Here is a 54370-nt window from a genome sequence, read left to right as displayed (position 1 = left end):
CCGTGGAGACCACGCGCGGATCGTTGCGATAGCCTCGTTTGCGGATGCAGCGGCCATGACAGAAGCGCTTTTCCGGATCCCCCTTTCGTACATGACGTCCGAGACCTTTGCGCATTTTGCTCGGAGTCATGACACCGCGCTGAGGGCTTAACCGGTCTGCGATCAGATCGTCATAACCTGTTAATATCGCTTTAAGTATTTCCAGCATCAAGGGGTTTTTCAACTGCTCCAATCGGTAGACGATTTCATTGAGGTTCACTTTTCCAATTGCAAGATCGAACTGGAGTGTAATATGAATTTGTTGTTCCATCACGGTCTCTCTTCGTTCAGGTTCATATTTGCCGATATAAACCTATGAAGGAGACCGTGACTTTTTTGCAAGGAAAATTTCGGCTGCGCACCCAAAAGACAACGCCGATGGGTCAAACGCCGCAGGGGGGCGTCATGTGCTCCGACGATTCTCGCACATGACGCCCCCCTGCTCACGCCGTGCCGAAAAGGACCGCTCGGTTCCGGGGCCTGAAATAATACTGCCCATCAGGGCCATGCCACAACTTTTGAACGTTACGAAAAAGTTTGCAAAGGTTGATCAAAAGTTGTCCGCCAAAGGCCATAAATCCTATAAAGGCACTGATTTTGGCCGGGTAAACGGGTACTTCCAATTCGGCTCCCGGTAAAACCTCCCTGGCCAATAAGGAGGAATAAGCGTCCAGCCCCACCTGCCAGGTCATCACCCCGACAGTTAAGAGTGCAAGCAGATAGGTCGCTATATCCAGAGCCAGTTGAGGACGCTGTTTGAGGCGCGACCGCAACAATTCAACCCGCACATGGTCATGACTTTGCTCGCAAGGAGCAAACCCCAAAAAAACGGCCAAGGCAAGGGACATCCCCACGATCTCGATGGTACCTTCGATGGAGCTACCCAGGAACAACCGACTTAGCACTTCTGCCAGGATAAGCAGCATCATGGCCCCGATAGCCAAGCCACCCAATGTGCCTAACATTTTGATTAACATGGGAATTTTAGTCCTGATATTTTTTCAATAGGCGTTCAGCTTTGTCCAGGAGCGCCTGCCCGCCGGCTTTGCCCTTGGTTTTTTCGAGCCATTTGTCTTTGCTTCTAGCTTCACAGTCTTGAGCCCATTTCAGTACTTCACTTTTTGAAATAGAAACCATTTTCAGGCCGGCCTGGGTCATCTTGGTGGAATATTGTTTTTCAAGTTCTTGTATTTCTCTACTTTCTACTTTGCTGTACTTCCGTCCGGCTTCCTGGAGAGCTTTTTGTTGTTGCGGCGACAATTTGTTGAAACTGTCCAGGTTCATGGTGATAAGGGCCACCGACCCTATAAACTGGGGAATTACCAGCAAGTGGTGATTTTTCCCGATCTCATATAGTTTGTATTTGAAGTATGAGGTCAGAGGAGTATAGTTAGCGTCGATGGCTCCTTTTTGCATGGCTGAATATACTTCTCTGCCCTTGCAGAATACGATATTGGCCCCCAGAGCCGCCATGTGCAAAGCATCATAGCCGCCGGCACAGCGGACCTTAAGGCCCTTCAAGTCCGCCAGGCTTTTGAGGGGCCGGGGGCCGCCCACGCTATGTTTGCCGAATACGTGCACTGCGACCAGACGCTGGTTCCATTTGTCCAGGGCCTGTTTCAACTCGGGAGCTTCGGCATAAAGTTCCCAGAAAAAGGCGGCACGTTTTTCCGGCGCCACCGGTCCCCGCAGGAACGGTTCGGCCACGGTCCAGGCCGGCAGTTCGCGGGGGTAATAAGGCACGAAAATGAAACCCATGTCGGCTATGCCGGACTGGATTCCTCTAAGGGTTTCCCTGGCTTTCATCAAGGATCCACCGAAATACATTTCAAAAGTGATCCGCCCCTTGCTACGTTGCTTGATTTCTTCAGCCAGCCATTGAGCCATCTGGCCTTCCATGCCTCGAGGTGGGTTGTAAGTCGAGAAGCGAAGCTTAACGACATCCGAAGCCTGAGCAGGCAAGCTGAATGTGGCCAGAATGATGACCACAACAACCAGAACCTGTATACTGACTGGGTTTTTCCATTTAAAAATATTTTTCAACATATCAACCCTCCTTTCGTTTCTATTCGGCAAACAATTTCTGTTCGTCATGATTTGCACCGAATGCTCGGTTGCTATCATATAAAGGCCCACACGGCATCTTTTCACTTGTCACGGTCAAACACCGTCAGTGCTCGCTTTTCGTATTCACGTTCCAGGTTTCGCAAAGACTCCAGGCCGATAAGTTGATTGAATTCTGTGAAAGTGGTCATTTGCTTCAAAAAGTTTGCAGTTGTTCCCAGGCGTTTGATTTCTTGCATTAGTTCCCGGATCACCTTGGCGATCGCATAGGTGGCTGAGACCGGAAACACCACCACGTTGTACCCGATTTTTTCCAGTTCCTCTGCCGGCAGCAAAGGGCTTTTGCCCCCTTCCAGGTTGTTGGCCAGGGTCGGGGCATCGATTTCTCGATTTATTCGCCGCATATCTTCCACCGAGCGTGGAGCCTCCACGAAAATGAGATCAGCTCCTGCTTCCCTGTAAAGATTTCCCCGTTCAATGGCTTCATCCAGACCGTGGGTTGCCAAGGCATCGGTGCGGGCCATGATCACCAGGTTATCATCTACCCTGGCATCCACCGCTGCCTTGATCTTGGCAACCATTTCCTCCCGGGCCACGACCTGTTTACCTTCCATGTGTCCACAGCGTTTGGGGAAAAGCTGGTCTTCGATGAACAGACCCGCCGCGCCGGCCCTCTCCATTTCCTTGACAGTCCGGATTACGTTCAGCACGCCGCCGTGGCCAGTGTCCCCATCGGCCAACACAGGCAAATTAGCGGCCTCCACCATACGCGCGACACAATCCGCCATCTCAGTCAGCGTCAAAAGGGATACATCCGGTTTGCCCAGCAGAGAAGCGCTGACTGAATAGCCTCCGATTGTGAACGCCTTGAAACCGCAAAGGGCGATTATATGGGCGCTCAGGGCATCGTGGGCTCCCGGCATAACGAGAATCTCTGGCTCTTTGATGTACTTTTGCAAAAGGATCGTGTTTTTCATGATAAGAACTTTCGTGTTGGATTGTGTTTGCCGTCAGCAAACGCTATCGGCAAAAAAAATTAGCCTTAGAAATTGCGAGGGTTGCAGAAGACCACCAAAAACCGCGCCGGACGATCGCCGATACTTCGGGACATATGCGGTCGGTCCGAGTCGAAATAAAGACAATCGCCCGCAGAAACGATGTGGGATTGGCCGTCATAGATAAATTCCTGGGTCCCTTCCAGCATGAAAACCAATTCCTGTCCTTCATGGACAAAAGGCTCCTCAGGCAGATCAAAGCCTGCCGTTAGTAAATATCCATCCATGATTCGATCTGTTTTTTTATGGGTCAGGGATTCATACTCATAGCCCATGGGTGTGCCGTTGCGAATAATAGTACGTCGCTGCGAAGGTTTGATAATAGAGAGCTTTACAGGCTTTGGGGTTGTGGTTTCCTCTCCCATAAGGGTTTGGACATTCACTTTCAACGAATAGGCAATCTTGGTTAATGTCGATATCGTAGGAGTCTTCTCGCAGTTTTCAATTTGTGATAGATAGCTTTTGGAGAGACCCGTCAAGGAGGCAAGCTTATCCAAAGACCAATTTTTGGCGCTTCTAAGTTCCCTAACCTTGCGGGCTATCGTCTTTTCTAACTCCCGACTTATCTGTTCCACCTGATTCATAGTAAAAGCACCGTACACTCACAGCAAACATATGTCAAGGAAAATTTTAGAATAATGAATTTTTATGATGGGGGTGCTTTTTAATGGATGGCCTTTAACGCGCGCTCCCTTTTCGCTCACCAACGGAACGAATCGGGTTGTCAGGACCCGGCAGGAGACCGCGCCGTTCATAACCTGAGAAAGGGATTTAGGCAAGATAAGGCGTGGGTCTCGGATTTATGGGACCAGGATGGGTATTGCCCTTCAGTATTTCATCACTGAAAGAAGGCGTTCTTTGAAAATCTCGGCCCTTCTTGTTTTCAGAAAAAGAAAACCCCCCGGATAAAAGCATTAGAGAAGAAAGTGGTTCATCTCGTGAGCAAATTATCCCAAAAGAAATAAGCGAGCGAAACTGATCCGGGAAGAAACAGCAAACTAGTCCAGATCCAGCTTCGTTTTACATTGATTGCATCTTACAACGCCCCGGAAAACTTTATTACCGCATTCCGGACAAATATAGCGGGCTTCTTCATCTTGAATCCATTTTTCAGTACCCACCTCTCGCCAATACGGAATGGCCCGCAAAATAACTTTTTTGCCAACAGCCATGGGAAAATTTTCAATATACTGACAAGGAAATTCATCGCATTGATGACATCCGGTGTAACCTTTCTCCCTTGTGCAGGCCCTGATTTCACACTGCTCGCAATGCATAAACCGATCGTTAGACAGGCACCCATTGCATCGTATATCTTCTGCTGAAAGATTTTCACTATTAGGGAGAGTGCCCTTGTCTGGAACTCCTCCTTTGTAAAGATTCACTAAACGCTCTTTTAGTTTTTGATTATTATCGCGGTGTGCAATATAAATCGCACAAACTCCGCAATAAAGGCCACAGGGTGCGATAAAATCCGGATTTACTTTCATTGTTTCAATTCTCCTGTTTGTCAAATTGTTAATATTGCAAATGTATAACAGCCAGCTTGAGGATGCGTGTAAAGGGGAGACGTAACACGCCTTCCTCTCAAAGCAGTTATTGACTGAACATTATTTAGTGTCCATCCATAAATGGCCAATTTCCGCAATCTCTGCGCCTGCCGGCAGACAGGTCAGGCTCAAATTTTAATCCTCAAAATACTTCAATGTATTCCTGCGGTTAAAATTTTCGCCTTCCTTGACCTTGCACAAATTTTCTCATTTATGGATGGACACTATTTAAAATCGATATTGGGAATCGTTAAGACTATGGATAATAACGCTGCGGCTGTCAGTCAGAGTATAGGGGTGCCGAAGTGGAACCGCCTTTTCTCTGGCTTTAAGTCATGGTCTTGGAAATTTTCGACTTCCACAATGTCAGCCCAGATTCTCATGAGGAACTCATTCCCTTTCGGGATTTCTAGAACCATGGGTCGCGCGAGAGCCAAAAGTGGGTTTTTATCAGGTATGGACGCCGGGATTATGAGCTCTGTCCTGTGTCGAGATCAGATTCAGACACCAGGTCTCCCAGGCCGAGCCTGTCCAAGGTATCCTTTAGGGGACGACCGGTTTCAGGGTCCCATCCCATGGCCTTGCGGTATTCCGAGGCAAGAGCATCGGCATCAATAACAACCCCTGTCAACGGGCCTTCCCGGTGGGGTGGGTCTCCCATCATCCTGGGATGCAACCGTATGCGGGAAGGCTCCACACCTTCCCTCAGATTGAAGCATTGCCTCAGGGTTTGAATTCGGGCGCCGGTCTCGAGGACCTCAGGGATGTCCATGTCCCACCCCGTTACAGCGTTTAAGTACTCCAGCAGGGGAAAATTTCCAAAGAAGATGACCGGAAACAGACAGGCCCCGGCGCAGGTCCCCACCTGCCAGTAACAGGAGGACACGGCGCTGGGCTTGCCCTTGCTCCGATATTCGTACCGCTCGTGACCGTGAAATTCCAGCTCTGGATAGGGCGCAATGGCCCCCGGTCCCGCATCGATGCGGGCCATGGGAGTGGCGGTGTGCCTCCCCGGTGTGGGATCGCACAGGTAACCCGTTCCCCTGCCGGGCAGGAAGAGGGGATTGTGCATGCCGGGCTCCTGTCCCCCCACATGGACGGCCAAGACCCCGGATCCCTTCCCGATCTTTTCGGCCGCCACGCGCACCCCGTCTGCCAGGATATCACCGATGCCCTCGCGTGCTATGATTTTCCGGAGCATTTGGATCATGGCCTCCGCGTCTCCCCACCTGAGCCCGATTCCATCGGTATCGGTCTCTGTCAGGATTCCCTTCTCGAAGCACTCCATGGCGAAGGAGAGCACGGTGCCTGCCGAAATGGTGTCCAGTCCGCTTCGGTTGCACATGTCCGTCATCTTGAAGAGGGCGTGAAGATCGTCATTGAGGCACATCGCTCCAAGGGCAGCCAGGGTTTCGTACTCCGGCTTGTGCAGGTGCTCCAGGGGATAGGGGCCATCAGAAACGGACAGGATACCTCCGCAGGCGATCGGGCAGTTGGCGCATCCATACCGCTTCTTCTGGTATTGGATCAGCCTGTCGCCGTCTGCGATCCTTTCAACCCCTGGAAAGGCCTTTTCCCCGGCCTCGAGCCAGTTCTTGATGGGGGTCGCTCCGCTGGACACCAGCGGGCCGGTAAGCCCCCCCGTGCCGTATTGGGTGAGTGCGGAGGGAAAACCACGGGCCTCACGAAGATTCTCCAAGAACCGGCGGCGCAACCGATCCAAGGCCCCGGCGTCGGCGACAGCGACCTTCCCTGTGCCCCGTACGACCACCGCCTTGAGGCGCTTGGAACCCATCACGGCTCCAACACCGGAGCGCGCGGCTATCCGGCCCTTGTCGTTGACGATTCCGCTGATCAGGGAGAGTTTTTCGGAGGCGGGCCCGATGCAGGCGACCCTTGTCCCGGGGCCGCCGAATTCCCCCTGGAGGAACTCCTCGGTTTCGATCGTGTCCTTTCCCCAGAGATGGGACGCGTCCATGAGTTCGAGCCGATCATCGGTGACTAGGAGAAACTTGGGGTCTGTGGCTTGCCCCGTAAAAAAGAGGGCATCCCATCCAGCGGCCTTTAAGGCACTTCCGAAGTATCCCCCCGAATTGGCATCTCCCCACCCCCCTGTGAGAGGAGATTTGCAGACGGCCATATAGCGCGCGCCGCTGGGGGCCCTTGTTCCTGTGAGGGGCCCGGTCGTGAAACCCAGGATGTTCCCGGGTCCCAAGGGATCCGCGCCTTTTTCCTGACGCTCGTAAAGAATGCGGACTCCAATGCCGTAGCCACCGATGAAATCACGGTATAGACTTTGATCCGCCCGTTCGACCCGGACCTTCCCGGTGGAAAGGTCGATAAACCCAAGCTTTCCCGTATACCCCCCGGCCATGATGATTCCTCCATTATCGAAAGGAAAATCTCAATCAGGGACCTCTTAATTTATCTCTAACACAGACGGCATCTCAAGTGAAGGCAAGGAATTTATTGTCCCATTCTGGGAATGGGAGAAACCTGCGTCTTCAGACAAAGACTTCAGTTCGATTGTTTCTTCAATAGGATTCAAGGATTCAAGGGATCGAGTGAGAAAAACGGATTTGAGCTGAAATGATTTTCACTTGAACCCTTGAACCCTGAACCCTTGGCCGGGCCGGAGGGTGTTGTAGTAGTAGAGGGTGGGTGAACATCTGATTTGATTCTGTTGGGAAATTGCGATTCAGTCTCCCTTTTGTTTCGGGAAAATCAGGGTGTTCCGAGTAAAGCCTGTTCATTCCTCATGCGGAGGGGACGGCACCCTTAGTTCCCCATCTATTTCTTCAAAGTCAAGCCACCATTTCCTTCTCTTGTCCGCCTTCCCATAACCCATAAGATCGTCACCCCATATTCCGAAACGCCTGGCAAAGGGCACATGGGTCATGGTCCAGCTTATGGCCCTGTGGAACAAGGTATATGGTTTGTTCCACGGGCACACCTTAATGCAGGTCCCGCAACCGGAACCGTTAGGGTTACCGACCCTCATGGCGGTACACTTCTCAACGTCGTTCATCCATTTCATGTACCCGTTATACATCTCCTTATCGCCGTAACTGATGGCCTGGGACGGGCATTCCCGGGCGCACTTCCCGCACTTGGAACAGAAATCCTGGAGACCGAAATCGATGGGTTTGTCTACGGCCAAAGGAAGATCAGTCGTTATAATCCCTGCCTTGAAGCGGGGCCCCAGGAAAGGATTCAAGACGATATCCCCAATCCTGCACATCTCTCCCAGACCCGCCCAGAGGAGGATCGGGGGGACCACCACCTGGTAATTCATGGCGTGATGGGCCCTCGCGGGATAGCCTAGCCTCCGGATATAGTCAGCCACGATACAGGTGATGAAGGCGGTCGTGGAATAGGACAGGAAACTCATGGAATTGCTGATCCAGTCATGCCCATTGGTGGCCGAAGAGGTTCGCCAGTCCTGATCCACCAGGACGGCGATGGCGTATTTGTGGTTACATTCCACGGGTGCACCGTCAGCCTTCCGGTGGCTGAAAACGGCATAGGGTGGGAGTTTGCAAATGCCGACCAGGTCCGCCCTCAGGAAGTAGCAGACTTCCTTTATATGCCTTGCCATCCTCTGCGGATCATCCGTGCCGGGGGCCTGTTTCTTCGCCACTTGAGGCATAGGCGCCCAGGATGAGGCGCCCCACGCGGTGCCTGAATAGTCTATTTCTTCTTTCGGGGGTTCAACGAGTTCACCCAGATAGCCCGTCATGGCATCAAGGGCACCTGAGAGGGGGTGCTTTGTTACAAAGCGCTTGTACTCCTTTTCAAGCCTTGGGCCGAATTCTCCGTGTCCGGCCCTGTAAAACCCCCCATCCCGCTCTGATACCCGTTGAACCTTGGCTTCGTCAATAAAAGTTGTAGGCCGGTCCACCCTCTTAAGCTTATGAACAGGAAAGGGATCTGGATGTTCAAGGGTCGCACTGTCTCTTAGGTCGGAATTGAAAATTCTGGTCATTCATATTCCTCCTTCTGGATCCTGTGTGCCAGCCCCTTCCAGCTCATATCGCCTGAAAGGGACATGTTTACTGGCAAAAAGCCTGGATGAGCAAGAGATATGCCAGGACTGGAAGAGGCCTGATACCCGGTTCAATCAATGGGATGAAGAATCACAGAGAGAAAATGGGATGCACTGAAACTGCATTTTTAGAAAAATTTTGTCCGACCATGGCAAAATTTGGTCAGATGCAAGGACCCCAAAATTGTTCCCGTGGGTGGTTGTTAAGGCAAAGGGGAGCGCATGTCTGATCCGCTTGCCCTTCTTGATAAGACATGTCAAACATGATCCTTTGACAGGATCGGGGCTACGTATTAGCCTGAAAAAACCCATACAGATTCTTTTTCAAGGAGACAGCATGGGGCCCGTGCCTGCATCTTCCCGAAACTGGATGGGATCTCCTGCTTTTTCGGGAGGGTCGGAGAGATCGGGGAGTCCCGGCTCTGCTGGATCCAAGGTCCCTTATCTTGACCATGAATGAAAAACACCCTGACTCTGGAAATCTTTTGCATTCTGTTGCCCAAAGGGGCGCTTGGTGGAGAGAGAGATACGATGAACTCCTGGAAATTGCGGGACGTAGTACTACACCCTGTATGGTATACAACGAGGAGACTATCAATGACATCCTGTTTGATTTCCTATACTTAGAAGATGTAAAGGAGGTTTTCTTCCCTTGTGGGATCGGCTTTCACCCGGATATCCTGGACAAGGCCCTTCGTATGGGCGCCGGCTTCACCTGCACCTCCACCCGGGAAACCAAGCGACTCTCAATGTCCCTGTCGAATCTTGGGGGAAGCCGGGTTCTCCTGGTCCAGGGGGGCGAGATGGACGGGCCGGTCCCGGAACTTCTCACCGCCTGTATCTGCCGGGTCCTGGATGAGGCCGTTCGACTCGAAGATCTCTCCGGTGGTCCTGAAGGTGCCTGGATCTTCGTGAGCTTGGATCTTGGATCCCGGCGCGAAGAGGATATTTCGGGGGTGTCGGTAAGAAAGGGCGTAGAAAGGGTGATCCGGGGCCTGAAGGAGTTTCCCGTTTCCTGGATGGGTTTTTACCTGAAAGGCTTGGACGGGGTTTTGAGGGAGGGAATCCCGAGGGAGACGGTCGATTGGATGTCGGACCTGTCTTCCGCTGTTCCAGGAGAACGACTCATTGTTTTGGGGGAGGGTGCGGTGGTTTTGCGAAAGGATGAAACGGGAAGGGTGGCCCAGGCCCCAACGGCCGAGGTCCTTGAAATGGTGAGAGAAATCTTCCCGGATTTCGATCTGTGGCTCGATCCCGGAATCCGGGCATTCGAAGCCTCCGGATTGCTCTTGGTACGGGAAGGGGATATAAAAGAAGGGGGCGGCGATCCCTTTGGGATCCTTGAATGGGCCGGGCGGGGTCCTACTGGAGGAATAGGCCGACCTTTTGCGGGCGCTTATGGGGGGATCAAAGCGGGGGACGTTTTTGTCTTTCCTTTCCTGGGGGCATGGGGTGCCGCCCAGGACCGGATCCCGAAACATTACCTGCGGGCGCGGCGCATGTGTTTGGTTCCCTTGTAGCGGCGGAAGGATTTCCGGGGGGGCATTAGAACCGCACGGGTACAAGGAAGCGGTAATTTTAGGTAGTGTCCATCCATAAATGTTCTCATTTATGGATGGACACTAGGTAGACCAGGAGGGGGAAGGTCATGATGATGTCCGATGAAAGTATTCTGGTGGAGACAAGGGGCCATGTGGGCGTGATTTCCCTCAATCGGCCGGAGCAGTTCAACACCTTTGACCGGTCCCTGGCGGAGGGGCTATGCCGGATCCTGGAAGAAATGGACCGGAGGGAAGAGGTTCGGGTCGTGGTCGTCAACGGTACTGGCAAGGCATTTTGCACGGGCATCGATCTCAAGGATTTTTTCGGAAAATCGCTCCCGGAATACAGGGAGTGGATCCGGGCCATGGAACGGGTCTTCCTGGTCATTGCCGGGATGAAAAGACCGGTGATCGTCTCCGCCCAGGGCTATGCCGTTGCAAACGGGGTGGGGCTGCTGGCCGCCGCCGACCTGGCGATCGTGGCGGAAGGAACAAAGATCGGAGCCACGGCCGTAAACGTGGGACTTTTCTGTATGGGACCCGCGGTTCCCCTCTCCCGGTCCCTCGGCAGGAAGCGGTGCCTAGAGTTGCTGATGACCGGAGATTTGATCGATGCCGAGGAAGCGGAACGCTGGGGACTGGTGAACCGAGTGGTCCCCAAGGACAGGCTTGAGGAGGAGACCATGGCCCTGGCGGAAAAGCTGGCCTCGAAAAGCCCTGTGGCCCTTCAAATGGGTAAACAGGCCTTTTATGGCATGTCCGACCTTGAATTCGCCAAGGCGCTGGAATATACAAACGAGGTGTTCGCAAGTCTCTGTATGACGGAGGATGCCCAGGAAGGGGTCCTGGCCTTTCTTGAAAAGAGGAAGCCTGTGTGGAAGGGGCGTTAGTTCGTGGATGGGCACCAGTTGAAATGGTCTTTCCTGCCGGCCGGAGGCTGGGATAGCGTCCGGGAGTGGCGTTCCCGAGGAAAGACGAATGAAAGGAGTTCGGCCTCATGGGTGGCTTGGTGGCTTTTTGCAGGAACCGCTGCACGAGTGTTGAGCAAGTAGATGAGAAGATGCTGAGGGCCTGGTGCCGCCTTCAGGACACGGGCTTGGACGTCTTCGTGGAGATCAGGGTAAAGCTTCCGGACCTGGAGGTGCTGGCCGCCAAGGGGGAAGTTTATAGGAGTGATGGGAAAGCCCTTTCAGAGGCTGTGGGAACCTTAAAGAAGGTGGTGGGAATCCGTGTGGGCCCAGGAATGGGAAAGATCATCAGGGGATTGCTGGGAGAGGACGAGGGGGTGAAACAGTTGGCCTTTATGGTGGAAGAATGCTGCCACGGGGTGATCTTGACCTTCACCAAGGAGACCCTGAAAAAGGCCCCCCAAGACGTCGAGGAAGCCCGGAAGTTCTATGCAGGGATGGCCAGGGAGAACCTGAGGCTGGTCAATCGATGCGCTGCTTATGCACCGGGTAGTTCACTGGTTGAAGGGCTTGAACCCGTCGACGAGAGATAGGGAGGAGTGCCGGGAGAACACCATGCTCAGGTTCATGAGGAACAAGCTGGTCACGGTCACCAGGGAAGGAGAAGGGAGCCTGAAAGTTCACGGGGTCCTGGAGGATGATATCTACGGGCTGGAGCTGGATCTCTCCGTGGGGATCCCCCAGATGGAAATCCTTGCCATCAAGGGCAGGTGGACCCGCTGGACGACGCCGGAGTGTCACAGGGCGATTCCACTCCTTGAAGGGGCGGTGGGTTTCAGGATCATGGAAGAGGGATTCAAGGGAAGGGTCCAGAAGGTGATCGGGCGGAAGGCCTGTCGCCATTTCGCCAACCTGCTCCTCGAATGTTGCCACTGCGCCCGGGAGGCCGTGGGGCAAGCCGGAGGGGATCCGGTGGAGGAAAAGGCCGGGGAGACCTCGGAGTCATCCGGGGGAGCGGATTCGGGCACTCTTGAAGGGGGTGTCCCAGGGACGGTCTCCCCTGGGAAAACCCTGAAGGATACGGTCGGGGGAACTATCATCGATCTTCACGTTCACACCGCCCAGGGCTCTCCCTGCAGTTCGGCATCCGTGGATGCCCTCATAGAAGAGGCGCGTCGGATCGGGCTGGACGGGATTTGCCTGACCGACCACAATCATCTCTGGCGGGCGGAAGAATGTGAAGCCCTCTCCCGGAAACACGGTTTCATGGTCTTGAGAGGGAACGAGATCACCACGGAGCAGGGGGACATCCTGGTCTTCGGACTCGATGAGGACATCCGGGGACTCATCACACTGGAGGCCTTGCGGGAAAAGGTCAGAGAGGCCGGCGGGTTCATGGTGGCCGCCCATCCCTTCAGGGGTTTTCTGGTCTTCGGGGCCGGGGATCTCGGCCTGACGCCGGAAGAGGCTGGAAAACGAAGGCTTTTTCAATTCGTGGATGCCCTGGAGACCCTGAACGGCAAGGTTACGGAAAGGGAGAACGCCCTGGCATCCCGTGTTGCGGAGGTGATCGGGCTTCCTGTTACGGGGGGGAGCGATGCCCACGAGGTGGAGGAGGTGGGGCTTTACGCGACGCGATTCGGCCGCTCGATTCGTAACGAGAAGGACCTGGTCCGGGCCTTGAGGGAGGGGGATTTCTCTCCCGTAGCCTACCGAAAAGGCTTGGCCGCCGCCTGTAAAGCATGAGAAGGTTGCCGGGGGGGGTGAGGCCCGGAGAAACAGGGCAGCAACAGGTTCCGGGAACACCCAAAGGGCCGGGGAAGCGCAAGTTTTTCCGGGCACCGTTCCGGAAGGGAATAAAAGTACAGAATCCAATGGAGGAAAGGAAATGGCGAAGGGGTTGAAAGGCCCGGATTGGGGAACGCTTATCAGAAGGATGGAGCAATTGATGAGGCTGACCTCCTTCCCCGTTGCCTTCAAAATGCTTGAGAAGAAAGGGGATCTTGAGAAGATTCCCTTCATGCGGCGTATGAAGCACAAGGTGACGCTTTGCCAGATGATCACCCTGGTCCGAAATGCCGATTGGACAGTCGGGGCGGAGCGGGACGACTTTCCCTCCCCCATGTGCCCGTCCGTTATAGGGCTGGCGGATACACCGGACTATTACAAGGACGGCACTTTCCGGAGTATCGTCTGGACCCGGACCAAGGAAGAGGGTAGGAAATACGAGGAGTCCATTCCCCGCCTTCCGCTGGGACGTTACGAGGCCGTGGCCCTGGCGCCCCTTGTCTACAATCCCTTTGACCCGGACATCGTGCTGATATACGCCAATCCGGCCCAAATCATGCTCCTCATCAATTCCCTCCAGTTTGAAAACTACGAAGTCATGACTTTTCATTGCGTGGGGGAGTCTTCCTGCTCCGATGCCATCGCCCGTTGCTACTTGACCGGCCGGCCCTCCCTGGCCATCCCTTGTTACGGGGAGCGGAGGTACGGCCATGCCCGGGACGAGGATCTGGTCATGGCACTGCCGGCCGGGATGATGGAAAAGGCCCTCCGGGGGATGGAAGCCCTCTACCGCAGAGGCGTCAGGTACCCGATCAGCTACGCGGGTCCTGAAATGGATCTCACCGATGCCTTTCCTCCGGCATACGGGGCCCTGGAGAAGCTGGAAGAGGTGAGGGGAAAGGACGACCGGCTGCTCCTGGCCGTAACGGGCGGTATCGCCACGGGAAAGAGCACCGTGACGAGGATGCTGGAGGAGAAGGGGGCGCCCCTCATTAACTTCGACGACTTGGCAAGAGAAGTAGTCCGCCCGGGAAGACCGGCCTGGAGGGACATCGTGGACTACTTCGGGAAGCAGGTTTTGGGGGAGGACGGGACCATTGACCGCAAGAAGTTGTCGGATATTGTATTCAGGGACATGGAAAAGCGAAAGAAGCTGGAAAGCTTTACCCATCCCAGGATCGATGAGGCCTTTCGGGAGAAGGTCAACCGGTTGGCAAGAGAAAACCCGGGGGCGGTCATCCAGGTGGAGATCCCGTTGCTGATCGAGTTGAACCTCCAGTATCTTTACCACAAGGTCCTGCTTGTTTACACCCCCAGAGAGAAGCAGATCGAGCGGCTGGTGGAACGGGACGGAATCACGGTGGAGCAGGCCGAAAACATCCTCAAGGCCCAGCTTCCTATCGAAGAGAAGGTGGGGTATGCCGACTATGTCATTCACAACGAACACAGCCTGGAGGAGACCCGGAGGCAGGTTGATGCCCTCTGGGAAGAATTGACCGGGATTCAAAAGCAGAAGGCGCGTAAAATAAAGGGTAAATGAAACCGGGAGAAATCCTGAGATGAACCCAAATTTGCATGAACGCTTGCCCGCCGGCTGTTTGGCGCGAACGTAGCGGAGGGAACATCCCTTTACCCTTCACCCATCGGGTGCTGTCAGAATGCTTTAACATATTGCAATAAAGATCAATTTCATTATTAATGCATAGTTTGGGATGAAAGGAGGATGGGAATGAACCAAGGCCATTTCTCTCTAAAGGCGGCGGAGCGTGTAGAAATCCTGACCCTTATGGACAATTATGTGGACCTGCTTCTGAGGAGCGGGGATGTGGTGACTAGGCCATCCACAGAGAGGGACGGGATGATTTCTGAAGACACCCTGGTGGCCGAGCACGGTCTCTCTCTGCTCGTAACAGTGTTTGGGAAAGGAGAGAGACATACCGTTCTCTTTGATACCGGACACACGGCCATAGGGGTTCCACACAATATCCGGCTCCTGGGGGTCGACCTGGGGGAGGTGGAGGCCATCGTCCTGAGCCATGGGCATATGGACCATACCGGGGCCCTTTATCCCATCCTCGAAGATCATCCTGGCCCCGTGCCCCTGGTGGTGCATCCCGCAGCCTTTTATGCCCCCCGGTACCTGAAACTCGAGGACGGGCGCAGACTTCTCTTCCCTGATACCCTGAAGAGGGATGAATTAGAGAAGAGAGGGGCCCGCATCCAGGAATCCGAAGCCCCCGTTCTGCTGGCGGGAGACATGATCCTGGTTACAGGGGAGGTGGAGAGGACTACCGATTTCGAGAAAGGATTCCCCGCTGCGGTCATCGAGAGGGAAGGAAAAGAAGAACAAGATCCCATTCGGGACGACCAGTCCCTGGTGATCCATTTGAAGGACAAGGGACTGGTCGTGGTCTCGGGTTGCGCCCACTCGGGGATTATCAATACGGTTCTTTATGGAAAAAAGATCACGGGCATCGAGACGATCCATACGATCATCGGGGGTTTTCACCTTTCAGGTCCGGTCTTTGAACCCGTCATCGAGAAGACCGTCGAGGCTATGAAGCCCATGGACCCGAAAGTCTTGGTCCCTATGCACTGCACGGGATGGAAGGCCGTCGGAAGGTTTTCAGAGGCCTTCCCCGAGGCCTTTATCCTGAACAGCGTGGGGTCCAGATTCATCCTTGACTAAGCGGTGGGTCCTTTTCCCGATTCTTTGAGTAGCAAGGATTTTCATATCTTTCCGAGGGATATTTCGGGGATGAGACCCCTTTTAATGTCCCATACTGGGAATGGGAGAAAATCCCTCGCCTTCAGGCGAAGACTTTGGTCTGATTGTTTTTTTGAGTAGGGTTCAAGGATTCAAGGGGTCCAGGGTTCGAGTGAGAAATCGGGATTTAAGGGAAAAATGATTTTCACTTGGCCCCTTGGCCCTTAAAGCTATCGGCTTCAGCCGATAGTAGTTTAGTCTCCGCTTGGTAAACGTTTTTCTCGCCCCCGGGAGTTTCCACATGGAAGGGAAAAGGTCCACCCGGCCTTTCACTGGAAAGGGATCGCCGTCCCCTGGTTGTTCCAGATGACCCTTTCCCTGTACCGCCGGTCCCTCAGCTCGATGGCGCCCCCGGGACAGATACCGACACAGAACCCGCAGCTCCAGCATCTGCTTTCATCAACGCTGATACCCTCCTTTTCGGCCTCCATCCTGAATACGTCGTAGATGCAAGCCTTTTCGCAGGCGCGGCAGAGATTGCACTTGCTTTCATCCACGACCGGGACGTAAGGGCACTCCGGCGGCATGACGAAGGGATACTTCTCCTTTGCGCCGAGGGTCGCGGGGTCCGTGATAAGAGGGAGTACCTTTCCCCTGAATTCGTCGATAGAGCGATATCCCTTGTTTTTCATCCATGCTGAAATACCGCGATGGATCCTGTCCAGGATCTCGAACCCGCCGAAATAGAGCCCGGATCCGATGCCCGCCAGGTGGCACCCGCACAGGAGGTATTGCAAGGCATCCCGGGGGGCTCCAATTCCGCCTATCCCGATGAGCGGGATGTCCGATTCCCTTCGTATACGAACGATCCTGGCGAGGGAATAGGGAAGAAACGCCCGGCCCATGACGTAGCCCTCGATGGCGGGAGCCCCGAAGGGCACCTCCTTTTCCACGTCGATGAGGATCCCCCCTGGAGCGTTGTGGGCGGTGATGAAATCCGGGGATGCCCGGTGTAAGGACGCTATGAACGATTCCAGGGGTTCAAGCGTCGGGCCGATTTTAAGACCGACCGGTATGGAAGTGTGCTCCTTGACCCTCGAGATGATTTCTATCGGGACTTCGAACCCCTGGTGGAAGACCCTGGAGGTATGGGGGCAGGAGAAATTCAACTCGATCATGTCGGCCCCCGCCTTTTCAAAGGCCCTCGCCCTGCGGATCCAGAGGGGAAGGTTCTCCGGGACCTCGAAGTAACTGGCGATCAACGGCATGGATGAGGCACGGCAGATTTCGGCCATCCTCGAAATCTTGTCGAGCCATGGCCCGATATCCTCCACGTGGGGGGCCGCCAGGGAGAGAAGGCAATTCCCTTCCTTGTAATCTTTTCCGAATACCTGCAGAGGAAACTGGTAGGGGCGGACCCGGACCTTGTGTTCCTCTCTACTTGTGAAGGTCTTGGTGACGATCCCTCCGGCCGCTGTCCCGGCAAGTTTTTCAATCAGTGGAACATCTGAACTGCATTCGCTGGAGGCGGCCAGTACGGGGCTCTTGAACCGAACTCCGGCGACGGACACGCTCAGATCCGGGATATCATTCATGATACCAACCTCCTCCGGCCGTTAACGGGTTGGGATCTCGGAAATCCGCCCGATTCGAAGAGGGAACGATGAATGACGGAGACTGCATCGAGCGGGTTTTCCCGGGATTGAAGTCGTCAGTAATACTTCTTCCAGAACTCGGGATCGGATTTCTCTTTCCAGTAGGCACCGAATTTTTCTTCAAAAAATGGTTCCAGCCTGGAAAACCACCTTCCCAGCTTCTTGTGACCCTTCCCCCGATCTTCCAGGACGTCCTCCAAGAACATGCGGATGTCGGCAATCTTGTCCTTGGGGATATAGGCGTTCGCTCCCTTCTTGAGAGAGGCGACCAGATTTTCCGGACTGAGGGCATGTGCCGTCAGCATCAGGGTGGGGATTCCTTTTTTCCTCGTCAGAGCCAGGAGCTCATACCCCCTGACTCCCATAATATCAAGGATGGCGGCATCATAAGTGTTTTTTTCGAGAAGATCCTTTGCCGCTTCAAAATCTGTCGCAGGGTCCAGGATGGATGAATCGAGCACCTCCTGAAGCGTTCGAAGGATATCGGGCTCGTCATCGACGATGAGGATCTTTATGCCTTTAAGAATGTCTTCCCTCTGCATGAAATCTGCCTCGCAGTCAGTCATTTTCCCCGAGGACTTCGACGTATCGGGTTTTTTTCTTCTCCCTGGGGAGGGTTTCAGGAGGAACCCATTGGAATCGGGGAGTGATTCTTATCTCTTCCTTGAAGTAGCGGACCATTTGTTCCTCGAGCTCGGAAAGGTCCGTCTCCTTCACTCCCGGACCGTACTCGATCCTGATATTCAAGGGGGGTGGGACAAGGGGACCAGGCTTATCGAGAAGGATCCGGAAGAACCCCGTGACGCGTGGAGTGAACTTGAGGACGGCGGTTCGGATTGCCTCGGGGTATACGTTGACCCCCTTTACTATGAGCATGTCGTCGGCCCTCCCGATGATCTTGAACCGAATGCCTGGCATCCCACAGGTACAAGGCTTCGTAAAGACCTGGAGCATGTCCCCGAGGGCATAGCGCATGAAAGGGCCTCCCTCCCAGTCGAGGAATGTGAAGACCATTTCCCCTACAGCCCCATCCTCGATTTTTACGGGTTCCTTGGTGCCCGGGTCCACGAGTTCCAGCAGACAGTGGTCTTCGGAGACGAAATGCATTCCGCTGAATCGTTCGGGAGGTTCGTCACAGGAAATGCCGTGAAAGGCGTGTCCTCCGCCGGTGTGGTCGAACACCTTGGCCCCGAAGCCCTCCGCCAAAACTTTCCGGACTTCCGGGTTTCCCCCTCCAGGTTCCCCGGCGCAGAAAAACCACCTGAGGCCGAGTTCCGTTGCGGGTTTCCCCGTAAGCCGGGGGCATTTCTCAATGAGGTACTGGCCGAAGGAAGGTGTTGCGATGATTGCCACCGGGGAGGTGAGCCTCAGGAATTCCAGCACCCTCTTGGTTCCGCCCTCGATTCCCACGGGAACCACGCAGGCCCCCATGTGCATAATTCCCTGGGACAGGGGAAGTCCTCCGGTGAACATGCTGAGGGAGAGGGCCTGGAGCATCACGTCTCCCGGCCGGATACCTGCCCGCCAGTATTTCCTGGCATGCATCTCGTTGACGATCTCCACATCGTGGCGGGTCAGGGTATAGAGGGTAGGCATCCCAGTGGTGCCGGAAGTGGAGTTGATCCTTATGATCTTCTCTTTCGGGGCGCAGGCCAAGAGGGCATAAGGGTTTCCGTACCTTTCTATGGATTCTTCCTGGATCCTCCTGTGTTCATCCTTGGTCATGACGGGAATCTTAGTGAAATCCTCGAAGCTTTGGATGTCTTCAGGCCTTGCACCTACCTGATCGAATTTTGCCCTGTAAAAGGGAGAGCGATCATAGTTGTAACGAACCTGCTCCTTGAGTCTTTTCAGTTGCAGGGCCCTGATCTCGTCTCGTGAGAGCGTTTCTATCCTCTCGTTCCAGAGTCTTCTTTGCGAAAGATTCGTCATGTTTCCCTCCCTGGAATGAATTGGCATGTCATGGCCCGGTTTCCACACTAGCGTATCCGGGATTGATGACTTCCGTATGGGGAGCCGTCCTTCGGTTCAGCCGTCACCCTCGCAGATTTCAAGCAGAATTCCTTGGGTGGTCTCAGGGCGAAAAAAGGCCACCGGCCCATGGCTTCCCTGCCTGGGGAAACCCTCCGTCACTTCCGGGCCTTTCCCTTTAAGTTCTACGAGCGAGGTGACAACGTCCTTTACCCTGAAAGAAATATGGTTGATGCCCTTCCGGACCCCCATGGCCTTGCGGGCGATCCCCTCTTTCTCCTCCAGATACTGAATCAACTCCAGGTCGATGTTACTCGCCTTCAGGGTGGCGACCCTCAACCCCACTTCGGCCATATCCACGACTTTCGTAGCCTTCAGATTGAAGATCTCCTCAAACAATCTCAGGGCTTCCTCCAGGTTTTCTACAATGATGCCGATGTGATCCACATAGGGTTCATTCATGTGATTCTCCCCGCAATCTTTTAGTGGCAGCCTCGTCCACTCTCAGTGTTTCGGCGTCTACGACGACACCGTAATCGTCCCGGGCGCTCCTGGGGGAGACGACCCCGTTCCGAACGTCTTCCAGGACCCTTTCAACGGGTCTTTCACGGGGGTCACCGTATCCGCCCCCTCCTCCGGCCATTTCATAGAAAACGGTTCCCTTCGGGATATCGCGGATGATCTCCTTTGATTTGGGCACCTTTACGGTTCCATCGGGGTAACGCAACTCGATCCTGTTAAGGCTCCCCGCCTTGCCCCCGAAAAAACCGAAGGCCCGGGCCTCTTCCTCGATACCGTCTCCAAAGGCGATCCCCGTAACATTTTCGCCCTGGATAATGAATTCCGTCTCCACCCCCAGTCCACCCCTCCATCGGCCGGCCCCGGCCGAGTCAGGCAGGTACTCGTGCTTGATGAGGATATGGGGATCGTGAACTTCGAACATTTCATAATCCTGGGCGAGGATGCCCCCGGCGCAGTTGATGAGCCCGATGTGATCGTAACCGTCTGCCATCCACGTCGCACCCGATCCTCCCTTCAGGGCGAGAAAAAGGATGTCCACATAATGCCTGTTTTTTCTGGGGTCCATGCCCGTCAAGGTGAATCCCAGGAATCGGTTCCACCCGGCGGTGACACGCTTGGGAAGGGCCTGGGACATGGCCTTTAAAATGGCGTCCGCGTTGGGGCCCGTGATGCTGTTGCCGAAGGTGGTGGCTGCGGGAAACCGGGCATTGAGAAAGGAGCCTTCGGGGTTGATGATCTTGATGGGGCGAAGGATCCCGTCGTTGTGTGGGATATCGGGATTGATGAGCATGAGAAAGGTGAGAAGTACGGCGGACGCCGTGGCCGCGTATGGGGCGTTGACGAACCCTTCGGTCTGGGGTGAGGACCCGGTGAAGTCGAAGGTGATCCCGTCCCCCTCAACCGTAACGTTTAGGTTGATTTTCATCCTGGAATCTTCGTGGATTCCGTCATAGAACACGATGCTTTCCCCGTGGTAGGTTCCGTCCGGTATGGCGCGGATTTCGCTTCGGACCATTCTTTCCGTGACATCGAAGAGGTATTCGACGTGATGGTTGAAGGTCTCAATGCCGTACCTTTCCAGGAGGGCCTTGACACCGCGCTCCCCGACCACGCAGCCTCCCATCTGGGCCTTGATGTCCTCGGCCACGATGTCGTACCGGATGTTGGCGAAGATCAGGTCCCATACGTCCTTTCGGAAGATCCCCCCGTCATAAATCTTGACGGGGGTGATCCGGAGGGCCTCCTGCCAGACCTCCCGTGCCTCCGGGTTGTACCCCCCGGCAACCGCTCCTCCGATGTCAGCCTGGTGACCCTTGCAGGCGGCCCATGCCACCAGAATGTCCCCGTGAAAAATGGGCTTGAAGACCGCCACGTCCGCGTTTTGGTTTCCTCCGGTGAAGACGTCGTTGTGGAGTATGACATCGCCGGGATGGATGTCTTCTCCGAAATAATCGACAATGTGCTGGCAGGCGGGCTGGATGGCGAAGGCGAGAACCGGGATGTACTCCGTCTGCTCCAGCATCCTGCCTTTTGGGTCGTAGAGACCGGTGACAAAATCCCGGGCTTCGTTCAATATGGGGGAACGTGTGGTCCTCAGCAGGGTAAGGCCCATCTCTTCCGTGATTGACTTGAGTCTTCGCTGGAGAACCGATGCGAGAATTGGATCGATCTTTTTGGCCATGGGTTTCCTCCAAACCGCCTCATACGAGGGTCAAAAGGTAACTGCCGTACTCGTCACATTCGATCTCCCATTGCGGGGGGACGAAAATGGTCGTGTTCACCTGTTCGATGACGGCCGGGCCCTTGAGATGGTGGCCGTACCCCATCCGATCTCCGTCGTAAACCTCGACACTCAGGAAATCCCTCTCCGATGGCACAAAGACCCGCCTTCTTCCACGTAAGCAACTCCTTGGGTCCTTGCCACGGTAAGCCTCTTTCTTGAAGTGCGGTTTCTGGGTGGTGCCGATGGCCGTCATCCTTAGGTTTACCATCTCGATGTCTCTGCCCTCTCCCTTCAGAGAGTAACCGTAGAGCCGGTCATGGGCCTGGTGAAAGCGTTCTTTGATGTCCTCCAGGCGGAGTTTTTGGAGCTCCTCACGGGGTATGGCGACATTAACTTCGTGGTATTGCCCGACATACCTGAGGTCAAGGGAATAGCGATATGCGCGGTCCGGCGCTGGGATGTCTTCCCTTGAAAGGACCTCCTCCCCCTCCTTTTGGAGTTTTTCAAACAGGGACAGGAACCTGGTCCGATCGATCGTCTCCTCCGAGAGGACCACGTGATAGGTCCCTACGAAGTCGTGCTTGAGGTCGGAGAGAAGCATCCCCGCGGCACAGAAAATAGAGGATTCCTTAGGGATAAGGATCCTTGGAATTTCCAGCTCCATTGCAATCATGGCCGCGTGGATCGGGCCGGCTCCGCCGGCGCACACCAGGAGAAACTCCCTTGGATCGTAACCCCTTTGCACGGAAATTTCCCTAATGGCAGAGGCCATGTTCACGTTCATGATATGGAACATGCCGTAGGCGGCCTCCTCCACGCTCATGCCCAGGGGATCGGCGATTTTGTTGCGGATGGCCCGTTCCGCCGCCGGTGTATCCAGCCTCATTTTTCCACCCGCGAAATACTCTTCGTTCAGGTACCCCAGCAGCAGGTTGGCGTCGCTGCATGTGGGCTCCGATCCCCCCAGCCCGTAACAGGCCGGACCGGGCCGCGCTCCGGCGCTTTGAGGCCCCATTCGGAGGAGACCCCCTTCGTCGATCCAGGCGATACTCCCCCCTCCCGCCCCGATGGTGTTGATCTCCATCATGGGTAAGGCCAGGGCATGCCGATTGACCTTTCCGTTGGTCGTGACCATGGGCTTTGAATCCTTTACGAGTGCGGCATCGAAACTGGTTCCACCCATGTCGATGGTGATGAAATTCTCCTCGCCGTGAAGACCGGCGTAGGCGGCTCCTGCTATGGGGGCGGCGGCGGGTCCCGAGAGCAGGGTACTGGCGGCCAAATCCACCACCGTCTCTGGAGAAGTGACTCCGCCGTTGGACTGCATAATGAGCAGGATCCCTGAAAAATCTTCATTTTTAAGCCTGCCGGTCAGGGCCGTAAGGTAATTTCTCAGGAGGGGTCCCACTGCGGAATTGAGGACTGTGGTGCTTACCCTATCGTAAAACCTGATCTGGGGCAGGATCTGTGATGAAACCGAGAGGTAGGTTTCGGGAAGGCCTTGGCGGACCACTTCCGCGGCCCGATGTTCGTTCCAGGGATTTGCATAGGCGTGCATGAAGCAGATCGCTATGGCCTCGACTCCCTCTTTTTTGAAAATTTCGATCCCCTTTTCAACGTCTTGAAGGAGAACCTGTTTCACGATTTTCCCGGAATAATCAACACGTTCCTCAACCGGGATGCGCAGATACCTGGGTACGACGGGTGGAGGAGGGAGGTATTTGTTGTTGTAAAGTTCCTCCCTTATCCCCCGCCGCATCTGGAGGGCGTCCCTGAAACCCTTGGTCGTCAGAAGTCCCGTTTTGGCCACCTTTCCCGTGAGAACGGCATTGGTCGTTACCGTGGTGCCGTGAACAATGATGCCTACATCCTTCAAAAAAGATGAAAGACTCAGGCCTTTTCCTTCGGCCATCTCGGCGAATCCAGACATCACCGCTGTGGCCGGATCGTCCGGGGTGGAAAGGACCTTGTAGATTTCCGCGTTTCCCTCGGGATCCACGAGCAGAAAATCCGTGAAGGTCCCTCCGACGTCCACTCCGATTTTAAAAGTCATGTTTCTCGCTCCTTGAGGTCAGAATCCGAGATAATTCAAAGTCCGAAGATGTCGTGTTTTTCAAGGTATCCGGAAGACCGGGAAAGCGGTAAGGGCCCCGCCGGGGCCTCTCCCTGAAGGAACCAACAGGTCTCTCGTAGCGGAGAACAGGCCCCGGGCCTTTCCCCCGAAACAAGAGGCTCGTTTCACCACCGCCTACAGAGGAATTCATCGATGCGGGATTTCGGATCATTTCATGAGCCCCGGGAGATAAAGCGCGATCTGGGGAAAAATCATCACCAGGACCATCACCATGGCGTCGCAAAGGAGAAAGGGAATTCCCGCCTTGTAGATGTCACCCATGGTGGTATCTGGCGGTGCAACTCCCTTCATGACGAAGAGCAAGAGACCGAAAGGCGGGGTCGTATTGGCCATTTCCATGTTGATGAGCATGATCAGGGAGAACCAGAGGGTGTCGAAATGAAGGGCATTGACAATGGGGAGGAAGATAGGGATGGCGATCATCACCATGGAAAGGTTGTCCATGAAGCAGCCCAGGAAGAGAAGGAGGACCTGCATGGCGATCAGGATCATGATGGGCGGCAGATCCAGGTCCGTAACCACCCGAATGAGACCTGCGCTGGCCCCCGAGAAGGCCATGATCTGGCTGAAGGTCATGGAGCCGACGATGATCATGAACATCATGGAGGTGACCCGAACCGTTCCGATAATGCTTTTCTTCAGAGTTTCGGTACCCAATTTCCCGTATGCCGAAGCCAGGAGGATGGTCCCAAGGGCTCCGAGGGCCGCCGCCTCGGACGGGGTGGCGATTCCCAAGAATATCAGACCGATGACCAGGAAGATGATGAGACCGAGGGGCAGGACGTGGAGAAGGGTGCCCTTCAACTTTTCCCTCAAGGAAAGGTTTGGAACCTCGAAGGGCGGAGCAAGATGGGGCTGGAGCAGGCAGCGGATCACCACGTAAGCGGCATAGAAAAAGGCGATGAGGCAACCCGGAAGGATGCCTGCGATAAGGAGCCCCCCAACGGATATCTGGTTAAGAGCTGCAAGGAGGATGGCGAGTGCGCTCGGCGGGATGAGCATCGAAAGCCCGCCGCTCCCCATGACGGGGCCGATGCTCATGGTCTTGTGATAACCCCTTTTCTGCATGTCCGGCACCAGCATGGAGCCCAGAATGGCAGTAGTGGCCATAGTCGAGCCGCTCATGGTGGAGAAAATGGCTCCGCCCAGAATGGCAAGAAGGGAGAGGCGCCCCGGGACCTTCCCAATCCACTGGTCCACGACGTCGATGGCCTTGAAGCCCAAGCGGGAATGAAACATCACCTCCCCCATGAGTATGAAAAGGGGGACCGGAAGAAGGCTGAAGGAGGTGAGGCTTTCCATCATGTTCAGGATCAATTGAACGATGCCTGCATCCCCCCCCAGAAAAAGAAATGCCCCCAGGATATCGACCAGGAGGAAGGAAACGGCGACCGGCATGCCCGATAACATCAGGATGACCATGACGCCCAACATGAGAATTAGTGCGAGCCACCAATCCATTTATTGTTCCTCTCGGGGAATGGGAGAAAAACCCTCGCCTTCGAACGAAGACTTCAGTTCGAGTTTTTTCCCGAAAGGGTTCCAGTACGGCCCTCTTTGTATAATTTGCAGGCCCTTCTCACGAATTCGGCGGCGAAGAAGAAACAACCCACGGGAATCACCATGATGACAAGGAATTCAGGGATTTTTAGGTATTTTAGAGTGGGTACTCCCCTTTGATAAAAATCGTAGGTAACATAGGCGCCGTAATAAGCGAGAATCAGGAGGACAAGGGCTCCGAGAAGAGAGGTGATCATGTTGATCTTGTTTTGTAACCTCCGGTTGACCCGGTTCAGCACGATATCGATCCGGATGTGGCTTTCCTGCCTGAGGACATAGCCTGCCGCCAGAAAAGGGATGTAGAGAAGGATGTACTCGCTGATTTGGAGCACCCACCCTATGGGTTTGTTGAAAAAGTACCTCAGCACGACGTCGACGCTGACGCTCGCAAGGGCGAACATCATCAGGATGCCCGCAAGCCAGGCAAGGACCTTCAGCAGGACGTCAAAGATGCGGTCGGTGGTTGAAAGGAATCCCACTCTTCGCACGCCTCATGGACTGAGTAATTTGCGGAGCTTGGTACCCAGTTCCGGATTCTGCTTGATGACTTCCTCCCAGCCCGCCTCGTAGGCTAGGTCCACGTACCACCGGGAATCTTCGGGAGAGAACTTGATCAGCTTCATTCCCCTTTTCTGCATCTCCTGCAATTCTTTCTCGGCGATGTCGGCCATAACCCGGCTGTATTTTCTTTCGTTAGCGATCATGCAATCGGTCATGATTTTCTGGAGGCGAGCGGGAAGGCGTTGCCACGTCTTGAGATTGACAAGCCCCTCGATGTTCATCTGGTAAATCCTGGGCTCAATTATATAGCGACATACGTCACACCATCCCGCTTGGACGTTTCCAAGGGCGGACCAAGCATAACCGTCTATCGTGCCCCGCTCAAGCGCCGTGTAAATGTCCGAACCGGGAAGGGTGACAGGGACAGCCCCCAATTTTTTTACAAAGGGTTCGTAAGTGGCGGAGACGCGGATTTTCTGCCCCGCCAATTCCTGGGGCCGCTTTACGGGCTTGTTGGTGAAGATTTGAAACCACACGCCGAATTCAGCCCTTCCAAGGTAATGAATATTGTGTTTTTTGAATAGACTGACCCTTAAATCGTAATAGCCGTTCTCACGCTCCTTGATGGGGTCGAGACGGGTGAGGTGGGAATATGCAGCTCCAGTCACTTGCCGTCCGTAGTAAGATTCACACCCGAAGATCATATCCACGACACCGTTTCGCAAGGCCTCGAACTGTTTGAAGCCGGGAATGGCCTCCGGGCCACCGGTAAAGACGATCTCGAGTTCCCCTTTTGCCTTCTCATTGACATCCTTGATGTAGGCCATCCAGGCGGTCATGTTGGTGTCACCTTTGGGGAGGAAGGAGACCATCTTGAGTTTCACGGGGCCCTTGGCATGAACCGGCGCTGAAGAGAGGACCAGGAACAGGGCCGCAAACAGGAAATAAACATGCCTCCTCATTTTCAACTCCTTTCCGCTGAAGGTTGGAAACTTAATTGAACCGTGCCTTGAAGACAGGGCCGTCTCCCCCTTTCCCGTGGTCTTCTTCACCCCCTTTCTCTCTGAATCAGGGTAAAGAGGGAGCAACGATGATGGACAATCGGCGGAGACGGTCTCGGATGGTGTGAGGGTCGAGCCTGGATAGAGTGACGCGCGCAGGAGGAGAGCCCTGGCCCTCAACGGAACCATTCCAGGGTCTTGGCGGTGGGCAACTGTGAGAGAATGCGCTTCATGTCGGAGAGATGTTCCACCATGGCCTCCCTAGCGGCCTCCGGGGAACGCTCCTCGATCTTCTCCGCGATTTTCCTGTGGTGATTGAGAATGTTTTCCTTGTGTTCCCGCTTCCAGGCGATGGTGTAGATGAACTTGAACAATACGTCGATGAGAGAAGCCTGGAATACGGTCAACATGGGGTTTTTGGCCGCTCGGGCAAGGGCCTTGTGAAAATTTTCGTCCGAACTGCGAAAGGTGCTTTTTTCTCTGAAGAGGTGGTCGAGTTCTTGAATCGTTGCCCAAATAGTCTCAATGTCTGATTGATCTGCGTTTTTGGCTGCAAGGTAAGCTATCTGGGGTTCGATCATGAGCCTGACCTCGATCACATGATCGATGCTGATACCCTTTAGGCCGATGATGTCCCTCAGGACACGGGCCAGTTCCGCCTCTCCGATATCCTCCGCTACGAAGGCTCCCCCGTTCTTCCCCTGCTTTACCTCCAGGAGCCCCCCGTTTTTGAGGGTTAAGAGGGCGGATCTGACCGTCACCCGGCTTGTTTTGAAGATGTCAGCCAATTGTCTTTCAGTGGGGAGCTTTTCCCCGGGTCGGAGTTTTCTTTCGAATATGGCGTTTCGGATCTGATCGACGATTTTTTCGTGGGCCAGTTTGGTTTCGGCTATAGACCTGAAAGGGTGTGAGGATTTTTTCTCCGGAATTGCCATGGATTTTCTTTTTTGCTCTGATTTTTGGACTAACCTTATACCACAAAATAAGGGCTGTCAAGGGCCTTTTTGGGGGGCTCACAGAGGCGAGGGCATGTCTGGAAAAAGTCCGGGGTCCCTGAAGTGGAGGCAGGAGGGGAGGAAAGTTTTGCCCGGTCAGGGTCAGCAGGAGGGAAATTTTGGGGCGGAACAGCCGGGCGAGTCCGTCTTGATTCCCCTCAAGATACATTGCTTGTTGCAGCGGGGGGCTTCATTCGGGGAAAAGGTAAAAAGCGGGAGTGTGGCATCTCTTTTGCATAATTAGAGATCGGATGCAGGGAATAAGGAATGTCCGGCCTCCTGGGGGAAGACAGTGGAATCACAACCCATTTCAAGCGGAACATACATCCTGGAGAGGGAAGGAAAGGTTTTCCGTCCGCTTCCGGAAGACGGGTCCTCTTCCTTTAAGGCCTTTCTTGGAAAAGATGATCCGAAGTTTTTCATCGGGCCGGGAAAGGAGCCTCAAGGTCTTTCATCTATCCCGTTCTCCCCCGGGGCGCAAAACACCCCGCCCGTACGGCAAAAACCGGTCGCAATGGCCGCCGCCAGTGCATACAGAAAACACCAGGACAATGGAGCCCGGCTCCAGGGAATGACTGATATCCAGAAATACAAGGATGATCAACTCCTGAGCAATCCAGGAGGGGATGCCTATTACCTGGACCGAAAGGAAGTGTTACCCGACGACAGGAAACAGGAATCCTTCTGGGGGCGGATCGGGAAGGACCTATCGGATGCTTTCGGCAACGTGAAAAATTTTTTCAAGAACCTTCTTTTCGGATCCAAGATCCACTACAGGGATGAAAAAGGAAGGATCCGGGAGGCCACCCAGCGGGGGCTTCTGGGTTCAGTGGTGGACTTTTTCAAGGACTTGGGCAGTGCCCTGAGCTTCGGGGCCTGGCGTCCTGATGGAGAAGAGAGCCCCGGCGGGGCGGGGAAAAGGGTGGTTTTCTTTTTCAGCAAACTGAAGGAGGCTGTTTTCGGCGACCTGCTCCAGGGGGGCATGGGAAGTGTGATTCACATGGGGGAGGATCTCTTGTTCGCGGGCTGGAACCTTCTTGAGACCGTTCCGGATGCCACCATTGGAAATTTCAAGGCCGGCAAGGAACTCACGACCCGGGTTTTCGACGATGGGCAGGTGATCCTGGACTACCTCACGGATATCCTGCCCTCGGGAGAGGCCTGGGTTCGGGTGCATTCATGGGACTTGAAGAAGGGAAAACCCCCGATCATTTTGAACAGCGGCATGCCCGAGCAGGGAGTGGAGGATTCCCGGTGGAAATACGTGAGAAATACTCCTTTCAGGAAGGCGATTGAAACGATCGGTTCCCTGTTCACCGATATCTTGACCCTGAGATTCCTGGGCCAGATCAAATTGTTTGGCGAAGACAGGCACCAGAAGAATTAGCCCGCCTTTTTCGAAACCAGGGCTTCGCGGCTTCCGGACAAGTCCTTCAACCCCGGCGCGGGAGACTCAGCCGGGTTTTTTCTGCATTAATTCCGAGACGAGCCGCACGTTGATCCTGTTAGCGCTCTCCAGTCGGCCTACTATCACCTCGAAGAGGTGTTTGGCCACCTCCGGATATTTCTGGATGACTTCGTCGAGCTTGTCTCCCGGAAAGCGCTTGATCACGGAGCGGCCCTTGGAAATGATGGAGGCTGAGCGGGGTTCACCCGATATGGCGGCCATTTCCCCGAAGTATTCCCCGGGCTCTGTAATTTCCGCTATCTTCTTGCCCTGTTTGACCACCATGAGGGCCCCCTGGACAAGCTTGAAGAAATCTTTGTCTCGGTTGCCTTCCCGGATGATCACGTCTTTGTCTTCATATCTTTCGATATCCGGATTGACGAGATAGGCGGGCATGGCCTCCTTGGTGATCACGGTGCGTTTCAATACCTCTTCGATGGAGGTGACCCCCTGGCGGACTTTCTCGATCCCGGCCTCCCGCAAGGTCACCATGCCCTCCTGAATGGCCGTCTTTCTCAGTTGATCCTCAGGGACTCCAGCATTAATGGCCTTCGAGACCTCGTCGGTCACCTCCATGAGTTCATAAAGTCCTACCCGGCCCTTGTAGCCCTTGTTGCATGCAGCGCAGCCCATGGGGCCGTAAACCGTGAGATCCGGGATTTCTTCCCGGCGGAACCCTATGGTTTCGAGTTCGGCGGGATCAAGGTCCTCGACCTTGACCTTGCACTTGGGGCAGAGTCTTCTGGCAAGACGCTGTGAGAGGACCATGGTAACGGAAGAAGCAAGCATGTATGAGGGAATCCCGATATCCACGAGACGCCCTATGGTGGAAGGGCAGTCGTTGGTATGAAGGGTGCTGAAGACCAGGTGTCCAGTCATGGCCGCCTTGATAGCGATCTCCGCCGTCTCCATGTCCCGGATCTCGCCCACCATGATGATGTCCGGGTCCTGCCGCAGAAATGACTTGAGGGCGGCGGCGAAGGTCATGCCCACTTCGTTTCTCACGTTGACCTGGTTGATACCCCTGAAGTTGAACTCCACCGGGTCCTCGGCCGTGAGGATTTTTGTGTCCTCCTTGTTCAGGGCGTTCAGGATGCTGTAAAGGGTGGTGGTCTTACCGCTCCCGGTAGGCCCGGTGACAAGGAGAAGTCCGTATGGACGGTAGATGCACCTTTTCAGGGCCTCGTAGGTCTCCGGTTCGAATCCCAGTTTGGTCAAATCCACGTTCAGGGCGGCCGGGTCGAGGATTCGCATGACGATGGCCTCCCCGAAGAGGGTGGGCAGGGTCGAAACACGAAAGTCGATGGCCCGCCTCTTTCCCAGTTTGAGCTTGATTCGGCCGTCCTGGGGAACACGGCGCTCCGAGATGTCAAGACCTGCCAGGATTTTGATCCTTGAGACAAGGGCGTTTTTTATGCTGAGGGGCAGGTTCATGGATTTGTACAGGGATCCGTCCAGCCGGTAGCGCACCTGCAAGGATTTTTCGAAAGGCTCGATATGGATGTCGCTCACCTCATCATGAACGGCCTTGAGCATGATGCCGTTTACCAGCTTGATAATGGGCGCGTCACCGGCAGAGAACTCATCCTGGACCTCTTCCTCCTCCCCGCTCTCCAGTTCCATCTCTCCCGCGGCCTCTGATACCAGGGATCCGATGTCTTCGATCTGGGTGACGGGTAAGTCCTCTTCATCTTCATCGAGTTCTTTTTCCTGCTGGGCGAAGAAACTGTTGTACTCCTCGTCGCTGATCTTGTAATGCTTCCGGTAGGCCTCGATGATGTCCTTTTCCGTGGAAACATACAGGCTCAGGGATTTCTGGACGGCCGTCTGCAGCTCATTCACCGCGGTGGTATCGGTGGGTTCGGCCATGGTGATTTCGAGATTGTTCCCGTTAAGAGCGATGGGAAAGGCCATGTGTTTCTTGGCCATCTCGTAAGGCAGGGCTTTCAGGGCCTCTGGAGAAGGGTTTATCTTGGAGAGGACCGCTGCGGGATAATTATGTATCCGGCTCAGGACATTGACGATCGTCTCCTCCTCGATATAACCGAGCTTGAGGAGGATCGAACCCAGCCGGCCGTTGTTCTTTTTCTGGTAACTGAGAGCCTCCTGGAGCTGGGTGCTGGTGATATGACCTTCCTTGCATAGGATTTCGCCGATTCTGGTCTTCCCGGCGCCGGATTGATCCTTGACGGTGGCTCTTAGGCTCGATTTCTTTGAAGAAACAGAGTGGAGATTTCTGGATGAATCAGTTGGAGCAGGTCTGGCCATGATATACGAACCTGGATGTTTGTTTTACGCCCTGGGGGGCAGGTCGGGCGGATCTTGAAAAAGGGACCCCCGAAAAATCAAATCAGTAAAGCACGCAGGTCTCCCCAGCCCGGCATGCCTTGAAGGGTCAGGGTCAACATTCATCCTCCTCGGAAAACCGCTTGATATTACCTGCATTTTGCAGGTGTCAAGTTTGCCGAAGATGCAGAGCATCATCTGCGAAGCTGTAATCTCCTACCGCAACCGGTCCATTACGAAGCGGATTCGGTGAAATCGACACTCCCGAAGGGTAAACAGCCTTGAAATATTACTCAATTGTGTTGTTCTTACCCCTCGAGTTAAACTTCCATCCTACCTGGGTTATGACCTAACAGGGTGAACTTTTATTAAACCTTTGGCGGTTCAAGGTTGTTTAAGCAAAACTTCAGTATTACTCAATGTTTCAGACAAGTCAAGGCAAAAAGTGTTCTCTTGAGATACAACCTTGAGATTCCAACCCCAATGGTTAGGACTCGAGACCTATGGAAGCGCCGGGTATTCAAGAGATAAGATCGGCATTCTCGGGAATTACTTGAGTGGTAATGCAGGAGTAGCCCTTTTGGGACCGGCAGTGGACTTTGCAGCATTCAGATCTTTCCGGGAAATCGCGCCCCGGAAGGAAAGGGGCATTGACTTGGAGGGGGATAGACCCCAAAATAGCACAGACGGGAGAGCCGGAAGCTCCTGTCGCTTATTTCATGCATAATGTGGGATTGACAGGCTGTTGAAAAATGTAGCAAGCGCAATAGTTTTTCAACAGCCTGTAAAAACGGAAGGAGATTTTGTACTGAGAGCGGAAAATGATACCCTCGAGAGAGCAGTGTTACAGGTTCATGGATGCCTACCGGATGAGAGACAATATCAGAAACCATTCCATTATGGTGGAAAAGGTGGCCTCCCTCATAGCGCGGGGTCTTCGGGAGGAAGGTTTTGATGTCTCCCTGGAAAAGGTGTGTGCAGGGGCGTTGATGCATGATATCGCCAAGACCCGATGCCTTGAGACCGGGGAAGATCATGCCGCCCTGGGGGCGCGTATTTGCCGGGAGAACGGGTTGGAGGAGATCGCCGCTATTGTGGGGGAGCATGTTGTGTTAAGGTCCTTTGATCCCAGGGAGGGGATCAGGGGGGGTGAAATCGTTTACTACGCCGACAAGAGGGTCAATCACGACAAGATCGTAAGCCTCGATGAAAGGCTGGAATACCTCCTTCGCCGTTATGGTCGAAACAATGGGACCATTCAGAAGCGTATCCGGGCCAACATAGACCTGGCAAGGAGGGTGGAGGACAAATTGTTTGCCCGGTTGCCTTTCGCCCCTGAAGATGTGGAAACCTTGATCAAAGAACGGCCTGGTTCAAGGGAAGTGGATCCTTTTCCCTGGTCCGCTCATCCGGTTTCTAAGGGTTAGGACAAGGACGGCCTTTAACTCCAAACCCAAACTGAGCGTTTCAAAATCTTGATGAGACCTTTTAGGTCAAAGTAAGGGATGGGAATGAAAGAGATACGAATGATGATCCTGGCTGCGTTCCTCGGATTGGCATTTTACTCAATGACCGCACAGGCCCGTGATTTAAGTGAGATGAAGGGTCTTCCATCGGCCCGTAGCCTCATTTTATTGAAGGAGGACCCCATCATTTTGAAGGGGCCCCTTGTCGCGTGTGAGGTGGCCGGGGGGGAATCCTTTGATGAGGGCGCCGAGGATTTCCAGAGGCAGTTGAAAGCCCTCACCGAGGAACTCAAGAGACTTGAGAGAGGGGTAAAGGAGAAGGTCCGGAAGGAAATCCTTCCCCGGATCAGACGGGAAATCCAGCGGCTTCGGGAGTGGCTTCGTAATGTGAGTCCGGAAAAGGAGGCCGACGCGCCGGTCCGGACGTAAGCATCCACGGCCGCGATATGAGAGGAAAAGGTGATGTCGGCTCCCCTTAAAAATATTGCAAGGGAACTTTACAGACTCAGCCAAGAAGTGGACAGGCTGGAATCCTTACTGAAGACCGCCTCCCCGGATGAAAAGGAAAGAATCGAAGACCAATTGCGCAAGGCCAGGGCGGAAAAGGACCGAATCCGAAAAATCCTCGACGGACACAAGGAACCGCCCCCCTATCGAAAACCCCGATAACCCCTTGGGCAGCCCTTTTCTCAGATCTTTACCGCCCTGGTGCCACAGGCCGCCAACCCTTTTGGATGATGGGGGAGATCCGATCCCCCGGGAAAGGATTCGGGGTTTCCGGAGGGCATACGTGATACGCCGCACTCTACTCTTTGTCCTGCTGATCGTTTTCTCCCTGACCGCAGTATGCATTGCCTCGGAGCGGACCGTTCGGGTGGAGATCCTCCATTCCCGGGACCGGTACCCGGCCGGGGAACGGTACCCCATCCTGGTCAGGCTGGATATCAAGAAACCCTGGTCCATCCATGGGCCCCGGCGGGCGGAGGACGGGGTAATTCCAACGGCGCTGACTTTTTCCGCCCCCCCCGGCCTCATGGTGGAGGAAATCCGTTTCCCAGAGCCGGAGCGGAGAAAACTTGAATTTTCGCCTCAACCCGTGGAGCTTTATTCCGGAGAGGTCCGCGTCAGGGCCACGCTCCGGATCGGCGAAGGGACCGAACCCGGTCTCAAGAATCTAAAGGTGTCCCTTTCCTATCAGCCTTGTTCCTCCGTCGCATGCCTTCCTCCAGAGATGATCTCCCTGACCGTTCCCCTTCATGTAGCGGCCCCGGGGGCCCCTTCCCGGGCTCTCAACGGAGACCTGTTTCAGGCTGAGATGAAGAAAGGGGAGGGAAGATGGTATCCGGCCGGAATGGGTGTCAGTAGGGCTGGGGCGGGTCTTTTTTGGACTCTCCTGGGGGTATTCCTGGGTGGGCTCGCCCTTAATCTGACTCCTTGCATCTACCCCCTGATCCCTATCACGGTCTCCTATTTCGGGGGGAGGAACCGTTCGGCCGGGGGAAATCCCCTGCTGCACTCGATCTGTTACATCGCAGGACTGGCCCTTACCAACTCCGTTCTCGGGGTTTCTGCCGCCCTCTCCGGCAGCCTGCTGGGTTCAGCGCTGCAAAATCCCTTCACGCTCATTTTCGTCGCCGGCGTCCTCTTGGCCATGGGCCTGAGTTTCCTGGGATTATGGAAATTCCGGCTGCCTGCCTCCTTTGGCAGGTTGGCCTCCAGGAATTACGGGGGATCCTGGGGGGCTTTCTTCATGGGATTGACCCTCGGAGTCCTGGCCGCTCCGTGCCTTGGGCCCTTCATCCTGGGGTTGCTCACTTACGTGGGTAAAACCGGGGATCCCTTCCTGGGGTTCCTTTACTTTTTCGTGCTCAGCCTGGGGCTGGGGCTCCCCCTTTCCGTCTTGGCCTTTTTTTCAGGGGCCTCGAAGAAACTCCCCGTTTCAGGGGACTGGATGGTCTGGATACAAAAATTTTTGGGGTGGGTGCTCATCGGGACGGCGGCTTATGTGCTGACTCCCTTGGTGCCCCCGGGAAGGTTCCAGGCGGGTCTCATGGGGTTGATCGGGGTCCTGGCAGGGATCCATCTCGGGTGGCTGGACCGGACCGGGAGATCCCTCAGGGGATTTCCGTGGATCAAGCGGGGGATGGGCCTGGCACTGGTGGCGGCGGCGCTGTTTTACACCCTGTGGGCCGTACCGGAAAAGACAGGTGTCCAATGGATCCCCTATGATCCCGAGAAGATTTTGCAGGCTGCCCGGGAGGGCCGTCCCGTGATCCTGGATTTTTATGCGGACTGGTGCGGCCCCTGTAAGGCCCTGGATCGGACCGTGTTCCAGGATGCGGAGGTGCGGGAACTGAGTCGGGATATCGTCTTTATGCGCCTCGACCTCACAAGACGCCGTCCCTTCCAGGAAGAGGTCCTGTCCAGGTATGGTATCAAAGGGGTACCCACAGTATTGTTCTTGGACCGGGAGGGCAGGGAAAGGCGATCCCTCCGTATCGAGTCTTACGTGGACAAGGCGGTTTTCCTCTCACGGGCCAGGCATCTGTTGGGGGAGACTGCCAAGGCCCGATGACCTGCCTTGATCCTTACAGGTCAAAATATGAAGCGGTTTCGTTCCCTTCCGGTTCTACCCGCCGGAGCAGGAAGAGGCGGGTCATGCCTCCCGAACCACCCTGCACATGAAACAGCGGTTCGAGGTTGTGCTCGTAACCGGATCACACTGGGAGTCGTCGGTCAAATTGTTGATGCTGTATTCCGGATCCAGTTCTCCCCAGCCCCAGGCAATGCGTACTGAACCGGGATGGACCACGTCGGAGATCCTCGCGCGCATTTTGATGGATCCATTGGGGGATTCGATCTTGACCCGTTCCCCGTCGCATATACCTAATCTTTCCGCATCCCCGGGGTGGATGTCCACGAAGGGTTCCGGGTCGTATTTTAAGAGAGAAGGAATGTTCCTGTATTGGGAATGAACGAAGGCCTTGGAACGAGCGCCGCTGATGCCGATAAAGGGAAAATCGTCTCCTTGATCTGAAAAGCTCATGGGATTGTCCGCCAATCCACTGAATTCAGGGAGGGGAGGATAGCCCTGCTCCCTGAATCTCTCGGAAAAAAGCTCCACCTTGCCCGTCGGGGTGTGAAATCCCCCGGTCTTATACTTTTCGTATCGTATCTCTTCGTACACCACCCCATCCGGGTGCTTCCCCAGGAGGTCCACGCTCAGGCCGGTAGGCTCAAGCTGAAAATCTATCGCCTCCTCGACCTCGGCCCAGGGGAATTCTTTCTTGAAGCCCATTTTTCTGCCCAGTTCAAAGACGATCTTCCAGTCGGGCCAGCAGTTTTCATACCAGTCCGCGACCTGTTGCTGGAGGTAAACGTGATGGCCGTCCATGGCCTTGAGATTGAGCTGGGTCGTTTCAAATGGTGTGGTCACCGGAAGCACCACATGGGCGAACCGTGCGGTGCGGGTCATGAAGAGGTCCATCACTACGGTGAATTCACTCTTCCTGAGAGCCTCCAGCACTCTCGCTGAATGGGCCATGGTGACGGCGGGATTGGTCCCCTGGAGGATGAGGGACTTGATCGGGTAAGGACGTTCTTCCAGTATGGCATCCAGCACGGCTCCAAGGGTGTGATCTCCCCTTGCACCGTGATAGGCCCTGAAAAGAGGATATCCGGAACTGATCGGTTCAAGGTTATCGGGAAGCCTTTCCTTTAGTTTGATGTCCCTCACGGGCAAGGGGGTCGGGATGAGATCCCCTCCCTTCTTGTCGAGATTTCCGCTGAGGGCCCGAAGGATGCAAATCGCACGCACGGCCTGGGTGACGCAGAGGTGCATGTCCAGACCGTTTCCGTCTGCAAGACATGCAGGTTTACTCCCGGCATAAAGCCTGGCGGCCTCCCTGATCTGTGCGGGTTCCAGCCAGATTCGGCGGGCCACCGCCTCGGGGCTATATTCACGGGCGGCCCTTTCCAGCAAATCGAAACCCACTGTCCATTCCCTGACGAATTCCTGATCGTAAAGCCCCTCGGCCAACATGACGTGAATCATGGCCATGGCCAGGAGTCCGTCACATCCCGGCTTGATCTGCAGCCAGAGATCGGCCCGGGAAGCCAGTCGGGTCCGGATCGGATCCACCACGATGAGCTTGGCCCCTTTTTTCCTGGATTCGAGGATGAGATTGTAGCCTGCGGGATTGCAATTTCTGTCGTTCTTTCCCCAGATAAAAATGCACCTTGCATTCCTGTAATCGGGGTAGGTCATGGCGCCGTATGTGAAGACGTGGCCCATCTCCCTGGCGGCGTGGCAGATGGATCCGTTCCCGATGACGTTGGGGGATCCGAAGGCGCTCATGAATCGATTCGCATAATCCCAGGGTGCTCCGTAGTCCGGGACCTGTCCTGTGAGCCAGCAAAGGGCCTGGGGACCGTATAGAGTTCGGATGGATTCGAGCCTTTCGGCCACGAAGTCCAGGGCCTCATCCCAGGAGACTTCCTTCCACGAAGGTGTTCCTTCACGGATCACCTTAAGGAGGGGTGTTTTTAATCGATCGGGAGAATAAACGATGTCCTGCGCGGCCCTCAATTTCGGGCAGAAATAATGGTATTCTTTGGATGCTCCGGGACGCATCCCGGCTGACACGAGCCTTCCCCGGGATACATTGGCCACGATCGGGCGGCCGCCTGAGCATAGATGACAAGTGGTATACTTTTTCTCCATAATCTAATCCATAGCCCATCAACTTCTCGATCTGTGATCCGAGATGATGGGGGGCTTTTGAGCGGTTTTCAGGTAGATCCAAGTGAAAATACGTCCGGACCGCCGGTTTCAACTTGAACCCTTCCATAGGCTCGCCCAAGAGTCCCGTTCGTCGAACTCTCCGATTTCCGGGATGGTTTTTCGTTCGAATTCATCCCATTGGTTAAGGGGAGCCGTGGCATCAATGCCTAATTTTGAGCGGTGAATGTCGTGAGGGTCCCGGGGAAAACCGAGGGCGTTTTCCATGATGAGGAGGCCCTTGTCGGGCCTGTTCCGGGTCACCATCGCCCACCATACGTCGTTCATGTCGAATACGTCAACATCGTGGTCCACCACCACGCAGTACTTGAGCCAGGAATAGGCCCCGAAGGCAGCGGCGGCGACATTCTTCGGTTCACCCTCAAAACGTTTGCGTATCGATATTGCACACCCCAGGATCGTGGGAACCAGGCTGATCGCCCGTACATCGGCCACTCCCGCCACGGCCTCATAGATCCTGGCCTCTCTGGAGAGGGCCAAATAGTGTGTGTCTTCCAGGGATCCGGCCTGAACGGTCTGGTAGATGGGATCGGCCCGGTGGGTCATGGCCTTGACCTCGAAGACGGGGTTGTCCATCACAGGGACATGGTATTGCATGAAGTCCCCGAAGGGCCCTTCAGGCTCCCGTACTCCGGCGAGGACTTCTCCTTCGAGGACGATCTCCGCGCAAGCCGGAACTTCGAGATCTACGGTCTCGCATTTGACGAGTTCGAGGGGTTCTTCCCGCAGGGCGCCTGCGATGCTGAACTCGTCCGTTTCAAATGGCACGCTGGCGGCTGCGGCGAGAAATTCGAAGGGGTGGTTTCCTATGGCTACGGCCACTTCCAGGTTGTGACCCCTCTGTTCGCTTCTCTGGTGGATGATCCCCAGATGCTGGGGAGGCATCATGCGGATCCCGAGCCTGTTCCTGCCCTTCAATTGCATACGGTTTACCGAGACATTCCGGATCCCTGTGTCGGGATCCCTCGCAATGACGATGCCGGCGGTGATGAACGGCCCGGCATCCTTCAGACAATGGGTTACGATGGGAAGGGTTTCCAGATCCACCTCGCTTCCCTTTTTGATGACTTCCTTCACCGGGCTTGACCGGACGAGCTTTGGATCAAAGGGATGTCTTACACGCTCCACCCATGTACGGGTGACCTCCTCGGGCGTTACCCCGAAAAGTAGGGCGGCCGCATTCCTGGATCCCAGGAGATTGTTGATCATCCTGAAAGGAGGGTGCTTCACCTGGTTGAACATGACGGCCTTTCCCGTTCTTTCCGCCGCCTTCATCCAGGCCGGGATTTCCAGGCGCGGATCGACTTCCCTATCCACGCTCATGAGGAGACGGGCCGAGAGAAGGCGGTCAATATAGTCTCGAATTCCCTGTTGCATGGGCTTTTCACCTTACTTTAGGGTTGGATTTATCGGAGGCCGGGAAAAATATGGACACCGCATTTAGAATCTATTATATTATAAATCAGACAATAAGACAATGGGGCTGTTCCATCACACTTTCAGTTGCTTCCGATCTTAGCGGCCCTTTCTCGGGATATACCAACAGGATTTCTGGCCGGAGACGATGTTTTCATATCCGGGTGTCTCCATTCCCGCATATTGTTGTACTCTATGAATCCTGCTAGGGTAAGAGGGGTGGGGTCACAAGCGACCGGGACACTCCCCGGGGGGTCGGTACAAATGTGGATGGAACGAAGGGGAGTGCAACCGGGACTGGTCCCGGCGGTTTCATGTTTAGGGGAGGGAGAGATCCATTGCAGGAGTTCCAATCCGATATTTTGGTGATAGGCGGTGGTGCTGCGGGTTGTTTCGCAGCCATCAAGGCCCGTGATTCGGGGGCGACTGTTCTTCTCGTAGACAAAGGGTATGTTGGGAAAAGCGGCTGCAGCAAGTTCGCAGCAGGATCATTCAAGTGTTTCATCCCCCATGAAGACGACTATGATCTCTGGTTCGGTAAGGCCGTGGAGGAAGGCTGTTACATGAACGACCAGGATTGGACCCGGATTCACCTACAAGAGGTCTACCAGCGGGCCCTTGAACTGGATGCCTGGGGAGTTCCCTTTCTCAAGGACGGACAGGGCCGTTTCGACAGGCTGGAAGGCCAGGGATCCTCGGACGAACGACCCATCAAGACCATGATGTTTGAAGGGCCCGCGCTCATGGATGTCCTCCGAAAGACGACCCGCGGCCATGGGGTGAAGATCCTTGACAAGACCATGGTGACCCACCTGATCCATGATGCCTCACACCCGGAACGGGTCGCCGGTGCCCTGGGTTTCGATATTAAGAGCGGGGAAGTGAGCCTTTTCAAGGCAAAGGCCGTTATCCTGGCTGCGGGCGCCCAGGCATTTAAGTCCCATTACGCCTACCAGAAGATGGTGACCGGGGATGCCCATTGTATGGGCATTCGCGCCGGGGCGGAGGTGTCGAACTATGAATTTTGCTGCCATCACCTTTCCTGCGCGGATTTCGACACAACGGGCATGAATGTCCTCCAGGGAGTGGGCGCTCGGTTCGTCAATGCCCGGGGTGAGACTTACATGAGAAAGTACGACCCGGAATACGGGGACCATGCGGCCATGAACCGACTTTCCGCCGGCATGGCCTGTGAAGTCCGTCTCGGAAACGGTCCCATTTATTTTGATTTCAGTGAATTTGACGAAAAAACCCTCTCCTATTTCAAGAAGACCCTCCCCATCATGTATCGTGCCTTCGAGAGGGCGGGGTATATTCGAGACGGCAAGATAAGGGAACGGGTGGAGTGGGTCAGTGTGAACATGGGAAATGTGGGGTATGGAGGAGGACTTACCATCAACACCGATTGCGAGACCACTGTTGAGGGACTTTATGCGGCGGGGGACGCCACCTGCGGGCCCGCCTCCGGGGTGGAAGGGTTTTGTGCCTATGCTATTCCCTTCGCGACGACCTCCGGAGCCCGGAGCGGGTGGGCGGCCGCCCGATATGTGAGGGAAATCGGGGACCCGGTTCTTAGCAGGGAAGAGATCGGGGTCTTTTCAGAAGAGCTGGTCCTGCCACTAAGAAGGTCCAGCGGATATGATCCCGATTACGCCGTATTGGAGGTTCAGCAACTTCTCTTTCCCATGGATATCTACATCCTCCGCCACCGTGAAAGGCTGGAAGCCAGCCTGAACCGTCTCATGGATATCCGGGATCATGTCGTCCCGCACTTGAAAGCCCACGATCCCCATTGCCTGCGAATGGCCGTCGAAGCCGCCAACATGGTCACATGCGGCGAGTTGTTCCTCCGGGCCGCCCTCGCGAGGACGGAAAGCCGCGGATCTCATCTAAGGGAGGACTTTCCCGATACCGATAACAAGGGATGGCTGAAATGGGTCATCCTTCGGAAAGAGAAGGGCGGTATCACGGTTTCGACCCGGAATATTCCTATTGACCGCTACCCCATGAAACCCCCTAAGGAGCGCTATACTCATCCTATCATCCGTGTGATGGAAGGACACCGGGATTCGGAAATGCCCTGGCGTTAAGAAGTCGCCCGCTTTTGGGATCAAGGTTCCATGGCTACCCCTGCCTAAGGAGAGATAATGGGTATCCACTGGATTGATCATCAGGCCTGTAACGGTTGCGGGATTTGCGAAAAGATTTGTCCCCAGGATGTCATTCGCCTGCACCCTGATACCAAGAAGGCGATGATCGCCTATCTCAGAGACTGCCAGAGTTGTTTTCTGTGTGAGTTGGAGTGCCCTGGAAAGGCGATCCAAGTCACGCCTTACCGGGAAAGAAGGGCGGTTTTACCCTGGTAAAACCCGTCTTCTCAGGGCCCCTTGTAGGTAGACCGACAGGGAAAGGAGGTGAAAATCGGTTTGTATTCAATCCAGACTCGTTTTCATTCTTTAACATTTCATTGAGGAGGGAAAAAATGAAGAAAGGTTTTGCCGTAGGGACAATATTGTTTGCGATCCTGTGTCTCGCTGCCGTCGCGTCGGCGGGAACAGCAAACCTTTCCATCTCCACGGGTTCAATGGGGGGTGGATTTTACGCCATAGGCGGTGGCATGGCCGAATACATCTCCAAACACGTGCCGGGGGTTCGCTGCACCGCCGTGACTTCCGGGGGCGTGGACGAAAACATCAACCGCTTGGACATGGGAAAGGCCGACATCGGTCTTGTCAGCACCGGTGATTCACACATGGCCTTCAGGGGTATGAAACCTTACAAGAAGAAGTACAATAAGATGCGGGGTATGGGGATACTCTTTGCCAATTGGGGGGAGCCCTACACCCTGAAAAAGAGCGGGATCAAGACCTATCTGGATCTGAAAGGAAAAACCGTCTGTGGAGGGGCGCCTGGAGGATCGATGCACAAGCTTTTTTTTGACTGGGTCAGGATCCACGGCCTGGACCCCGAAAAAGACATGAAGATTGTGTTTCTTCCCGGAAAGGCCGCTGTGGAGGCCCTGAAGATGGGGCGCATCGACGCTGCAATGGAGATCGCCGCCATTCCCACCCCCAACCTTACCGAACTCAGCCTGACCCATAAAATAGAGATCATTCGTTTTGCTCCGGGTTACCGGGAAAAGCTCGTGAAGGCCATGCCGAAGTACCTGCCCATGGTCATTCCGGCCGGGACCTACAGGGGGATCAATGAGGATATCGAAACCGTGGGTATGGCCGCCCTTTGGGCCTGCCGGGCCGATCTTCCCGATGATCTCGTCTATAAGCTGGTCAAGTCCATTTACAGTCCCGAGGGCCTCACCTACCTGGGAAAAGTCCACCCGGCGGGAAAGGGCATTAAGCTCGAAAACGCCGCTAAGTGGGCCCCTATCCCCTTTCACCCCGGTGCGGAGAAGTTTTTCAGAGAAGCGGGGGTTTTGAAATAGACAGGTTTCCCCCCGGGTGTTCTCCGGCCCTGCCTTGGCCTGAGAAACCCGGGGAACGGCTTGTTTGGTGATTTCATGGGCCCGGGGTGAGAAATAGGTGGGCCGGGGCGGGCTCGTCTTGACTTGAAGGGTCGGGGAAGGGGCCGCTGAAATCCAACGATTTGGGGAAGGACCATGGGAGGAAATGCTTCTTCGGAAAACAGCGGGAATGAGAGCGGTGCAGGACAGCCTCAGGCGGCCGTATCCGGGGCGGTAGAGAGAAAATTCGAAGGTGTCTGGCACCGTGTCGTGCAGCTGGGGATGGCCCTGACCTCCGGCCTGGTGATTTACTGGACCGTCAACGTCATGGCCGACATCGTGATCAAGAGATCCCTCTATTTGATGCTGACCCTTGTGCTGTGCGCCGTAGTCTATCCCTTCAACCGGAGGTCTTCATCCCGGGTTGCGGCCGTGATCGACGCGGTTATCGTGCTCCTGGCCGTATGCGGTTCCCTTTACATCATGGTGGATTACAACGGGCGCTTCGTGCGGCTCAGCGCCCCAAACCGCTGGGACATGTTCTTCGGCATCACCATGATCTTGATCGGGCTGGATACTGGGAGGAGGGTCATCGGGTGGTCCCTGACAGTGGTGGCGTCCGCAACGATTCTCTATGCCTATTTCGGTAACTATGTGCCGGGGAGTTTCGGGCACCCCGGTTTCGACCTTGCGACGATCGTCAGCCAGGTCTTTTGCGGCCTGGAGGGCTACTACGGCATGGCCACCAAGTTCATGACCCTGTATGTGGTTCCCTTTATCATAATGGGGGCCTTTCTCGAGATCACGGGCGCGGGCGATTTTTTCATGAAGCTGGCCTTTTCTTTGACCCGTAGGACCGTAGGTGGTCCGGCCAAGGCAGCGGTTGTGGGCAGCGCCTTCATGGGCTCCATTTCCGGCAGCGCCATCGCCAATGTGTCATCCACAGGGGTTTTCACCATTCCCATGATGAAGCGGGTGGGTTACAGGCCCCATATTGCAGGGGCCATCGAGGCGGCCGCCTCCACGGGCGGTCAGATCATGCCCCCCATCATGGGAGCCGTCGCGTTCATCATGGTTGAGTTCACTCAGATCCCTTACTTGACTATCATGGCGGTGTCCGCAGCTCCGATCATTCTCTATTTTTTCACCGTTGGAGCCTTTATCCACTTTGAGGCCCGGCGCGAGGGTATCGGAATCGGGGAGAGTTGGTCCTCGGAACCGATACCGGTGGTGCTGAAGGCGGGGTGGCACTTTTTTCTTTCCCTGGCCCTCATTATCATTACCATGGCCCTGGGCTATCCACCTGCCATGGCGGCGCTTACAGGGATCGTTTCCCTGGTGGTCGTCCATTCCATCAGGACCCGGCGGATCGATCTCCGTCTCATATACCGGGGCCTTGTACTCGGCGGCCAATATTCCCTCAGTATCGGGAGCATCGTTGCCTGCATCGGGATTGTACTCGCCCTCGTGGGACTCACGGGAGTCGGCCTCAAGGTATCCTGGCTCCTTTCCGATTTGACCCACGGAGTCCCCCTGCTGGCCATCATATTCGTGGGCCTGATCTCCATGGTGCTCGGGATGGGACTGCCTGCGGGTCCGGCCTATATCGTCCTTGCCATTACCGCGGGTCCCGCCCTCACGGACATGGGTTTTTCCCTTCTCGTGGCTCACATGATCATGATCTGGTACAGTATCGACTCGGCCATCACGCCGCCGGTAGGGCTCGCATCCATTACGGCGGCAGGAATAGCCCGGTCCGATCCCATGAAAACGATGCTGACGGCCTTCAAGTTCGCCAAGGGCCTGTATATCTTGCCCTTCATGTTCTACTACCGGCCCGCGATTCTTCTCCAGGGTTCAGTCGGTGACATTGTTGAAACCATCCTCTCCGTTTTCTTCGGACTTATTGCCCTGGCAGCCTGCTGGGATGGTTATCTCATAAAAAAAACACGCATTATCGAGCGTTTTCTTCTCTTCCTGGCAGTGGCGGGGCTCCTTGTGCCGGGTATCTTCTGGAACGCCGTGGGCTTCGCCCTATTACTCTCGGTGTTTTTCTTCCAGAAGCTGAGTCTTTCAAGATCCACGGCCCCTTCACCAGGAGAAAGGGCGGCCGGATAGAAGGCGTGAACCATTGCCGGCGTTTGAGTTGGGGGAAAATGCCTGCCCCAGGCTGGCGTGTTAAGAAGGCATCCAGGACAAGCAAAAAGGCCGCACCTCGCTGCGGCCTTTTTGCGAGACCTTTGAAAAATGCTCAATTTTGGTCAAGTTCAAGGAAGGCGAAAATTTCAACCGCAGGAATACATTTAGTATTTTGAGGATTGAAATTTGTCCGCGCGAAGCGACGACTCCTCACCCTTCGGGCGGGTCCCCGGTTTGAGCCTGACGCCGCAATTGGGCAAAAGGGGGCGTTTTTCAAAGGTCTCTTTGCTTTATTGCCCCTAACGGGGGATGGGAGAAAAAAACCGTCTTGGTTGACCTTGAACAGACTGAAACGTTTTGAAAACGGCTCACCGGGAAGGAGTTAGGTCACCATCGGATCAGGGCGCTGCCCCAAGTGAGACCGCCGCCGAAGACGGGCATGCATATGATCTGGCCTTCCTTGACACTCCCGTCCCGAACGGCCTCGTCCAGGGCGATGGCACAAGAAGCGGAAGAAATGTTCCCGTACTTGTGGAGGGTGACATAGAATTTTTCCATGGGGACTTTCAGGCTTTTGGCCATGGACTGGAACATCCGGAGGTTGGCCTGGTGGGGGATGAACCAGTCTACGTCTTCCACTTCCAAGCCGTTGTATTGAACGGCCTCCCGGATGGTCTCCACGAAATGTCTCACAGCCACCCTGAAGCTCGCGTTGGCCTCGATCATGTTGAGGGTATGGAGTTTTTTATCCACGCTTTCGTGAGAGATGGGGGTGGTCTTTGAACCCCCTCCGGGCAGAAGCAGGTCTTGGCCGTTGGCTCCGTCGGTATGGATATGGGTGGAAAGGATCAGGTGCCCTTCCTTGCCGCTGGTCAGTACCGCGGCACCGGCTCCGTCTCCCCAGAGTATGCAGGTTTTCCTGTCCGTCCAGTCCAAGGTTCGGGTCATGACTTCGGCCCCTACCACCAGCACGTTCCGGCAGGCCCCTGTGTGGAGGTATTGGGTGGCCACGTTGATCCCGAAGATGAACCCGGAGCAGGCGGCCGTAACGTCGAAGGTGACAGCCTGGGGGGCATCCAGTTTGGCCTGGAGCCAGTTGGATGCCGAGGGGCAGCAAGTGTCCGGTGTAATGGTGGCGATGATGATGAGATCCAGGTCCCGTGCGGACATCCCCGCCATCTCCAGGGCCCTTCGGGAAGCCTCTAGGGAGAGGTCCGAGGTGGTGACATCGGGATCAGCGATTCTTCTTTCCCTGACACCCGTCCGCTGTGTGATCCACTCATCCGTGGTGTCAAGTCCCATTTTCTGTAAATCGAAATTGCTCAGTACCTTGGGCGGGACGTAGGAGCCCGTCCCCAAAATCCGTATCGGTTCCATTTCCCCCTGTTTTTCCTATGACGGTTGGATACCCAGCGCTTTTTCCTTTGCCGCGACGGTCAATCGGGTCTTTACGACCGAGTCGGGTATGAGGCTTATTGAATCAATGCCGCATTCCACCAAGAAGTCCGCGAACTCGGGAAAGTCACTGGGCGCCTGTCCACAGATTCCGATTTTGCGCCCCTTTGCCTTGGCGGTCTTGATCACGTCAGCGATGAGTCGTTTGACGGCTTCGCTTCTTTCATCGTAGATGTGGGATACCAGAGAAGAGTCCCTGTCAAGCCCGAGGGCCAATTGGGTCAGGTCGTTGGAGCCGATGGAGAAGCCGTCGAAGATCTCCGCGAACTGATCTGCCAGGATGACGTTGCTGGGGATCTCGCACATGACGTAAATCTCCAGGTCCTCCTCCCCCTGCACCAATCCGAATTCCTTCATGAGGGCAACGACCTTTTTCCCTTCCTCCGGGGTCCGGCAGAAGGGAACCATCAACTTGATGTTGGTAAGCCCCATTTCGCTGCGTGCCTTTTTGAGGGCCTTGCATTCCAGCTCGAAGGCCGGTTTGAATTTCTCGTCGTAATACCGGGAAGCCCCCCTCCATCCGATCATGGGATTGCTCTCCACGGGCTCGTAAAGGAATCCCCCGATGAGGTTCGCATACTCGTTGGTCTTGAAATCGGAAAGGCGGACGATGACGTCGTTCGGGTAAAATCCGGCGGCGATCCGGGCGACTCCCTCGGCCAGCTTGTCGATGAAAAACTGGGTCTTGTCCTCATAAACCGAAGTGACCTCGTCTATATGGTAGACGACCCCCGCGATTCGCTGATCGTTCTTGGCCTTTTTCCTCAGCTCGTCATATTCGATGAGGGCGAGGGGGTGGATCCCGATATGGGAAGAGATGATGAATTCCTCCCGGGCGAGGCCCACCCCGTCGTTAGGAATCATCCCCTGGACAAAGGCCTTCTCCGGCATCCCCACGTTCATCATTATCTTCGTCCGGGTTTGGGGAATATCATCCATGTCGAGGGTTTCCACCTCGTACTTCAACAATCCGTCGTAGACATAGCCAGTCTCACCCTCACAACAGGAAACTGTGATTTCCTGCCCGCTCTTGATGATCTCGTCGGCATTCCCTGTTCCGATCACACAGGGGATCCCCAGCTCCCGGGAGACGATGGCGGCGTGACACGTACGCCCCCCCTTGTTGGTGACGATGGCGGCGGCGATTTTCATGATGGGTTCCCAATCCGGGTCCGTCATGCTTGTAACCAGCACCTGTCCTTCCTGGAACTTGTCCATGTCGGCGGATGATTCAATGAGGTTGGCCACCCCCTGGCCGATCTTTGTGCCAACGGCCGTCCCAACAGCGAGCACTTCCCCCTTTTCGAGAAGCCGGTAATTTTCATAACTGTTGGAACTCCCCTGGCTGTGTATGGTTTCGGGCCTGGCCTGGACGATGAAGAGTTCGCCCGTTCCCACGTTGATCCCGTCTCCGTCCTTGGCCCATTCTATGTCCATAGGCTTGAAGTGACCGGCTTCCTTGCTGTAATGGTCCTCGATGATGCAGGCCCACTCCGCGAGTTTTAGGATTTCGTCGTCGTCCAGGACGTACCGATGCCTTTCTGTGAGGGTTGTGGCCACATTTTTCACCGTGGCGTCATCTTCGAGGGAATAGACCATCTTGATGTCACGGTCTCCGACTTTACGGCTGATGATGGCCCGTTTCCCCGCCTTGAGGGCCGGCTTGAAAACGTAGTATTCGTCCGGGTTGACGTTACCCTGGACCACGTTCTCTCCCAGACCGTAAGCGGCGGTGATGAAGACCGCGTCCTTGAATCCGGTCTCGGTGTCAATGGAGAACATGACTCCCGAGTAAGCCGAATCACTCCGGACCATCTTCTGCACGGCAATGGAGAGGGAGACGTCGAACTGTCCGTATCCCTTGTCGTGGCGATAGGAAATAGCCCGGTTGGTGAAAAGGCTCGCGAAACACTTTCGGCAGGCATCAAGGACCCGCCGTTTTCCCCTGATGTTGAGATAGGTGTCCTGCTGGCCGGCAAAGGAGGCGTCCGGCAGATCTTCGGCCGTCGCGGAGGATCGGATGGCCACGTCCAGGTCGTCCAGGCCTTTCTTTCCGAAGCCTTCGGCCAGCTTGTCATAGGCCGTGTAAATGGCCTGCACCAGGTCCGGGGGAAACTCGGCATGGTGGATGATATCCCGGACCTCCCGGCCCTTTCGCATGAGATTGCTCAGGTCTCCGGTATCCAGGTCCTTGAGGACCTTCTTGATTTCGTCCTCGATGCCGGCATACTTCAGGAAATAGCGGTAGGCGTAAGCCGTGATGGCGAAACCGTAAGGGATGTTGATCCCCTTTTTATGGAGTTTCTGGTACATCTCGCCAAGGGAGGCGTTTTTCCCGCCCACCATGGGGACGTCCTCGATACCGATTTCATCGAACCACAGAATGAAATTCTTACTTTTCTCTAATGCCATGACACCCTTCCTCGATATGAGACTGCCTTGGTCAGAAGGTCGTTTGAACATCCAAAGTGTCTGATTTCAGGCAAAAATAAAGCTAAAACATATCACCAAAGCTTATTATTGTCAATTAACAAAATGGTGATCAGTACTGGGCGGATCAGGAAGGACTTGCTCTTCGGGGTTTTCTGGCCTATGGTTTCCCCGCAGGAACGCTCCTTTCAAGAAAGAGCGGCTTGACGGATTTCAAATCGGGCGAAGAAAGGAGAGTGCAAAGGGATGAAGGAGAAAGCGGCCTCGATGATCATCGATCGCGTCAAGGAGTTGAGATATGGAAAGCGATGAAAGACCAGCGATGCTTATCATAGACATGGTAAAGGACAACTTTGACGAAACCAAGAATCTGCCCATCACCCCTTTGGCCAGGAAGTTGATCGACCCCATCAACCGGTTGACCCGGGCCTTCAGGAAGAAAGGGTGGCCGGTCGTCTTTTCGACGGATGCCTTTAAACGGCAGGACTTTATCTTCAGGGGCAAGATGAAGCCCCACTCCCTGGCGGGGACGCGGGGCGCGGAAGTCATCGGTGAACTGGAACGCGAAGTAGGAGACCTTTGGCTCCCCAAACCCCGGTTTTCGGCCTTTTTTCAGACCGAGCTCGACCGGCGGTTACGGGAGATGGGGGTAACAATGTGTGTTCTTGCCGGTATCACGACCAATTTCTGTGTACTGGCCACGGCCATGGATGCCCTTTCAAAAGATTTCAAGACAGTCATCCTTGAGGACTGCACGGCGGCCGTAACCGAAGAGATTCACCACAATACCCTGGGCCTCTATCGCAGAAACGCCCTATGGCCCCTTTTCAGGATCATGACCTCGGAAGAATGGCTTCACTCATCGCCCCTTAGTTGAAGGCGGGCAGGATCCATATCGTATTGAGCAACGTTTTGCGGCACCTTGGTTGCTCGGGAACCGTCTTGACGAAACCAGCATTTCTATACTAGATTCCCTTCAATCGGTATCCAGATCTTTTTGATTCCCGGGTACACCCTCCACCGGAACTCGTTGTTTTCCTTCAAAAGGAACCTCTTCGCCGCGGAGGAGCCATGAACCACCGATGCGCTTTCCTTCGGAGTTCTCTCTTCATCTGCTGTTTTTTTTCCTTTTTTTGGACCTTGTGGAGTGTACCTGCCGCGGCCGGTGCTTCGGGAGGGATGAAAAAGAGCCCTGGGGTCCTGGCCCATGACCGAAAGGCCCTTGATCAACTGAAAGGGATGACGTCCGATGAGATCAAGGCCCTCGACAAGCTTCTGACGAAAGCCCTCACCCTTTATTACGATAGGAAATATGCCCTGGCCCTCCCGATCTTCAAGGAGATCTCCGGAAAGGTGGAGACCATGGACGTCATGTTCTGGCTGGCCACCTGTGCCGCAAAGGCTGGGGCGGCGGACCTGGCCATCGACAAGTTCCGGCAGATGCTGGCGGTCGATCCCCACCTTCACCGGGTAAGACTGGAACTTGCCATGGTCTATTTCAACCTGGGACGCTACGAGGAGGCCGAGGAGGAGCTTGAGACCGTTCTCGGATACGGCCCGCCGGAAAGGGTCAAGGAGAAAATCAGGAAACTGCTTTCCGCCATCGTGGAAAGGACGAAGCGGCTTTATACCAATGCCCGGATCGCCCTGGGAATTCAAAGTGATTCCAACGTAAGCGCGGGTCCGGACCGGGAATTCATTGAGATCCCCGGCGGTCTGGGCAGGATCGGCCCTCTGACCGATACCCAGAAGGCCTTAAGGGATTGGGTGACGAGTATCAGTATGGCGGGAAACGTCCTCTACGATGCGGGCGAGAAAGGAAGATGGTTGTGGAATACCAGCGCCACCCTGTACCAGACACGGGGGTGGAAGTACCACGAATTCGATTTCACCCACTGGCGCCTTTCTGCCGGGCCCTGGGTCACGACCTCCAAGAGCATTTTAAAACTTCCCCTTGGGTATGCCGGCAACCTTTTCGGACACGATTCCTTGTACGACACGGTGGACTTTAAGCCCAGCCTGGAGTTTTTTTTTACTCCGACCTTCAGCCTCCGCACGACAGTGGGTTATTCCCGCGATACTTATGAAACAGCCACCTCAACCAATGACCGGAACGGCCAGGATAATATCAATCGAACCTGGGAGATAAATCCCAACTTCTATTTCAACGGCCGGCGGGAGTTCCTTTCCTTTTCCTGTTCGGGCGAGAACCTGAATGCCCGGGAGAGAAGGTACAGTTACGACGCATTAAACCTCGCGGTTTCCTATTTCAAGCAATTCACCTGGCAGGATTGGGATATGGAATTTTTCGCCAAGTACAAGTTTACCAGGAAGCATTACAAGGCACCGGCGCTCCTCTGGCCTGAAGGTCATCTCCGACGCGACAAGAGGCACAATTTTTACCTGGTACTGAGTCGGAATGTATCAAAGCACATGTTCCTCTCCGTCTCCCTGAACCTGATCCAAAACCAATCCAATACGGCCCTCTATGAGTTCGACAAGACTGTTTACGGTTTTTCGATGGGATGGAAGTTTTGAAATGCCCTCCCTTCACCCTGCCCTTGGTGAAGGCTTTCCTTTTACTCTTTTTTTCCGCTCCGAAATCAGCCTTAGGATCTCCCTCTCATGCCCCCGGTTGGTCGGCCGATAGAAGGTCCGGGTTTTTATACCTTTGGGCAGGTATTCCTGGGGGATCCATGCCCCTGGATAATTGTGGGGGTAAAGGTACCCCCGCGAGTAACCCAGCCGCTTCATGAGACGGGTCGGCGCGTTGCGGATATGGAGGGGAACGGGTAGGGCGCCGGATTCTCGGATTTCGGCCTTCACGGCCCGCTCGGCCAGATAGAGCGCATTGCTTTTCGGGGCCGAGGCCAGATACACGGCCGCTTCCGCGAGGGCCAGCTCCGCTTCAGGGGGACCTACCTTCCGCCAGGCGTCAAAGGCAGCCAGGGCGATGGGGAGGGCCTGGGGATCGGCCAGGCCGACATCCTCAGAGGCCATACGGATCATTCGGCGGGCGATGAAGAGCGGGTCCTCACCCGCCTCCAACATCCGGTAGAGCCAGTAGAGAGAGGCCTGTGGGTCACTTCCCCTCAGGCTCTTGTGAAAGGCCGAAATCAGGTTGTAGTGTTCCTCGCCGGCCTTGTCATAGGGAAGGGCCTTTCTGTCGAGGGCCTTTTCTACGGTCTGGAGATCCAGCAAGGGCTCGCTGTTCCCGGCGGCTAAGACATACTGAACTGCCATCTCCAGGTTGTTTAGGGCTACTCTGGCATCACCGGAAGAGACGTGGATGAGATGATCCAGGGCCTCCGGCAGGATCCGGACCCCCGTCTTCCCAAGACCCGATTTTTCGTCCTGCAGGGCCCGCTCCAGGATGGCCCGGAGGGCATCCTCTCCGAGTGGGTGTAATACCATTACCCGGGCCCTGGAGAGCAACGGGGGGATCACCTCGAATGATGGATTCTCTGTGGTGGCTCCCACCAGGATGATGAGGCCCTTTTCCACGTAAGGCAAGAAGGCGTCTTGCTGGGCCTTGTTGAACCGGTGGATTTCATCCACGAAGAGGATGGTCGGTTTTCCGGAACCTTCGAAGGTCTTCTCAGCCTCGTCGGTCACCTTGCGAAGATCCTTGATACCCGATGTAACGGCGGAAAAGGACCGGAAGGGGAACCGGGTGTAATCGGCCATGAGCCTGGCCAATGTGGTTTTTCCGGAACCCGGCGGTCCCCAGAAGATCACCGAAAAGATGCGGCCTGACTCAAGGGCCCTCCTGAGAGGAGATCCCTCACCGACGATGTGGTCTTGGCCGACCAAGTCACCCAGGTCCCTGGGTCTCATCCTCTCCGCAAGGGGGCCTTCCCATTTTTCATTCGGTTGTTCCAAAATCCCTCCTTGGGCCCCTGATCCCGTTGGTCCTTTGTCCTTCCTCCCCGTATTTGATTCAAATTCTGTCACCATCCCTTGCCTCGTAGAAGGGATGAAATTTCCCGGACCAATTGATCAATCAACAAGGGTTTTCGAAAGAGTAGGTCCACGTGCGGTGCTGTTGAAGACAGAGGATGAGGGCCTTCCCCTACCGATTGGATCAGGACGAGGGCAGGTTGTGGGGAGAGGGTCCCTGCCTTCCGAAAAAGGGCCGCACTTTCAAGGTCCGGGAGTGCATCATCGGCGATAAGGAGATCGACCGGCCTTTTGGTCAGGAAATGGAGTCCTTCCCTGCCGGAGACGGCCCTGGTAGTGCGGTATCCCTTGCCGGCCAGGGCCTGGGCCAGTAGTTCACGCATGATATCAATTGGTTCTACTATCAAGATATGTGCTTTTCCGGTCTTTCTCCTTCCGCGGATTTTGTTTCCATCCAAGGGACGCTCCGCCACGGGCATTCGGACGCTCACGATGGTTCCCTGTCCCGGCTTGCTGAGCAGTTCGATATCCCCTCCGTGCCTTTGAAGGATGGCATGGGCGACGCTCAATCCCAATCCGATTCTTCCTTCTTCCTTCGTGGTGAAAAAGGGATCCAGGATTCTGCTTTTTAAATGCTCCGGGATGCCCACTCCGCTGTCCTGGACGTATATGTCGGCGTATCCCCCATTTTCTTCCGTGCTCAAGTAGATATCACCTCCATCGGGCATGGCTTCGACGGCGTTCAGCATCACGTGGTGGATTACGTCGCATATCTCATCCGGATTCCCCTGGAGTGTAGAGTCCGCCCTCAAGTATGTTTTCAGGCGATAGGAAACGCCTCTTCTTTTCCCTACATCCCGCAATTTTGGTTGTACACGGTTCACAACCCGCTGGATCACGTCGTTCAATTTGAAAACCACCCTGTGGTGGGGATCCTGTTGCGGGCTTGAGAGGAGGTTGAGAACTCTTGCGGTCCCGGAAATCCGCTCGGCGGCCTCTTCTATGCCCTTCAGGCTTTCAAGGTGTTCGGAACGGGCGGGATCGGAGATCTTCTTCATCTGCCGGGCGTGTTGAGTGAGAATATCCAGATCGCGGCCGAGATGGCGATTCAGACCGGCCACCAAGGCTCTCATGATCTCCATTCTCTGCTTAAGCTCTCTTTCCCTTTCTTTTCTCTTCCGTTCCGCCACCGGGATTATGAGGACGAGAAAACCCTTTCCCCCTTTATATCGAACTTTCTGTATGCGGATTTTGCATTCCACAATGCCTCCGCCTTTTTTCAAGATGGGTACTTCATACTGGGAAGGGGCCGGTCGGCCGGAAAGGCGGTTCCTGTGGTACTTCTCCACAAATCCCGCTTTTTCGGGGTTGACGAAATCAAAGGCATTTTTTCCCAGGCAATCCTTCCTTTCATATCCCAGTTCCCTCAATGCGGTTTCGTTGATGGCGGCTATTTTCTTGTCATGGACCAGGACAATGCCGATGGGAAGGGCATCGAAGAGCGCACTCTGGGCTTTAAATTCCCGTTCAAGATTTTTGAGAGCCTTTTTGAGCGAGGCGCATTTTTCCCTGATACGCCGATTTTCAATCTTCAACTTCTCGTGGTTTTTGGGTGGAAATTCCGAAACGTCGGTGTTCATGAGGCCATCCAGCAAACGGGTCCTTGAGGTGATGAACTGCATCCAAGGTTCTTTGAGACCTTTGAAAAACGCCCCCTTTTGCTCAATTTCTGCGCCTGCCTGTGCCGGGCCTATCTGCCATTCCAAGGGGCAGGCAGGCACGGCAGACAGGTCAGACTCAAATTTTAATCC

At 55.0% G+C, this 54370-nt stretch carries 42 protein-coding genes; 17 read left to right on the top strand and 25 right to left on the bottom strand.

What is annotated here, in order from left to right; genetic code table 11:
• The 8 genes from JRF57_01790 to JRF57_01755 form a co-directional block, all read right to left on the bottom strand.
• A partial coding sequence (locus JRF57_01790) for a hypothetical protein (protein ID MBW2302425.1) occupies positions 1–310 on the bottom strand: 310 nt, incomplete at its 3' end.
• A gap of 172 nt (positions 311–482) precedes the next feature.
• Positions 483–1016, bottom strand: coding sequence for a TRAP transporter small permease (locus tag JRF57_01785; protein MBW2302424.1), 534 nt, complete (start codon positions 1014–1016; stop codon positions 483–485).
• Positions 1017–1023: 7 nt separating this feature from the next.
• Complete coding sequence (gene dctP / locus JRF57_01780) at positions 1024–2085, bottom strand: TRAP transporter substrate-binding protein DctP (GenBank protein ID MBW2302423.1); 1062 nt, start codon at positions 2083–2085, stop codon at positions 1024–1026.
• A 101-nt stretch (positions 2086–2186) separates the two neighbouring features.
• Positions 2187–3080, bottom strand: coding sequence for an oxaloacetate decarboxylase (locus JRF57_01775; GenBank protein MBW2302422.1), 894 nt, complete (start codon positions 3078–3080; stop codon positions 2187–2189).
• A 65-nt stretch (positions 3081–3145) separates the two neighbouring features.
• Complete coding sequence (locus JRF57_01770; protein ID MBW2302421.1) at positions 3146–3742, bottom strand: cupin domain-containing protein; 597 nt, start codon at positions 3740–3742, stop codon at positions 3146–3148.
• 414 nt (positions 3743–4156) lie between these two features.
• The gene (locus JRF57_01765; protein MBW2302420.1) at positions 4157–4648 is read right to left on the bottom strand and encodes a DUF3795 domain-containing protein; all 492 of its coding nucleotides are present in this window, start codon (positions 4646–4648) and stop codon (positions 4157–4159) included.
• 529 nt (positions 4649–5177) lie between these two features.
• Complete coding sequence (locus JRF57_01760) at positions 5178–7082, bottom strand: aldehyde ferredoxin oxidoreductase family protein (GenBank protein MBW2302419.1); 1905 nt, start codon at positions 7080–7082, stop codon at positions 5178–5180.
• 375 nt (positions 7083–7457) lie between these two features.
• Positions 7458–8693 carry a reductive dehalogenase gene (locus tag JRF57_01755; GenBank protein MBW2302418.1) on the bottom strand — a complete coding sequence of 412 codons (1236 nt, stop codon included), beginning with the start codon at positions 8691–8693 and terminating at the stop codon, positions 7458–7460.
• A gap of 545 nt (positions 8694–9238) precedes the next feature.
• On the opposite strand from JRF57_01755, the gene JRF57_01750 reads away from it, so the two are divergent.
• The 6 genes from JRF57_01750 (at position 9239) to JRF57_01725 (ending at position 15679) form a co-directional block, all read left to right on the top strand.
• Entirely contained in the window at positions 9239–10273 is a 1035-nt protein-coding gene (locus JRF57_01750) for a hypothetical protein (GenBank protein MBW2302417.1), read from the top strand.
• 134 nt (positions 10274–10407) lie between these two features.
• On the top strand, positions 10408–11184 hold the full coding sequence (locus tag JRF57_01745) for an enoyl-CoA hydratase/isomerase family protein (protein ID MBW2302416.1): 777 nt from the start codon (positions 10408–10410) through the stop codon (positions 11182–11184).
• 107 nt (positions 11185–11291) lie between these two features.
• On the top strand, positions 11292–11795 hold the full coding sequence (locus tag JRF57_01740) for a hypothetical protein (protein ID MBW2302415.1): 504 nt from the start codon (positions 11292–11294) through the stop codon (positions 11793–11795).
• Positions 11796–11817: 22 nt separating this feature from the next.
• Positions 11818–12948 (top strand): PHP domain-containing protein, encoded by a 1131-nt coding sequence (locus JRF57_01735; GenBank protein MBW2302414.1) that lies wholly within the window; start codon positions 11818–11820, stop codon positions 12946–12948.
• Between the two features lie 142 nt (positions 12949–13090).
• A complete protein-coding gene (locus tag JRF57_01730; GenBank protein MBW2302413.1) occupies positions 13091–14530 on the top strand; it encodes a dephospho-CoA kinase in 1440 nt (479 codons plus the stop codon).
• 189 nt (positions 14531–14719) lie between these two features.
• Entirely contained in the window at positions 14720–15679 is a 960-nt protein-coding gene (locus JRF57_01725; protein ID MBW2302412.1) for an MBL fold metallo-hydrolase, read from the top strand.
• Positions 15680–16026: 347 nt separating this feature from the next.
• Here the strand turns inward: JRF57_01725 and JRF57_01720 are convergent, their stop codons facing one another.
• The 10 genes from JRF57_01720 to JRF57_01675 form a co-directional block, all read right to left on the bottom strand.
• Complete coding sequence (locus JRF57_01720) at positions 16027–17292, bottom strand: 4Fe-4S binding protein (protein MBW2302411.1); 1266 nt, start codon at positions 17290–17292, stop codon at positions 16027–16029.
• Between the two features lie 116 nt (positions 17293–17408).
• Positions 17409–17894: a response regulator gene (locus tag JRF57_01715; GenBank protein ID MBW2302410.1), complete on the bottom strand. Its 486-nt coding sequence runs from the start codon at positions 17892–17894 to the stop codon at positions 17409–17411.
• 16 nt (positions 17895–17910) lie between these two features.
• Positions 17911–19284 (bottom strand): AMP-binding protein, encoded by a 1374-nt coding sequence (locus tag JRF57_01710; protein MBW2302409.1) that lies wholly within the window; start codon positions 19282–19284, stop codon positions 17911–17913.
• 96 nt (positions 19285–19380) lie between these two features.
• On the bottom strand, positions 19381–19785 hold the full coding sequence (locus JRF57_01705; protein MBW2302408.1) for a VOC family protein: 405 nt from the start codon (positions 19783–19785) through the stop codon (positions 19381–19383).
• Positions 19778–21526: a hydantoinase B/oxoprolinase family protein gene (locus tag JRF57_01700; GenBank protein ID MBW2302407.1), complete on the bottom strand. Its 1749-nt coding sequence runs from the start codon at positions 21524–21526 to the stop codon at positions 19778–19780. Before JRF57_01700 ends, JRF57_01705 begins: the two co-directional genes overlap by 8 nt.
• Positions 21527–21545: 19 nt before the next feature.
• A complete protein-coding gene (locus JRF57_01695) occupies positions 21546–23621 on the bottom strand; it encodes a hydantoinase/oxoprolinase family protein (protein MBW2302406.1) in 2076 nt (691 codons plus the stop codon).
• 228 nt (positions 23622–23849) lie between these two features.
• The gene (locus JRF57_01690; protein ID MBW2302405.1) at positions 23850–25163 is read right to left on the bottom strand and encodes a TRAP transporter large permease subunit; all 1314 of its coding nucleotides are present in this window, start codon (positions 25161–25163) and stop codon (positions 23850–23852) included.
• Between the two features lie 53 nt (positions 25164–25216).
• Positions 25217–25741: a TRAP transporter small permease subunit gene (locus JRF57_01685; protein MBW2302404.1), complete on the bottom strand. Its 525-nt coding sequence runs from the start codon at positions 25739–25741 to the stop codon at positions 25217–25219.
• 12 nt (positions 25742–25753) lie between these two features.
• A complete protein-coding gene (gene dctP, locus JRF57_01680) occupies positions 25754–26725 on the bottom strand; it encodes a TRAP transporter substrate-binding protein DctP (GenBank protein MBW2302403.1) in 972 nt (323 codons plus the stop codon).
• A 215-nt stretch (positions 26726–26940) separates the two neighbouring features.
• Complete coding sequence (locus tag JRF57_01675; GenBank protein ID MBW2302402.1) at positions 26941–27699, bottom strand: FadR family transcriptional regulator; 759 nt, start codon at positions 27697–27699, stop codon at positions 26941–26943.
• Between the two features lie 352 nt (positions 27700–28051).
• Between JRF57_01675 and JRF57_01670 the strand changes: the two genes are divergently transcribed.
• Positions 28052–29146: a hypothetical protein gene (locus JRF57_01670; protein ID MBW2302401.1), complete on the top strand. Its 1095-nt coding sequence runs from the start codon at positions 28052–28054 to the stop codon at positions 29144–29146.
• A gap of 66 nt (positions 29147–29212) precedes the next feature.
• Here JRF57_01670 and pilB read toward each other — a convergent pair whose 3' ends face one another.
• On the bottom strand, positions 29213–31474 hold the full coding sequence (gene pilB, locus JRF57_01665; GenBank protein ID MBW2302400.1) for a type IV-A pilus assembly ATPase PilB: 2262 nt from the start codon (positions 31472–31474) through the stop codon (positions 29213–29215).
• Positions 31475–32313: 839 nt separating this feature from the next.
• On the opposite strand from pilB, the gene JRF57_01660 reads away from it, so the two are divergent.
• From JRF57_01660 to JRF57_01645, 4 genes are all read left to right on the top strand, one after another.
• Entirely contained in the window at positions 32314–32919 is a 606-nt protein-coding gene (locus tag JRF57_01660; protein ID MBW2302399.1) for an HDIG domain-containing protein, read from the top strand.
• An 84-nt stretch (positions 32920–33003) separates the two neighbouring features.
• On the top strand, positions 33004–33387 hold the full coding sequence (locus JRF57_01655; protein MBW2302398.1) for a hypothetical protein: 384 nt from the start codon (positions 33004–33006) through the stop codon (positions 33385–33387).
• A gap of 33 nt (positions 33388–33420) precedes the next feature.
• The gene (locus JRF57_01650) at positions 33421–33627 is read left to right on the top strand and encodes a hypothetical protein (GenBank protein MBW2302397.1); all 207 of its coding nucleotides are present in this window, start codon (positions 33421–33423) and stop codon (positions 33625–33627) included.
• Positions 33628–33748: 121 nt separating this feature from the next.
• Positions 33749–35533: a thioredoxin family protein gene (locus JRF57_01645; GenBank protein MBW2302396.1), complete on the top strand. Its 1785-nt coding sequence runs from the start codon at positions 33749–33751 to the stop codon at positions 35531–35533.
• Positions 35534–35614: 81 nt separating this feature from the next.
• Here the strand turns inward: JRF57_01645 and JRF57_01640 are convergent, their stop codons facing one another.
• Together JRF57_01640 and JRF57_01635 are read right to left on the bottom strand one after the other, a co-directional pair.
• The gene (locus tag JRF57_01640; GenBank protein MBW2302395.1) at positions 35615–37681 is read right to left on the bottom strand and encodes a molybdopterin-dependent oxidoreductase; all 2067 of its coding nucleotides are present in this window, start codon (positions 37679–37681) and stop codon (positions 35615–35617) included.
• A 108-nt stretch (positions 37682–37789) separates the two neighbouring features.
• Positions 37790–39136 carry a UbiD family decarboxylase gene (locus JRF57_01635; protein MBW2302394.1) on the bottom strand — a complete coding sequence of 449 codons (1347 nt, stop codon included), beginning with the start codon at positions 39134–39136 and terminating at the stop codon, positions 37790–37792.
• 377 nt (positions 39137–39513) lie between these two features.
• Here JRF57_01635 and JRF57_01630 point away from each other — a divergent pair, with 377 nt between their 5' ends.
• The 4 genes from JRF57_01630 to JRF57_01615 all read left to right on the top strand — a co-directional run bounded on the left by JRF57_01630 (position 39514) and on the right by JRF57_01615 (position 44753).
• A complete protein-coding gene (locus JRF57_01630) occupies positions 39514–41265 on the top strand; it encodes an FAD-binding protein (GenBank protein ID MBW2302393.1) in 1752 nt (583 codons plus the stop codon).
• Between the two features lie 57 nt (positions 41266–41322).
• Entirely contained in the window at positions 41323–41541 is a 219-nt protein-coding gene (locus tag JRF57_01625; GenBank protein MBW2302392.1) for a 4Fe-4S binding protein, read from the top strand.
• Between the two features lie 116 nt (positions 41542–41657).
• Positions 41658–42617: a TAXI family TRAP transporter solute-binding subunit gene (locus tag JRF57_01620; GenBank protein MBW2302391.1), complete on the top strand. Its 960-nt coding sequence runs from the start codon at positions 41658–41660 to the stop codon at positions 42615–42617.
• Positions 42618–42791: 174 nt separating this feature from the next.
• Positions 42792–44753, top strand: coding sequence for a TRAP transporter fused permease subunit (locus JRF57_01615; protein MBW2302390.1), 1962 nt, complete (start codon positions 42792–42794; stop codon positions 44751–44753).
• A 408-nt stretch (positions 44754–45161) separates the two neighbouring features.
• Here JRF57_01615 and JRF57_01610 read toward each other — a convergent pair whose 3' ends face one another.
• Both JRF57_01610 and ppsA read right to left on the bottom strand, forming a co-directional pair.
• Entirely contained in the window at positions 45162–46151 is a 990-nt protein-coding gene (locus JRF57_01610; GenBank protein ID MBW2302389.1) for a ketoacyl-ACP synthase III, read from the bottom strand.
• Between the two features lie 15 nt (positions 46152–46166).
• Positions 46167–48641: a phosphoenolpyruvate synthase gene (gene ppsA / locus JRF57_01605; protein MBW2302388.1), complete on the bottom strand. Its 2475-nt coding sequence runs from the start codon at positions 48639–48641 to the stop codon at positions 46167–46169.
• 316 nt (positions 48642–48957) lie between these two features.
• Between ppsA and JRF57_01600 the strand changes: the two genes are divergently transcribed.
• Complete coding sequence (locus JRF57_01600; protein ID MBW2302387.1) at positions 48958–49536, top strand: cysteine hydrolase; 579 nt, start codon at positions 48958–48960, stop codon at positions 49534–49536.
• 302 nt (positions 49537–49838) lie between these two features.
• Positions 49839–51197 (top strand): tetratricopeptide repeat protein, encoded by a 1359-nt coding sequence (locus tag JRF57_01595; GenBank protein MBW2302386.1) that lies wholly within the window; start codon positions 49839–49841, stop codon positions 51195–51197.
• 12 nt (positions 51198–51209) lie between these two features.
• Here JRF57_01595 and JRF57_01590 read toward each other — a convergent pair whose 3' ends face one another.
• Positions 51210–52616 (bottom strand): replication-associated recombination protein A, encoded by a 1407-nt coding sequence (locus JRF57_01590; GenBank protein ID MBW2302385.1) that lies wholly within the window; start codon positions 52614–52616, stop codon positions 51210–51212.
• Positions 52610–54199 (bottom strand): PAS domain S-box protein, encoded by a 1590-nt coding sequence (locus JRF57_01585; GenBank protein MBW2302384.1) that lies wholly within the window; start codon positions 54197–54199, stop codon positions 52610–52612. The genes JRF57_01590 and JRF57_01585 overlap by 7 nt, the downstream gene beginning before the upstream one ends.
• Positions 54200–54370: the final 171 nt, after the last annotated feature.

It is taken from the genome of Deltaproteobacteria bacterium, from assembly GCA_019310525.1.
In the GTDB taxonomy this organism is placed as follows: domain Bacteria; phylum Desulfobacterota; class DSM-4660; order Desulfatiglandales; family HGW-15; genus JAFDEE01.
The sequence above is the reverse complement of the archived record's forward strand: the minus strand, read 5'-3'. Positions and strand labels throughout refer to the sequence as shown.

Excerpts from the sequence above, each read along its gene's own strand:
- JRF57_01785 (MBW2302424.1), bottom strand. The coding sequence starts at position 1,016 with ATGTTAATCAAAATGTTAGGCACATTGGGTGGCTTGGCTATCGGGGCC.
- dctP (MBW2302423.1), bottom strand. The coding sequence starts at position 2,085 with ATGTTGAAAAATATTTTTAAATGGAAAAACCCAGTCAGTATACAGGTT.
- JRF57_01775 (MBW2302422.1), bottom strand. The coding sequence starts at position 3,080 with ATGAAAAACACGATCCTTTTGCAAAAGTACATCAAAGAGCCAGAGATT.
- JRF57_01770 (MBW2302421.1), bottom strand. The coding sequence starts at position 3,742 with ATGAATCAGGTGGAACAGATAAGTCGGGAGTTAGAAAAGACGATAGCC.
- JRF57_01765 (MBW2302420.1), bottom strand. The coding sequence starts at position 4,648 with ATGAAAGTAAATCCGGATTTTATCGCACCCTGTGGCCTTTATTGCGGA.
- JRF57_01760 (MBW2302419.1), bottom strand. The coding sequence starts at position 7,082 with ATGGCCGGGGGGTATACGGGAAAGCTTGGGTTTATCGACCTTTCCACC.
- JRF57_01755 (MBW2302418.1), bottom strand. The coding sequence starts at position 8,693 with ATGACCAGAATTTTCAATTCCGACCTAAGAGACAGTGCGACCCTTGAA.
- JRF57_01745 (MBW2302416.1), top strand. The coding sequence starts at position 10,408 with ATGTCCGATGAAAGTATTCTGGTGGAGACAAGGGGCCATGTGGGCGTG.
- JRF57_01740 (MBW2302415.1), top strand. The coding sequence starts at position 11,292 with ATGGGTGGCTTGGTGGCTTTTTGCAGGAACCGCTGCACGAGTGTTGAG.
- JRF57_01735 (MBW2302414.1), top strand. The coding sequence starts at position 11,818 with ATGCTCAGGTTCATGAGGAACAAGCTGGTCACGGTCACCAGGGAAGGA.
- JRF57_01730 (MBW2302413.1), top strand. The coding sequence starts at position 13,091 with ATGGCGAAGGGGTTGAAAGGCCCGGATTGGGGAACGCTTATCAGAAGG.
- JRF57_01725 (MBW2302412.1), top strand. The coding sequence starts at position 14,720 with ATGAACCAAGGCCATTTCTCTCTAAAGGCGGCGGAGCGTGTAGAAATC.
- JRF57_01720 (MBW2302411.1), bottom strand. The coding sequence starts at position 17,292 with ATGAATGATATCCCGGATCTGAGCGTGTCCGTCGCCGGAGTTCGGTTC.
- JRF57_01715 (MBW2302410.1), bottom strand. The coding sequence starts at position 17,894 with ATGCAGAGGGAAGACATTCTTAAAGGCATAAAGATCCTCATCGTCGAT.
- JRF57_01710 (MBW2302409.1), bottom strand. The coding sequence starts at position 19,284 with ATGACGAATCTTTCGCAAAGAAGACTCTGGAACGAGAGGATAGAAACG.
- JRF57_01705 (MBW2302408.1), bottom strand. The coding sequence starts at position 19,785 with ATGAATGAACCCTATGTGGATCACATCGGCATCATTGTAGAAAACCTG.
- JRF57_01700 (MBW2302407.1), bottom strand. The coding sequence starts at position 21,526 with ATGGCCAAAAAGATCGATCCAATTCTCGCATCGGTTCTCCAGCGAAGA.
- JRF57_01695 (MBW2302406.1), bottom strand. The coding sequence starts at position 23,621 with ATGACTTTTAAAATCGGAGTGGACGTCGGAGGGACCTTCACGGATTTT.
- JRF57_01690 (MBW2302405.1), bottom strand. The coding sequence starts at position 25,163 with ATGGATTGGTGGCTCGCACTAATTCTCATGTTGGGCGTCATGGTCATC.
- dctP (MBW2302403.1), bottom strand. The coding sequence starts at position 26,725 with ATGAGGAGGCATGTTTATTTCCTGTTTGCGGCCCTGTTCCTGGTCCTC.
- JRF57_01675 (MBW2302402.1), bottom strand. The coding sequence starts at position 27,699 with ATGGCAATTCCGGAGAAAAAATCCTCACACCCTTTCAGGTCTATAGCC.
- pilB (MBW2302400.1), bottom strand. The coding sequence starts at position 31,474 with ATGGCCAGACCTGCTCCAACTGATTCATCCAGAAATCTCCACTCTGTT.
- JRF57_01660 (MBW2302399.1), top strand. The coding sequence starts at position 32,314 with ATGATACCCTCGAGAGAGCAGTGTTACAGGTTCATGGATGCCTACCGG.
- JRF57_01655 (MBW2302398.1), top strand. The coding sequence starts at position 33,004 with ATGAAAGAGATACGAATGATGATCCTGGCTGCGTTCCTCGGATTGGCA.
- JRF57_01650 (MBW2302397.1), top strand. The coding sequence starts at position 33,421 with ATGTCGGCTCCCCTTAAAAATATTGCAAGGGAACTTTACAGACTCAGC.
- JRF57_01640 (MBW2302395.1), bottom strand. The coding sequence starts at position 37,681 with ATGGAGAAAAAGTATACCACTTGTCATCTATGCTCAGGCGGCCGCCCG.
- JRF57_01635 (MBW2302394.1), bottom strand. The coding sequence starts at position 39,136 with ATGCAACAGGGAATTCGAGACTATATTGACCGCCTTCTCTCGGCCCGT.
- JRF57_01625 (MBW2302392.1), top strand. The coding sequence starts at position 41,323 with ATGGGTATCCACTGGATTGATCATCAGGCCTGTAACGGTTGCGGGATT.
- JRF57_01620 (MBW2302391.1), top strand. The coding sequence starts at position 41,658 with ATGAAGAAAGGTTTTGCCGTAGGGACAATATTGTTTGCGATCCTGTGT.
- JRF57_01615 (MBW2302390.1), top strand. The coding sequence starts at position 42,792 with ATGGGAGGAAATGCTTCTTCGGAAAACAGCGGGAATGAGAGCGGTGCA.
- JRF57_01610 (MBW2302389.1), bottom strand. The coding sequence starts at position 46,151 with ATGGAACCGATACGGATTTTGGGGACGGGCTCCTACGTCCCGCCCAAG.
- ppsA (MBW2302388.1), bottom strand. The coding sequence starts at position 48,641 with ATGGCATTAGAGAAAAGTAAGAATTTCATTCTGTGGTTCGATGAAATC.
- JRF57_01600 (MBW2302387.1), top strand. The coding sequence starts at position 48,958 with ATGGAAAGCGATGAAAGACCAGCGATGCTTATCATAGACATGGTAAAG.
- JRF57_01595 (MBW2302386.1), top strand. The coding sequence starts at position 49,839 with ATGAAAAAGAGCCCTGGGGTCCTGGCCCATGACCGAAAGGCCCTTGAT.
- JRF57_01590 (MBW2302385.1), bottom strand. The coding sequence starts at position 52,616 with ATGGTGACAGAATTTGAATCAAATACGGGGAGGAAGGACAAAGGACCA.
- JRF57_01585 (MBW2302384.1), bottom strand. The coding sequence starts at position 54,199 with ATGAACACCGACGTTTCGGAATTTCCACCCAAAAACCACGAGAAGTTG.